Origin of the sequence: Streptomyces sp. NBC_00316 (assembly GCF_036158715.1) — a bacterium.
In the GTDB taxonomy this organism is placed as follows: Bacteria; Actinomycetota; Actinomycetes; order Streptomycetales; family Streptomycetaceae; genus Streptomyces.
The window spans coordinates 346,029-403,699 of the sequence record NZ_CP108024.1 but is presented as its reverse complement, the minus strand read 5'-3'; the positions used below and the strand labels follow the sequence as shown (position 1 = coordinate 403,699).

Annotated in this window: 26 protein-coding genes and 1 pseudogene (2 of these 27 cut by a window edge); 14 read left to right on the top strand and 13 right to left on the bottom strand. The window is 71.6% G+C overall.

Features of this window, described 5'->3' with window-relative positions:
• Positions 1-94, bottom strand: partial view of a class I SAM-dependent methyltransferase gene (locus tag OG878_RS40985; RefSeq protein WP_328891790.1) — the start only. 557 nt of this gene lie to the left of the window's left edge; 94 of the gene's 651 nt are visible here — the first part of the coding sequence; its start codon is at positions 92-94; the stop codon falls past the left edge of the window.
• A 195-nt stretch (positions 95-289) separates the two neighbouring features.
• On the opposite strand from OG878_RS40985, the gene OG878_RS40980 reads away from it, so the two are divergent.
• Positions 290-1,498 carry a macrolide family glycosyltransferase gene (locus OG878_RS40980; protein WP_328891789.1) on the top strand — a complete coding sequence of 403 codons (1,209 nt, stop codon included), beginning with the start codon at positions 290-292 and terminating at the stop codon, positions 1,496-1,498.
• A gap of 72 nt (positions 1,499-1,570) precedes the next feature.
• Here OG878_RS40980 and OG878_RS40975 read toward each other — a convergent pair whose 3' ends face one another.
• Positions 1,571-2,338 carry a helix-turn-helix transcriptional regulator gene (locus OG878_RS40975; RefSeq protein ID WP_328891788.1) on the bottom strand — a complete coding sequence of 256 codons (768 nt, stop codon included), beginning with the start codon at positions 2,336-2,338 and terminating at the stop codon, positions 1,571-1,573.
• A gap of 429 nt (positions 2,339-2,767) precedes the next feature.
• On the opposite strand from OG878_RS40975, the gene OG878_RS40970 reads away from it, so the two are divergent.
• Complete coding sequence (locus tag OG878_RS40970; RefSeq protein ID WP_328891787.1) at positions 2,768-3,910, top strand: 3-deoxy-7-phosphoheptulonate synthase; 1,143 nt, start codon at positions 2,768-2,770, stop codon at positions 3,908-3,910.
• 335 nt (positions 3,911-4,245) lie between these two features.
• Here the strand turns inward: OG878_RS40970 and OG878_RS40965 are convergent, their stop codons facing one another.
• Positions 4,246-4,509, bottom strand: coding sequence for a hypothetical protein (locus OG878_RS40965; protein WP_328891786.1), 264 nt, complete (start codon positions 4,507-4,509; stop codon positions 4,246-4,248).
• Between the two features lie 3 nt (positions 4,510-4,512).
• A complete protein-coding gene (locus OG878_RS40960; RefSeq protein ID WP_328891785.1) occupies positions 4,513-4,932 on the bottom strand; it encodes a DUF6069 family protein in 420 nt (139 codons plus the stop codon).
• A 402-nt stretch (positions 4,933-5,334) separates the two neighbouring features.
• Here OG878_RS40960 and OG878_RS40955 point away from each other — a divergent pair, with 402 nt between their 5' ends.
• Positions 5,335-6,945, top strand: a complete 1,611-nt coding sequence (locus OG878_RS40955) for a beta-N-acetylhexosaminidase (RefSeq protein ID WP_328891784.1) — start codon at positions 5,335-5,337, stop codon at positions 6,943-6,945.
• 437 nt (positions 6,946-7,382) lie between these two features.
• Here OG878_RS40955 and OG878_RS42575 read toward each other — a convergent pair whose 3' ends face one another.
• The 4 genes from OG878_RS42575 to OG878_RS40935 all read right to left on the bottom strand — a co-directional run bounded on the left by OG878_RS42575 (position 7,383) and on the right by OG878_RS40935 (position 10,741).
• Positions 7,383-7,520: a hypothetical protein gene (locus OG878_RS42575; protein WP_443049309.1), complete on the bottom strand. Its 138-nt coding sequence runs from the start codon at positions 7,518-7,520 to the stop codon at positions 7,383-7,385.
• 189 nt (positions 7,521-7,709) lie between these two features.
• Positions 7,710-8,444, bottom strand: coding sequence for an FkbM family methyltransferase (locus tag OG878_RS40945; protein ID WP_328891783.1), 735 nt, complete (start codon positions 8,442-8,444; stop codon positions 7,710-7,712).
• Positions 8,445-8,733: 289 nt separating this feature from the next.
• On the bottom strand, positions 8,734-9,981 hold the full coding sequence (locus OG878_RS40940) for a macrolide family glycosyltransferase (protein WP_328891782.1): 1,248 nt from the start codon (positions 9,979-9,981) through the stop codon (positions 8,734-8,736).
• Between the two features lie 10 nt (positions 9,982-9,991).
• A complete protein-coding gene (locus OG878_RS40935; RefSeq protein ID WP_328891781.1) occupies positions 9,992-10,741 on the bottom strand; it encodes a thioesterase II family protein in 750 nt (249 codons plus the stop codon).
• Between the two features lie 287 nt (positions 10,742-11,028).
• Here OG878_RS40935 and OG878_RS40930 point away from each other — a divergent pair, with 287 nt between their 5' ends.
• From OG878_RS40930 to OG878_RS40910, 5 genes and pseudogenes are all read left to right on the top strand, one after another.
• Positions 11,029-12,447, top strand: coding sequence for an NDP-hexose 2,3-dehydratase family protein (locus OG878_RS40930; protein ID WP_328891780.1), 1,419 nt, complete (start codon positions 11,029-11,031; stop codon positions 12,445-12,447).
• On the top strand, positions 12,444-12,686 hold the full coding sequence (locus tag OG878_RS40925; RefSeq protein ID WP_328891779.1) for a DUF5988 family protein: 243 nt from the start codon (positions 12,444-12,446) through the stop codon (positions 12,684-12,686). The genes OG878_RS40930 and OG878_RS40925 overlap by 4 nt, the downstream gene beginning before the upstream one ends.
• 56 nt (positions 12,687-12,742) lie before the next feature.
• A pseudogene (locus OG878_RS40920) lies at positions 12,743-22,712 on the top strand (SDR family NAD(P)-dependent oxidoreductase); the annotation flags it as partial.
• Between the two features lie 256 nt (positions 22,713-22,968).
• Positions 22,969-37,809, top strand: coding sequence for a type I polyketide synthase (locus OG878_RS40915; protein WP_328891777.1), 14,841 nt, complete (start codon positions 22,969-22,971; stop codon positions 37,807-37,809).
• Positions 37,806-37,946, top strand: a complete 141-nt coding sequence (locus tag OG878_RS40910) for a polyketide synthase docking domain-containing protein (protein ID WP_328891776.1) — start codon at positions 37,806-37,808, stop codon at positions 37,944-37,946. Before OG878_RS40915 ends, OG878_RS40910 begins: the two co-directional genes overlap by 4 nt.
• 397 nt (positions 37,947-38,343) lie before the next feature.
• Here the strand turns inward: OG878_RS40910 and OG878_RS40905 are convergent, their stop codons facing one another.
• A complete protein-coding gene (locus OG878_RS40905; protein WP_328891775.1) occupies positions 38,344-39,675 on the bottom strand; it encodes an activator-dependent family glycosyltransferase in 1,332 nt (443 codons plus the stop codon).
• A 155-nt stretch (positions 39,676-39,830) separates the two neighbouring features.
• Positions 39,831-41,009, bottom strand: a complete 1,179-nt coding sequence (locus OG878_RS40900; RefSeq protein WP_328891774.1) for an alpha/beta hydrolase — start codon at positions 41,007-41,009, stop codon at positions 39,831-39,833.
• Positions 41,010-41,092: 83 nt separating this feature from the next.
• Here OG878_RS40900 and OG878_RS40895 point away from each other — a divergent pair, with 83 nt between their 5' ends.
• Entirely contained in the window at positions 41,093-42,052 is a 960-nt protein-coding gene (locus OG878_RS40895) for an ACP S-malonyltransferase (protein WP_328891773.1), read from the top strand.
• 57 nt (positions 42,053-42,109) lie between these two features.
• On the opposite strand, the gene OG878_RS40890 is transcribed toward OG878_RS40895, so the two are convergent.
• Together OG878_RS40890 and OG878_RS40885 are read right to left on the bottom strand one after the other, a co-directional pair.
• The gene (locus tag OG878_RS40890) at positions 42,110-50,107 is read right to left on the bottom strand and encodes a type I polyketide synthase (RefSeq protein WP_328891772.1); all 7,998 of its coding nucleotides are present in this window, start codon (positions 50,105-50,107) and stop codon (positions 42,110-42,112) included.
• Between the two features lie 44 nt (positions 50,108-50,151).
• Positions 50,152-51,237: an arylcarboxylate reductase gene (locus OG878_RS40885; protein WP_328891771.1), complete on the bottom strand. Its 1,086-nt coding sequence runs from the start codon at positions 51,235-51,237 to the stop codon at positions 50,152-50,154.
• 200 nt (positions 51,238-51,437) lie between these two features.
• Between OG878_RS40885 and wrbA the strand changes: the two genes are divergently transcribed.
• From wrbA to mhpA, 4 genes are all read left to right on the top strand, one after another.
• Positions 51,438-52,061 carry an NAD(P)H:quinone oxidoreductase gene (wrbA, locus tag OG878_RS40880; protein WP_328891770.1) on the top strand — a complete coding sequence of 208 codons (624 nt, stop codon included), beginning with the start codon at positions 51,438-51,440 and terminating at the stop codon, positions 52,059-52,061.
• 138 nt (positions 52,062-52,199) lie between these two features.
• Positions 52,200-53,753: an FAD-dependent monooxygenase gene (locus OG878_RS40875; protein ID WP_328891769.1), complete on the top strand. Its 1,554-nt coding sequence runs from the start codon at positions 52,200-52,202 to the stop codon at positions 53,751-53,753.
• 106 nt (positions 53,754-53,859) lie between these two features.
• Positions 53,860-54,798, top strand: coding sequence for a hypothetical protein (locus OG878_RS40870; protein ID WP_328891768.1), 939 nt, complete (start codon positions 53,860-53,862; stop codon positions 54,796-54,798).
• A 129-nt stretch (positions 54,799-54,927) separates the two neighbouring features.
• Positions 54,928-56,496, top strand: a complete 1,569-nt coding sequence (gene mhpA / locus OG878_RS40865; RefSeq protein ID WP_328891767.1) for a bifunctional 3-(3-hydroxy-phenyl)propionate/3-hydroxycinnamic acid hydroxylase MhpA — start codon at positions 54,928-54,930, stop codon at positions 56,494-56,496.
• Between the two features lie 416 nt (positions 56,497-56,912).
• Here the strand turns inward: mhpA and OG878_RS40860 are convergent, their stop codons facing one another.
• On the bottom strand, positions 56,913-57,440 hold the full coding sequence (locus tag OG878_RS40860; RefSeq protein ID WP_328891766.1) for a MarR family winged helix-turn-helix transcriptional regulator: 528 nt from the start codon (positions 57,438-57,440) through the stop codon (positions 56,913-56,915).
• Between the two features lie 45 nt (positions 57,441-57,485).
• Here OG878_RS40860 and OG878_RS40855 point away from each other — a divergent pair, with 45 nt between their 5' ends.
• On the top strand, positions 57,486-57,671 hold the 5' portion of the coding sequence (locus OG878_RS40855; protein ID WP_328891765.1) for an SDR family NAD(P)-dependent oxidoreductase. It continues 540 nt past the right edge of the window; the window shows 186 of its 726 coding nt (coding positions 1-186); its start codon is at positions 57,486-57,488; its stop codon lies beyond the right edge, outside the window.

Below are 57,671 nucleotides of genomic sequence, written 5' to 3'. Positions count from 1 at the left end.
GGTCGGGCCAACCCCGTGAGAAGACGTCCAGGCTGGGGTTGCGCTGGTGCTGGTGGAGCTCCCGTGCATCGGCGTAATCTGGTGGGTGGATCACGGCATCTCGCTCTCTCCTCGGGAACGGGTCATCGGACCCACGGGAGCACGGAGCCCGCGCGCGGAACCACACCGAGGGCCGGACACCAGGTGTTCTCCCGAACTCCGCGGCGAACTGCAGCAACGGACTGGTGAAAGGCCCAGTGTTGGGCCGGCGCGGGGAGCCACCGGCGCCGCCGCTGGCAAGCTGCTGCTCATGTCGTCGTACCACGTGGCGTTTCTGCCGTTTCCTGCGTTCGGACACATCAACACGACGCTCCCCGTCGTATCGGAGCTCGTGCGCCGTGGCCACCGAGTGACCTTCGCGACCAATGCGCGCTTCGCACCCCTGGCCGCCGAGGCCGGCGCGAAGGTGCTGGAGTACGAGTCCTGGCTCGCCTCGCGCAAGCTGCCCGAGCGGGTGGACGCGGACTACATGGTGCGCGAGCCGGTCCGCTCGATCGACGAGGCCATTGCCACCGTTCCGGTCTACGAGGCCGGATTCGGCGACGACATACCGGATGTGCTGCTGTACGACGTCAGCACCTTCGCCGCCGGCCGGGTACTGGCCCGCAAATGGCAGCGGCCCGCGATCGAGCTGTTCGCGACCTTCGCCTCCAACGAGCACTACTCACTGACCCAGCAGATCGGTGCGCTGTACGCGGACGAGATCGACCGGGAGCACCCCGCGCTCGTCGACTTCTTCGTGAAACAGGGGAAGCTGCTGCGCGACCACGGCCTTGCGGGCGTCACGCTGGAGGAGTTCAACGCGGCGGCCGACGACGCGAACCTGGTGTTCCTGCCGCGGCGGTTCCAGCCCGCCGAGGAGACCTTCGACGAGAGGTTCGCCTTCATCGGCGCGTGTCTGGGCGACCGGGCCGAGGGCGCCCCATGGAAGCCCCCGGGCGACGGCCGCCCGCTGCTGCTGGTGTCGATGGGCAGCTTCAGCTTCGACCACCAGAAGGAGTCGCTGCGCACCTGGGCGAACGCCTTCGCGGACAGCGAGTGGCAGGTGATCGTCTCGGCGGGCCCGCTGGCCGACAGCGACGATCTGCCCGCGGTGCCGGACAACGTCCAGCTGCACCGCTGGGTGCCTCAACTGGCCGTGCTGGAGCACGCGGACGCGTTCGTGTCGCACGCCGGGATGAACAGCGTGATGGAGGCGATGTACTTCGGGACGCCCGTGGTCGCGGTGCCGCACATGCCCGAGCAGCGGCTCGTCGCGGACCGGCTTCAGGAGCTCGGCCTCGGCGTGCACCTGCCGCAGGCCGAGGCGACCGGCGAGCGGGTGCGCGCCGAGGTGGACCGCATCGTGAGGGACGGGCACACGCGCGCGCAGGTCGGTGCGCTGAGCCGAGCGATGCGGGCCGTCGACGGCCCGGTGCTCGCCGCGGACTACGTCGAGAAGGTGGCCGCGCGCAGGTGACATCCGGCGCGGACCACCCCCGGGTACGAAGGGCCGGCCCGGGCGCGGGCGGCCACCTGGCCGGGCGCCGGATCAGTCGCCGCTGTCCGGCCGCGGGCCCCGCGTGCGGTCGGCTCCCTGGCGGTCGGGGCGGATGTACTCGGGGAGGACCCTGGGCGGCCAGCAGCCGATGCTGAACATGCCCATCGAGTAGGCCTTCGCCGCGAGCGCGGTGCGGTTGGGCACCTTGAACTGCCGCAGCAGGATGCTCACGTGGTATTCGACGCCCTGGCGGCTGAGGAACAGTTTGGCCGCGAGGCGCACGGTCGGGTCCCCCGCTGCCACACCCTCCAGGACCTTCGCGGTGAGGGCTGTCAGCTTCCGCTGCGACCCGACGAGTTCCTGGCGGTCGTCGGCCGTCTCCTCCGGCGTGAACTGCGCCATGATCATCTTGACTCTGCCGCTGTCGTCCTTCACCGGGAAGGCGGCGAGCTTGCCGGAGACCGCGGTGTCGTGGAACCACATGGCGATGGGCCGGCTGATGACCGGGGCGTGGTGTTCCTGGACGAGCCGGCCGAACTGGCGCAGCACGTACTGCCGCACGCTCGGGTGAAGGAACTCGGCGAAACTGCGTTCACAGAGATCGTCGGGATAGCGGCCGCACTGGGTGCTGAAGGCGCTGTTGACGGACCGTATCCGCAGTGTCGGATCAAGGATCGCGAGGCCGATTCCCGAGCGTTCGAACAGCGAAAGGACCACAGCGCTGTATTCATCGCTCCGGATCTCCGCAGTGAACAGGGATGATTCGGCGTCGCGCAATTCATCGACGGGACGAGAGGGTCTTCGCGCAGTGACAGACATTTCCTCGACCGTCTGCGGAAAATCGCTCCTCGTGCTGGTTTCTGCATGGAACATGTCCGCCACACCTTCCCCGATTTGTGTGTATCGGCGAGCGCTCAGCAGCCTAGGAGCTCGGGGCAGGATCTCAGTGCAGTCCTGGTCGTGTTTGACTCGTGCGATGTCCGGTTCGTCCCGGAGGGCGTGGTGACCTTGGCGTGGACCATGAACGAATGCTTCCCGCGCAACCCTTGAGCGCGTCGGCGGCCTGCCTCCGTGGACCCGCATGGCGGCCCGGTATGCAGTGTCAGGGAAATCTGCGACTTCTTATAGGGACTGCCGACGCCGAACCTGGCGGTGCGGCGACTGAATTAGGCTCGGATCGCCGAGGAAGCAGAACGGCAACCGACAGGCGAGGTATATCCCAAGTCCTGTAATGCAGGGTGGTGGATTATGACCGACTTCAAGACCTGGCGTACCCCGATGGCATGGGAAGAGGCCTTTCGGCCCGGCTGCGAGCAGTCGAATGAGGTCGTCGCACGGCTGCGCTCTTCCCCGCCTCTTGTGTTCGCAAGGGAATGCGACCTGCTCACAGAGCGACTGGCGCAGGTCGCCGGCGGAGAGGGCCTGGTCCTCCAGAGTTCGGAGCACACGCAAAGCCTCGGCAGCCTGAGCGCGGATGCGATCATGGGCCGGCTCCGTACCCTCCTGCAGATGGCGGCGGTCCTGTCGTACGCCGCCTCCGTCCCGGTGGTCAAGATCGTCCGACTTGCGCTGCCGGATCAGGAACCGACCGGCATCTTGCGCGGATACGAATCCTCGGCGGCCGCACTGAACCTCGTGCGGGCACTCGTCAGCGGCGGTTACGCCGATCTCGGTCAAATCCACGAGTGGAACCGGGACTTCGTTTCCCGCTCGCCTGCGCGGGACCGGTATACGGCACTGGCTGACGAGATGGGCCGGGCGCTCTCTTTCATGCGGGCGTGCCGTCCGACGTCTGCGCGGCCGGCTGCCGCGGAGTACTTCGTTTGTCACGAGGCGCTGCCGCTCGTGTACGAGTCTGCACTCACCCATGTCGATTCACAGACCGGGAACCGGTACAACACCGCCGGGCATTTCGTGCGGATCGGCGCACGCTCCCGGGAGCACGGTGGGGTGTACAGCGAATACATCGACCACTTCACGGCGATCCGCAATCCCATCGGTGTCGAGATCGGCCCCGGGACGCAGCCCGACTACCTGCTGGGTCTGCTCGACCAGCTCGATCCGGCCCGGGAGCCCGGGCGGCTGACCTTCCTGGTGCGGATGGGGGCTGCGCCACTGCGCGACGAACTTCCCGAGCTCATCGAGAAGGTCATGGCCGAGGACCGTCAGGTGGGTTGGATCTGCACCCCTGTCTCGGAGGGCCCTGGGCTCCGCCGTTTCGGTGGCATCCCCGACGAGGTGACCGCCTTCTTCGAGGTACACCAGGCTCTGGGCACCCACCCAGGCGGCTTCACCGCCGACCTGACGGCGGATGTCTCGGCCTCGTTGGACCTGGCCTTCCTCGCCGCGGAGTCGTACCGGGCCGATCGGATGATTCCTCTTCGAACGTGATGGCCGATGCCCGGGTGGCGATCCTCGGTGCAGATGCGACATGGCACCGCGTGGCTGTGTTGCCGCGGGGCTGACCAGCGATGTCGGAGATGGACAAAGGACGCCGATGCCGCCCGTGGGAACCCCGGTGCAGGGTGTGCGCGGTGAGCTGGACCGGTGTGGGCGGGCCGGCGTCGGCACAGAAGGCGCTCGCCATCGCGTCCCGTTCCGCGGTGACGACCAGGACTTGTGTGGTGTGCGGGGGTCTCATTCCGGAAGTGTGCGGGCCGGGGGACCTGTGCCCCCGGGCGAGGACCGGGGAAGGGTCCCCGTCCGCGCGTGCCGTTCGCTGCCGATCAGTGCATGTGCGGGCTGAGGATGCCTGCCATGGTCATCGTGCGGTACGCGTCGCCGCGGCGATGGCACAGGATCGCGTCCTCGCCGGCGGTGACTCGGGTCCGCAGCCGTCCGGTGGCCGCGATCGGCAGGGCACGGCCACCCATGGTGACCGTGCCGGTGCGCATGCCGCGGCCGAACTTCAGTGCGCCGGAGGGGGACCCGAGGCCGTCGACGACGTAGGTGTCACCCTGCTTGTGCACGCTCAGCGCGGTCTTCGCCATGCGTCAGTCCTTCCGCGCGGTGCGGGCGAATCCGGGAATGAGTACCAGGGCCACGACGAGGTGCATGCACAGCAGTGCGACCTTGGCCGAGCCGCCCTGGCCGCTGCCGGCCGGGCCGAGGAGGGACACCACGAACACGGCCGACGCGATCACGGTCCACAGGGTGCGGGCGGACGACGACTTGCGGTCGAGCACCGCCACCACGCCCCAGGCGGCGAAGCCCACCAGAAGCGTCACGACGATGACCATCGGCAGCCCGATCTCCTGGATGTCTCCACCCGCGGCCTTCGCCTTGAGATCGATGTCGAGAGCGGAGTGCGTTATGAGCCAGACGATGACGGCCGCCGCGGTGGCGGCCAGGGGGTAGACGATCCGTCCGCGGGCTTGCTGCCGGGTGGGGGAGGCGGTCGCTGTATTCGACATGCGTCTTCATCCTTACGCCGATGCGCGTCTCTCGGTCCGGAGGCGGACCTTTGCGATGGCTCACGGTAGGGGGAACCGGTCGCGATGGGCCGGGCTGGATCGGATCTCTAGGGTTTCTCTCAGCGGTGGTTCCGCCGGCATGGAGCTGCGCTGCCCGGGGCTGTTGTGTTCGCGGGGCCGGCAGACCTTTCTCATGCCGGACTTGATGCTGCGGACGGCGGCGGTGCGCGACGGGAAGACTAGGGCTCCCGCTGAACCGTGAAGACTAGGGGTTCCGCTAGCCCCTGTTGACCAAAGCTTGAGCCCTGTTGGGAATCGGGACGTCTAAGCCAACTTCGACAGGAAACGCGGTTACAGATGAGAGTGAGTGCAAGTGCATCGAGCCCCTGGCGCAGCCGAGGCATGAGACTGACCGTCACCGGGGTCGCGATGGCGATGACGGTGACGCTGTCCACCGCGGCGGTCTCTGCAGGCAGCCCGACGGTGTCCGACGTGAGGGGGGTCGTGCCTCTCGCCGCGGTGGTGCCACAGCCGGTCGGCGTCCGGACCGCCAGGGGCGTCGCCTTCGATCTGGAGTCGACCGACGCGATCTACGCGACCGGGAGTTCGGCCGACGCGAAGGACGCCGCGAATTTCCTCGCCGGCCTGCTGCGGATCCCCACCGGCTATCCGCTGGAGGTGCGCGAGCTGCCCGCCGGAGCGAAACCGGCCGGCATCGTGCTGTCGCTCGGTGGGAACAACGCGGTGACCAAGAAGGAGGGGTACCGGCTCGACATCGACGACGACGCCGTCACCATCGAGGCCGACGACCGTGCGGGCCTCTTCAACGGCGTGGCGACGCTGCGCCAGTTGCTGCCGGTGAAGGTGGAGCGGAAGCAGCAGATGCCCGGCCCGTGGCGCGTCCAGGGCGGCACCATCGACGACGCGCCGCGCTACGCCTACCGGGGCGCGATGCTCGATGTGGGCCGGCATTTCCTGCCGAAGGTCGACGTCGAGAAGTACATCGACACCATCGCCCGCTACAAGGTCAACTACCTGCGCCTGCACCTGACCGACGACCAGGGCTGGCGTATCGAGATCAAGTCCTGGCCGGAGCTGACCGAGGTCGGTGGTCAGAGCGGGGCAGGCGACCAGGGCGGGGGCTTCTACACCCAGGAGGACTACAAGGGCATCGTGCAGTACGCGCAGGCGCGCGGCGTCACGGTGATCCCCGAGATCGACGGCCCCGATCACACACACGCGGCCCTGGCCTCGTACGCCAAGCTGACCTGTGACGGCGAGGCCATCGAGCCCTACGTCGGCTACCCCAAGAGCGACGAGGGCGTGCTGTGCCTGGACAATCCGACCACCTACGAGTTCCTGGACGACGTCATAGGTGAGGTCGCGGCCCTCAGCCCCGGCCCGTACTTCGCCGTCGGCGGCGACGAGACCAGCGGGCGGACCAAGGAACAGCTGGACACATACTTCTCCAAGGTCGCCAAGCTGCTCGAGAAGCACGGCAAGAAGCCGCTGGGCTGGATGGAGGCGGCCGGTTCGCTGCCTGCGGAGTCGTCGATGACCGAGTTCTGGGTCCCCGGGATCAACGAGGACCAGATCATCGCCTCCGCCAAGGCGGGCGGCAAGGTCATCATGGCGCCGGCGATGACCGCCTACCTCGACCAGAAGTACACGGACTCCTACCCCGAGTACCCGCTGGGCCAGACGTGGGCCGGTCCCACCTCGGTGCAGCGCTCCTACGAATGGGATCCGGAGAACCAGCTCGAGGGACTGCCGGCGTCGGCCGTCGGCGGGGTCGATGCGCCGTTGTTCACCGAGACCGTGTTCGGCATCCACCAGCTGGAGAGCCTCGCCTTCCCGCGTCTGCTGTCGATCGCGGAGATCGGCTGGGCGAAGGCGTCCTCGCACGACTGGAAGAGCTTCGAGCCGCGTCTCGCGGCGCAGGGACCGCGGCTGCGTGAGGCGCGGGTGGACTACTACCCGTCGCCCGAGATCGACTGGCCGATGGGGAGTTGAGACCCGGCCCCTCGGAGAACGGCGTCGCCCGGCCGCAGCAGTGCGGCCGGGCGACGCCGTTCTCCGAGGGGTGACGTGCGTCAGGCGCGTCGCAGCCGGATGCCGTGCTCGCAGACGGCGGCAACCGCCTGCGGTCCACCACCAGGGCGAGTTCCGTGCCCTGCTTGCGCATCTCCTCGCGGCAGCGCGTTGGCAGGTCCGGTTGTCGGGGTGGAGGTGTTGGTGGGAGGTGCCGTGTGGCTTCTTGACCGGGTGGTGGACGCCGATTCCGGCACCCTGGTAGCCGGCGCCGGCGTGGGCAGCCCTTGCGCGGCCGCCGCGTACGGAGCAGGCAGGCAGTGCGCGTGAGCGGCGACGATATCCGGCTGCAGGTAGCGGTGGCCGGTGGCCTGCGAGATTCCGGCATCCCGGGCCAGACAGTGCACGCGACCCGGCTCTCAAAACCAGCGCGGCACCAGCACCGCCTGGCGGAAGGTGCCCAGCGCCCGAGAGCCCTTCGGGGCGCCGAGTCGACGCCGGTGAGCGGCCGGCAGCCGGGCGAGGTACTCCACCACATGGCGAGGGACATCGAACACGGCAACACAGGTGACCAACACGAAGCCCCCGGTTCAACGGACGATCTTGTGGTGAGACCAGTCCTACCAGGGGCTTCACGTCTGTCCGCATTCGGGCCGTCCACCGACCGCGCCCCGAGCCACACCACGTGCAGCACGCTCCCGAGCGGCCCCGGCATCATTTCACTGAGAAAACCTCAGCCCTTTGTCTCAGGCGCGTACGGCCCGGACCATGTAGTACTGGTCCGCCGCCTCGGTGAGCGGCGCTCGCTCCGGGGTGACGTCGAAGCCGTTGCCGCGCAGGATCTCGCAGACCCGGTCCAACTGGCCGTCGAGGTCGCAGACTTCGGCGATCACCCGGCGGATGCGCGGCCACTGGGACGCGTCGATGCCGAGCAGCACATCGGCCTCGGCGCCCTCCACGTCCACCTTGAGGAGATCGATGTCCCGGTCCTGGGGAAGGAAGGCCGCGAGCCGCTCGACGTCGACGGTCACCTGCTCGGCGGTGTAGAACTCCTCGGCCAGGTCCTGGTGCTGCTCGGCCATCTGGGCCTTCGGCCCTTCCTTGATCTCCGGATAGCGGGTCGAGTTCGCGGGGAGCAGCGGGAAGAAGGAGAACTCGACGCCCGACTCCGGGGTGCTGCCGAGGGCGGTCTCGTGCAGCGTCACCTTGCTGAGACCGTGCAGTTCGACGTTCTTGCGGAAGAGCTCGATGTTGTTCGGCATCGGCTCGAACGAGTTCACTTCTGCGTCCGGGTATTTGCTCTTGATGTACAGCGCGAACATTCCGATGTTGCCGCCGGCGTCGAACACCGTAGGCGCGTCACCGAGTTCCAGGCCGTCGTAGCAGCCCTGGCGGAAGATCTCGTCGTACATGTACTCCGCTTCGATCGTGCTCTGTGTGTAGACCTTCAGATCGCCACCCAGTTCAACAAGCTCCGTCACGGCTGCTCCACTGTTCGGTCTGGATTATTGATGGCTGGGAGATTCTAGGCGACCGGATCAGGCCCCGCGGGGTGCTGACATTCCACCTCTAGTGGAACAACTACTCTGCACAGAAGGCGCGTTGGGCAAAATCCGGTGCATGCCTTCGGCTATTCAAGTACTCCGGAGGCAGTTCACCATTCCCGCTGGGCTCGAAAGACCGCCCCTGAAATCAGCAGGAATGGTGAAACTCGCCAAGGTCACCACGTGAGACGGTTGACCGGTCCCTCGGTTTCGATTGCGTACGTCATCAGGCATCCGCCTCTTGGAATTCGGCTGCTACGACGGTGGGCCGGGCCGCCGGGACCGGCTCGCCGAGCCAGCCGTCGAGGAGCCGGGCGGCTCGGGCCGGGCCACCCGCCGCCAGCAGCTCCGTGCGCATCCGGGCGACTTGCCGGCGGATGCGGTCGGAGTGCGCGACGGTCTCGACCGCTTCACGCAGCCGCTCGGGAGTCACTTCGTGGCCGGACAATGCGACGCCCAGGCCGAGTTCCGTGGTGCGCCGGCCGTTGACTCGGTCCTCGGGCGTGTAGGTGATGACCACCAGCGGTTTGCCGAACGAGATCGCCTCGAGCATCGTGCTGATGCCGGCATGGCACACCACGGCCGACGTGTGCGGCAGCACGGTGTTGAACGCCAGCCATTCGTGCATCTCGACGCCTGTCGCGCCCTGGGCGGCGGCCCGGCAGGCCGGCAGGTTTCCCGGCCCGACCGCCATGACCAGGTGCCAGTCGCTCCCGTCGAACGCCTCGACACAGTCCGTGAAGAAGTCGGGCCGATCGTTCACCTCGGTGCCCAGCGTGATCAGGGCCACCGGGCCGCCCCCCGAAGGGTGCTGCCAGGATCCGGTGCCGGACCGGTCGGCCGGGAGGCTGTGCCCGGTGAAGGTGTAGCGGTCGTCGAACGTCTCGCCCAGCGGTTGGAACGACTTCGGCAGCAGCACCACGTTGCGGGAGTCGAAGTTGGCCAGGAACGTCGCCGCGGTCTCCGGATCGGTGTCCTCGGCGGCGAGATGTTCCATGATCAGGTCCAGGCACTTCTGCAGGCTCTCGCTCGTCCCGTCGAAGACCTCGAGCGAGAGTGCGTAGTGCTCGTTGGCGGCGACGTAGGGGAACAGCTGCACGGTGGGGCGGCCCCACCGCCTGGCCGCCGTACGCGCGGTGAAGAAGCTTTCGAGGTCGTACAGGACCAGGTCGGGGACGTCGTCCTCGAACGCCTCCAGGGTCCGCGGCAGGATCACGTCCATCGACTCGCGCAGGAACGTCAGGCCCAGGGCACCGATGTCCTCACCGGTCACGGTCCCCTTGCCGAGCCGGCTGCGCTGTGACGTGTAGCGGACCACCTCGGCGCCGATGGCGGTCACGGGGGCGGCGAACTTCTCGTCCAGGACGTAGGTGACCCGGTGGCCCAGCGCGATGAGGCAGCGGCTGATCTCGAGCGTCGGGTTCACATGCCCGTAGCCCGGGAACATGAAGACCGCGACGTGTCTTGTTGTCATGACTCCTCCGTCATCGCAGGGCCGGCTCTGCGAGCTGTTCGTCGATCAGCCGCAGGACCTCCGCGGTGTGGTCGAGCAGATAGAAGTGGCCGCCGGAGTACGTCCTCAGGTCGAACCCGCCGTCCGTGTGCCCGCGCCAGGCCGCGACCTCCTCGAGCGTCGCCTTGGGGTCGCTGTCGCCGGTCAGCGCGGTGACCGGGCAGCGCAGCCGGGGGCCGGGTGTGTGCCGGTACGTCTCCGCGGCGCGGTAGTCGCCCCGGATGACCGGCAGCACCATCCGCATCAGCTCCTCGTCGCCGAAGACCTGCTGGCTCGTGCCGCTGAGCGCGCGCACGTCCGAGATCAGCCCCTCGTCGTCGCGCAGGTGCACCCGCTCGTCCCGGTTCGCCGACGGGGCCCGCCGGGCAGAGGCGAACAGGCGCAGCGGGTATGTCCCCCGGGCTTCGAGGCGCCGGGTGACCTCGAACGCCAGGGTCGAGCCCATGCTGTGCCCGAAGAACGCGAAGGGGCGGTCGACCGTGGCGGCGACGGCCTCGCACACCTCGTCCGCCAGGGTGCCCAGATCGTCGATCAGCGGCTCGTGGCGCCTGTCCTGACGGCCCGGGTACTGCACGGCCAGGACCTCGACCCGGGGGCGCAGCGCCTGCGCCACCGGCCGGTAGAAGGAGGCCGAGCCGCCCGCGTGCGGCAGGCAGACCAACTGGACCTTCGCCTCCGCACTCGGGAAATATCGCCGAATCCACAAATCGGTGTCGATCATGCTGGCCCCTTCGGCCTCCGTCAGGTCGCGAACGCGGCCGACATCCGGGAGTGCCGGGGCACCGCTGACGTCCACCGCTGGAACCCAAGGAGAATCGCTTCTCGTCCGCCCGGCGGGTCGTTCCGGCGGGATCTGAGTGAACACCTAGAAACCCCCGGACCCGCCGGGATGAGCCCGTTCGGCCGTGTTCATCTGGGCGCGGCATGAGACGTGCCGGCCGTCCCCACCAGGAAGCGCTCGCCAACACGCGAACACGCCGCACCGACTCACGATCTGGGAGTGATTCCATGCTCTTGAGCACTGGACCCGAAGTGCTGCGCGCGGACGATCCGGACGTGCGCGCGCGGCTCGCGGAGTCGGCGCGCATCACCGACGGCGTGGCCATCACGTCCGCGCAGTTCGAGAAGTGGTTCGCCGAGCGCAGCGCCGCCCAGCTGCACGAGGTCACACCGATCCCGTTCGCGAAGCTGCGCAACTGGTCCTTCGCCGGGGGCTCCGGGAACCTCGTGCACGACAGCGGGCGGTTCTTCTCCGTGGCGGGCCTGACGGCCGAGGTCGACGACGGTCCCGTACGCCGGTGGAGTCAACCCATCATCGTGCAGCCGGAGATCGGCCTGCTCGGCATCGCGGTCCGTGAGATCGACGGCGTGCTGCACCTGCTGATGCAGGCGAAGGCGGAGCCGGGCAACCCCAACGGCGTGCAGTTGTCGCCCACGGTGCAGGCCACCAAGAGCAACTACACCGGGGTGCACCGCGGCCGGCAGGTGCCCTACGTCGAGCACTTCGCGCGGGCCGATCCGTGCCGGGTGATCGCGGACGTGCTGCAGTCCGAGCACGGCGCCTGGTTCTACCGCAAGCGCAACCGCAACATGATCGTCGAGGTGGGGCCCGAGGTCGAGGCCGGTGAGGACTTCTGCTGGCTCACCCTCGGCCAGGTGCACGAGCAGCTGGGTATCGACCACCGGGTGAACATGGACGCTCGCACCGTGCTGTCGTGCCTGCCCGGATTCGGTGCCGAGGACCGGGGGCTGCACTCGAACACCGAGATCCTCCACTGGATCACCAGCAACCAGGCCGTCCACGACGTCGAGACCACCCTGGTGGGGCTGGGGAACCTGCCGGGCTGGCGGCAGTCGGAGTGGACGATCTCGCACGAGCGGGGCGTCTTCTTCAGTGTCAACGCCGTCGACATCGTCGCCAACAGCCGTGAAGTGGGCGGCTGGACCCAGCCGTTGATCGAACCGCATGGCGTCGGCCTGGTCGGACTACTGGTCAAGCGGATCGACGGAGTGCCGCACGCGCTGCTGCGGGCCCGCATCGAGCCCGGCTACATCGACGCCATCGAACTCGCCCCCACCGTGCAGGGCACCCCGGAGAACCACGCCCATCTGTCGGGGCCGCTGCATCAGCAGCTCCTCGACTTCGGGCAGGGTCCGGACGAACGCGTGCTGTTCGACGCGGAACTGTCCGAGGAGGGCGGCCGCTTCTACCACTCCCGCAGCCGCTACAAGATCGTCGAGGTCGGCGACGACCACCCGGTCGAGGAGCCGCCCGGCCACTACTGGATCACCCTGCCCCAGATCACCTGGCTGCTGCAGCACCGTCATTACCTCAATGTGCAGGCCCGCAGCATCATCGCCTGCCTGCGCGCCCACGAGGTCAGCGCGGCGAACTTCCACAAGGCGATCAGGAGGGACACCCCATGACTGGACAGACCGGGGAGACCGGCGAGCACATGGTGGACGCGCAACTGGTCGGCGGTCCGGCGCACTTCTCGGACTCCCTGCGCGCGGTGCGCATTCCCGCGGCCGCGGTGCGACAGAGGATCAAGGTCGAGTACTCCGGCGGCTACCGGCACTTCGAGCCGTTCGACGCCCCGCGCGAGGGTGTCGGCGGGCAGCCGACGACCCTCCGCCGGACCGGGTTCACCAGGATCGCGGAATAGCGCGGCATAGCGCGGAAGAGCAGGGAGCAGCACGCCACATGGACACCTTGCGACCCATGAAATCCTCCCGTGCCGGCGATCAGCCGGTGGCGATCGTCGGTGTCTCGTGCCGACTGCCCGGCGCGGCCGACCCGGACGCGTTCTGGCGGTTGTTGACCGAGGGGCGGAGCACGGTCGGCCGCGTTCCGGCCCGACGGGAGCCGGCCGGTGGGAGCTGGGGCGCGTTCATCGAGGGAGTCGACCGGTTCGACGCCGGCTTCTTCGGGATCACCCCCCGCGAGGCCGGCGTACTCGACCCCCAGCAGCGGCTGATGCTCGAACTCGCCTGGGAGGCGTTCGAGGACGCCCGGATCGTCGCCGGCGAGCTGTCCGGCAGCGCGACAGGGGTGTTCATCGGCGCGATGCGCGACGACTACGCCCTGTTGGCCGGCGACGCCGGGCGCGCCGCGCTCAATCACCATGCGATGGCCGGTCTCAGCCGCGGCGTCATCGCCAACCGGGTCTCGCACGTCATCGGACTGCGCGGGCCCAGCCTCGTCATCGACACCGGCCAGGCGTCGTCGCTGGTCGCCGTGCACACCGCCATGGAGAGCCTGCGGCGCGGCGAGAGCACCCTCGCCCTCGCGGGCGGTGTGAACCTCAATCTCGCCGCCGGGACCGGTGTCCTCGCCGAGGAGTTCGGGGGCCTGTCCCCGGACGGCCTCTGCTACACGTTCGACCACCGGGCCAACGGCTTCGTACGGGGCGAGGGCGGGGTCGCCCTCGTCCTACGGCTGCTCCCGGACGCGATCGCCGCGGGCGACCGCGTCTACGGCGTGATCCACGGCGGCGCCGTCAACAACGACGGCGCCGCGGAGCAGTTGACCACCCCCAGCCGTGATGCCCAGGCCGAGGTGCTGCGACAGGCGTACGCGTCGGCCGGGGTCGCGCCGGAGTCCGTGCAGTACGTCGAACTGCACGGCACGGGCACCCCGGTGGGCGACCCGGTCGAGGCGGCGGCCCTCGGCGCGGTGCTCGGCAGCGCCCGCGACACGACACGCCCGCTGCTGGTCGGTTCGGTCAAGACGAACCTGGGGCACCTGGAGGCCGCGGCCGGAGCGGCCGGCCTGCTCAAGACCGTGCTGGCCCTGTCGCACGGCCACATCCCCGCAAGCCTCAACTTCGAGGAGCCCAACCCCGACATTCCGCTGGCCGAACTGAACTTGCGGGTCGTCGGCGACCCCACCGAGTGGCCCGACGTCGACCGCCCCCGGATCGCCGGGGTCAGCTCCTTCGGAATGGGCGGCACCAACTGCCACCTGGTCCTCTCGCAGGCCCCGGCGCCGGCGTCCGCCTCCCCGGCCACGCCCCCGGTGATGCCCGCGGTGGTGCCCTGGGTGCTGTCCGGCCGCGGCGCCGCCGCGCTGCGCGGGCAGGCCACGGCGCTGCGCTCGGCGGTGGGCGGAGCCGGCGCGCGCGAGGTGGGCTGGTCGCTGGCGACGACCCGGACCTGGTTCGAGCACCGTGCCGTGGTGGTGGGCGGCGACACCGGCGAACTGGACGCCGGTCTTGAGGCGCTGGCACGCGGCGAGTGGCTGCCGCAGACCGTCTCGGGAGTGGCCGGTGACGGGATGACCGGGTTCGTGTTCTCCGGGCAGGGCGGTCAGCGACTGGGCATGGGCCGGGAGCTGGCGGCAGCCTTCCCGGTCTTCGCAACTGCCCTGGACGAGGTGTGCGCGCACTTCGACGGGTTGCGCGAGGTGATGCTCACCGATGCGGAGGCGTTGAGGTCCACGGGGTGGGCGCAGCCCGCGTTGTTCGCGGTCGAGGTGGCCTTGTTCCGGCTCCTTGAGTCGTGGGGTGTCCACCCCGACTACCTCGTCGGTCACTCGGTGGGTGAACTCGCCGCCGCGCACGTCGCCGGGGTGTTGTCCCTGCCGGATGCGTGCCGGCTGGTGTCGGCGCGTGCCGGGTTGATGCAGGCGCTGCCTGCCGGCGGTGCGATGTGGGCGGTACGGGCAACTCCCGACGAGGTCACCCCGCTGCTGGTCGAGGGTGTGTCGGTGGCGGCGGTGAACGCCCCGGGGCAGGTCGTCCTGTCCGGTACCCGCGAGGCGGTCGAGGCGGTGGCCGCTCGGCTCACCGACCGCCAGGGGCGCTGGCTCGAGGTCAGCCACGCCTTCCACTCGGTGCTGATGGACCCGATGCTGGCCCGGTTCGGTGAGACGGCAGACGGGTTGACGTACGAAAGCCCGCGTATCCCGATCGTCTCCACGTTGACGGGGGCGCCGGTCACCGAGTTCACCGCGTCGTACTGGGTGGACCAAGTGCGCGGCACGGTCCGCTTCGCCGACGCGATCACCCACCTCACGTCCCTCGGCGTCACCCGCTTCCTCGAGCTGGGCCCGGACGCCGGTCTCGTGGCGGCGATCGGTGAGACCCACGAGGGCGCCCTCGCCGTAGCGGCGCTGAACCGCAAGCAGTCCGAACCCGTAACGGCCGTCACGGCTTTGGCCCGTCTGTGGACGGACGGCGTCGACGTCGACTGGGCGGCCCTCTTCCCGGGACCCGTCCCGGCCACCGTGGACCTGCCCACCTACGCCTTCCAGCGGCGGCGCCACTGGTTCGACACCGTGGCCGCGCCGACCGCCGACGAGGAGGTCGTGACCAGCGCCGCGGCCGCACGCCTTGCCGCGGCCCGTTCGCCGGACGAGCGGCGGCTCGTCCTGCTCGACCTGATCCGGGCCCGCGCGGCCGCGGTGCTCGGATACGAGGACGCCGAGGCGATTCCGGCCCGGACACCGTTCAAGGACATCGGGTTCGACTCGCTGTCCCTGGTCCGGCTGCGCGAGCGGATCGGCACCGACCTGGACGTCGACCTGCCGAGCACCCTGCTGTTCGACCATCCCACACCGGAACGGCTGGCCGGGCACCTGCTCACCGTGACCGGCACGGAGGCCGGCGGGCACACCGTCGTGGCCGCCGACCGGCCCGCGTACGACGAACCGATCGCAATCATCGGTATGGGCTGCCGTTTTCCCGGCGGGGTCCGTTCGCCGGAGGAGCTGTGGGAGCTGGTGCGTTCGGGCACGGACGCCATCACACCGCTGCCCACGGACCGCGGCTGGGACCTGCGCCGGCTGGCCGACGCGGACGCACCTGGCGGCACCGCGGCACGCGCGGGCGGATTCCTTCGCGACGCGGCCGACTTCGACGCGGACTTCTTCGGCATCGACGCGCGCGAGGCGCTGGCCATGGACCCGCAGCAGCGCCTGTTGCTCGAGACGTCCTGGGAGGCGCTGGAGCGGGCCGGGATCGATCCCGGCGAACTCGGCGGTACCCGCACCGGCGTCTTCGTCGGCGCGATGCCCCAGGAGTACGGGCCCCGGCTGCACGAGGCGCCCGACGGTCTGGCGGGGCACGCGCTGACCGGCACCACCGGATCCACCTCGTCCGGGCGGATCAGCTACACGCTGGGCCTGGAGGGGCCCGCGATCACGGTGGACACGGCGTGCTCGGGGTCCTTGGTGGCGCTGCATCTGGCCGTGCAGTCGCTGCGCGGCGGCGAGTGCTCGCTGGCGCTGGCCGGGGCGGCGACCGTGATGTCCGGGCCCGGAATCCTCGTCGAGTTCGGCGGGCACGGGCTCGCCGCAGACGGCCGGTGCAAATCCTTCTCGGACACGGCCGACGGCACCGGATGGGCGGAGGGAGTGGGCACTCTCGTCCTGGAGCGGCTGTCCGACGCTCGGCGCAACGGGCACCATGTCCTCGCTGTGGTGGCGGGCACGGCGGTGAACCAGAACGGCACGTCGAACGGGCTGACCGCGCCGAACGGCCCGGCCCAGCAGCGCGTGATCCGGCAGGCGCTGGCGGCCGCGGGGCTGCGGCCGGAGGACGTGGACGCCGTCGAGGCGCACGGCACCGGCACGGTGCTCGGCGACCCGATCGAGGCGCACGCGCTCATCGACGTCTACGGACAGGGCCGTACGCCCGAACGGCCGCTGTGGCTCGGCTCGTTGAAGTCCAACATCGGGCACACCCAGGCCGCCGCGGGCCTCGGCGGTGTGATGAAGATGGTGCTCGCGATGCGGCACGGTCTGCTGCCGCGCACCCTGCACGCGGACACCCCGTCCTCCTACGTCGACTGGTCGGCCGGCGGCGTCAGGCTGCTGGCCGAGCCCGTGCCGTGGACCGCGGGGGACCGGACGCGCAGGGCCGGTGTGTCGGCATTCGGCGTCAGCGGTACGAACGCGCACGTCATCCTCGCCGAGCCGACCGAGCCCGTGGCATTCGAGGGCGACGGCCGGCCCGGTGTCCTGCCGTACGTGCTGTCCGCGCGGACCCCGGCCGCCCTGCGCGAACAGGCCCGCAGGCTGCGCGCGGCGGAGCGCACCGCCCCGGCCGACACGGCGTACACGCTGGCCGTCGGCCGGGCCCGGTTCGCGGAACGTGCCGTCCTGTTCGCCGACGACGCGGCAGACCTCGACCGGGGACTCGCGGCGCTCGCCGAGGGCCGTGAGGCGGCCGGTCTGGTGCGCGGCACGGTGGGGAGCAACAGCCGCGTGGTGTTCGTGTTTCCGGAGCACGGGGGACCCTGGGCGGGCCGGACGGCCCAACTCCTGAACGTCTCGCCCGTGTTCGCGGAACGGCTGGCCCAATGCGATCAGGCGCTGGCCGAGTTCGTGGACTTCTCGGTCGCCGATGCGCTCATGGGCGCCGACGGCGCGCCGTCCGCGGACCGCGCCGACGTGGCGCCCCTCGCGTCCTGGGCGGTCATGATCTGTCTCGCGGAGCTGTGGCAGTCCCAGGGCGTACGGCCCGACGCGGTGGTCGGGTCAGGGTGGGGCGAGGTCGCGGCGGCCTGCGTCCAGGGCGCGCTGAGCCTGCGGGACGGCGCACGGACCGTGGCCCTGGGCGGCCGGGCACCCGAGGCGGAGCCGGCGCGGCCGCCCGCGCCTGCCGGCGAACACTGGAGCCGGCTTCCGCACGGCACCGCACGGTTCGAGGAGACCCTCGCGAACCTGTCCGCGTCCGGCCACCGGATCTTCCTCGAGGCCGGCCCCAACCCGACCCCGGCCGGCACGCTTCCCGACGACGCCGTCGTCATCGGCGCCCCGCACGACCCCGTCTCGTTCCGCCAGTCACTGGCCCGGTTGTATGTGCACGGTGTGGCCGTGAACTGGGCCGAGACGTTCGGGGACCGCGCGGTGCGTCGGGTCGAGCTGCCCACCTATCCGTTCGACCGGCAGCGGTACTGGTGGACGCCGTCCGCCGAGATACCGGCGGGCCGGGCGGAGGACGACCGCCCGGACCCGGCTCCGCGCCAGGAGACCGACTGCAGCCCGGCGCCCGTCGGCGAGTTGCGTGCCCGGCTCGCCGACGTCCCCGAGGACCGGCAGCACGACCTGGTCCTGGGCTTCGTCCGGGAGCACACCGCGCATCTGCTCGGCTGGGCGGAGCCGCAGGACATCGCCGCCGACCGCACCTTCAAGGACCTGGGCCTGTCGTCGCTCACCGCCGTCGAACTGCGCGGCCGGCTCGCCAGGGCCACCGGGGCAGCGCTGCCTCTCACGGTCGTCTTCGACCACCCCACTCCGGCGCTGCTCGCCGAGCACCTGTTGCGGGTGGCGCACGGCAGGCCCGCGGCGCCCGCCGCACCCGAGCCGGTCCGCACGGCTACCGACGAACCGCTCGCCATCGTCGGCATGGCGTGCCGCCTGCCCGGCGACGTCGACGGCCCGGACGCACTGTGGCAGCTCCTCATGACCGGTGGCGACGCTGTCGGCCCGCTCCCCTCCGACCGGGGCTGGGACGTCGACGCGCTGTACGACCCCGACCCGGACCGGCCCGGCACCAGCTACGTGCGGGCCGGCGGATTCCTGGGCACGGCCGCCGAGTTCGACCACGAGTTCTTCGGCATCTCCGCCCGTGAGGCGCTGGCCATGGACCCGCAGCAGCGGCTGCTGATGCAGACCGCCTGGGCGGCGTTCGAGAACGCCGGTCTGCTGCCGGACGACCTCAAGGGCAGCGACACCGGCGTGTTCGCGGGCGTGATGCCACCGGACTACGGCAGGCCGGACAGCGTGCCGGACGAGCTGGTGGGCTACCAGGTCACCGGCGGCGCGCCGAGCGTCGCCTCCGGGCGGCTCGCCTACCACTTCGGCTTCACCGGGCCCGCCGTCAGCATCGACACGGCCTGCTCCGGCTCCCTGGTCGCCCTGCACATCGCCGCCCAGTCCCTGGCCTCGGGCGAGTGCGAACTCGCCCTGGTCGCCGGGGTGTCGGTGACCTCCACGCCCACGTCGCTGATCAGCTTCAGCCGGCTGCGCGCGCTGTCAGCCGACGGCCGCTGCCGCGCGTTCGCCGAGGACGCGGACGGCTTCGGCATGGCCGAGGGCGTCGGCGTCCTCCTGGTGGAGCGGCTCTCCGCGGCGCGCCGCAACGGGCACCGGGTGCTGGCGCTGGTACGCGGCAGCGCGATCAACCAGGACGGCGCGTCGAACGGTCTGACCGCGCCCAACGGCCTGTCCCAGCAGCGGGTGATCCGCCAGGCGCTGGGCCGGGCCGGCCTCGGCCCCGCCGACGTGGACGCCGTGGAGGCGCACGGCACCGGCACCCGGCTCGGCGATCCGATAGAGGCGCAGGCGCTCATGGCGACGTACGGCGACGGCCGGCCGGCCGAGCGGCCGCTGTGGCTCGGCTCGGTCAAGTCCAACGTGGGGCACACCCAGGCGGCGGCCGGCGTCGTCGGAGTGATCAAGATGGTGCAGGCGCTGCGGCACGGCACCCTGCCGAGCACCCTGCACGTGACCGAACCCACCTCGCGGGTGGACTGGGAGTCGGGCGGTGTCCGCCTGCTCGCCGAGTCCCGGCCCTGGCCGGACACGGACCGGCCACGCCGGGCCGGTGTCTCCGCGTTCGGCATCAGCGGCACGAACGCGCACGTGATCCTGGAGCAGGCCCCGGAGGCGGAGCCGCTGCCGGAGCCCGTGGCGCAACCGGCCGCGGGCGGTCCGTCCGTCGTGCCGTGGCTGCTGTCGGCCCGCGACGGGCAGGTCCTGCGCGACCAGGCCGCGGCGTTGGGCGCGTGGGCCGACGGTGGCGCCGAACCGGCGTCGGTGGGACGGGAGCTGGCGACGGCACGGACCTGGTTCGAGCACCGGGCCGTGGTTGTGGGCGGGCACGACGAGGGGCTGCGGGCGCTGGCGGCCGGTGAGCCGTGCGCGCATGTGGTTTCGGGTGTTGCGGGGCCGCTGGGGCGGACCGTGTTCGTCTTCCCTGGGCAGGGTGCGCAGTGGGTCGGCATGGGTGCCGGTCTGCTGGAGAGCTCCGAGGTGTTCGCACGGGCCGTCGCTCAGTGCGAGGAGGCGCTGTCGGCGTACGTCGACTGGTCGTTGACCGATGTGCTGCGGGGCGCAGAGGGGGCCGCGTCGCTCGAGAGGGTGGACGTGGTGCAGCCCGCGTCGTTCGCGGTGATGGTCGCGCTGGCCGCTGTATGGCGCTCGTACGGGATAGAACCAGCCGCCGTGGTCGGGCACTCGCAGGGCGAGATCGCCGCCGCCTGCGTCGCCGGAGCACTGTCGCTGCAGGACGCGGCGCGGGTGGTGTGTCTGCGCAGCAAGGCGCTGACCGCGCTGGCAGGACGTGGTGCCATGGCCATCGTCGCGGTGCCCGAGGAACAGGCCGACGACCTCGTGTCCCGCTTCGAAGGGCGACTGTCCGTCGCCGCCGTGAACGGGCCAGGCATGGTGGTGCTCTCCGGAGACCCCGCGGCCCTCGAGGACGTGAGCCGCGACTGCCGGGAACGCGGTCTGCGCCTGCGGACGATCCCCGTCGACTACGCCTCGCACTCCGCGCACGTCGAGGAGATCCTCGACGAACTGGGCGAGCTGCTCGCCCCCGTCCGGCCCCGCACGCCGCAGGTGCCGTTCTTCTCCACCGTCACCGCCGACTGGATCGACTCCCCGGCGCTCGACGCCGCCTACTGGGGCACGAACCTGCGCCGCCCCGTGCGTTTCGCCGAAGCGGTGCGCGCGCTCGCCGGGCAGGGCCACGGACTCTTCGTCGAGTGCAGCCCGCACCCGGTGCTGCTCGCCGCGACCGAAGAGACTCTCGCCGAGCACGGCGACGCCTGCGCCGTGGGCTCGCTGCGCCGGAACGACGGCGGGCCCGACCGCCTGCTCCTCTCGCTCGCCGAGGCGTGGGTGCGCGGCGCCCCCGTCGACTTCGGCCCGGCGTTCCCCGGCGGGTCCGCCCGGCCCGGGGTCGACCTGCCCACCTACCCGTTCCGGCGCCGCCGCCACTGGCTCGAAGCACCCGCCCAGGCCGCCGCGCGCCAGGAGGCCGCCGTCATCGACAGCTGGCGGTACCGCGTCGACTGGACCCCCGTGCCGGGCACCGGGGAGCCGACGCTCACCGGCGACTGGCTGGTGCTCACCCCGACGAGCCCGCTGCGGGACGACCTCGTCGAGACGGTGCTGACGGGCCTCGCCCGTCACGGCGCCATTCCCCACGCCATCGGCGTGGACGACCTGGCGCGCGAGGGCGCCGCGCTGCCGGACCGGATCGACGGCATCCTGTCGCTGGCCGCCCTCGACGAGCGGCCGTGCGACGACGAGCCCGTGGTCACCGCCGGCCTTGCCGACACCGTCGCCGCGGTGCGGGCCTTGGCCGAGTGTGCTCCGGACGCCCCGCTGTGGCTGGCCACTTCGGGCGCGGTCGGCACCGCACCCGACGACCCGGTCCGCGCTCCCCTCCAGGCGCAGGTGTGGGGCCTGGGCGTGGTGCTCGGGCTGGAGGAGGCCGACCGCGCCTGCGGCCTCGTGGACCTGCCGGACGAACCGGGCGAGGACTGCCTCGTGCGCCTTGCGACGGTTCTGTCCGGGGTCACCGGCGAGCATGAGGTGGCCGTACGCGACAACGCCGTGTTCGCCCGCAGACTCGTCAAGGCCCCCGCGCCGGAGGCCGAGCCGTGGCGGCCGCGCGACACCGTGCTGATCACCGGCGGCACCGGCGTCCTGGGCGCCCATGTGGCGCGCTGGGCCGCCCAGCACGGAGCGGCCCACCTGATCCTGACCAGCCGCCTCGGCCCGGACGCGCCGGGCACGGCGGAGCTGAGCGCCGAACTGACCGCGCTCGGCGCGCGGGTGACGGTCGCGGCCTGCGACGTCGCCGACGCGGACCAGGTCGCCGCCGTCCTCGCGACGATCGATGACGAACGGCCGCTGACCGCCGTCGTGCACGCCGCCGGGGTCACCCACCCGGAGATCCCGGTCGGCGGCCTGTCCACCGCCGAACTCGCCCGGGTGCTGCGGGCAAAGGTCGAAGGCGCCCGCAACCTGGACGCCCTCACCGCGGACCTGGACCTGGACGCCTTCGTCCTGTTCTCGTCCGGAGCCGGCATCTGGGGCGACGCGGGCAAGGCCGGATACGCCGCCGCCAACGCCTACCTGGACGCGTTCGCCGCCGAGCGGCGCGCCCGCGGCGCGGTGGCCACGTCCATCGCCTGGGGCGCCTGGGACGGCGGCATGGCCGAGGGAGATGCCGCCGACCTGTTCACGCAGCGCGGCGTACACCTCATGCTGCCCGAGCGGGCGGTCCGCGCGCTCGCCCGCGCGGTGGGACAGGGCGACACCACCGTCGCTGTCGCCGACTTCGACCTGGCCCGCTTCCTGCCGCTGTACACGATGACGCGGGACCGCCGCCTCGTCGCCGAACTCACTACGGCACAGCAGGCCGCGTCGCCGGTGCCGGGCCTGCACGCGAACGGCGTCGAGCCCGCGCCGGAGCCGCCCACGTCCCTCGCGGACCGGCTCGCCGGGCTGCCCGCCGAGGAGCGGGAGAGCGCCTTGACGGACCTGGTCAGGGGCGAGGCCGCCGTAGTGCTCAAGGCCGACGGGCCGGAGGGCGTGCGGCCGCGCTCGACCTTCAAGGAGCTCGGCTTCGACTCCCTCACGGCGCTCGAGTTCCGCAACCGGCTGGCCGTCGCGACCGGACTCAAGCTGCCCGCGTCCCTCATCTTCGACCACCCCACTCCGGCCGCGCTCGTTCGGCATTTGAGCGACGAGCTGTTCGGTGGGGCCGACGACGTACTGGCCGAACTGGACCGCATGGAAGCCCGGCTGTCCGCCCTGCCGGACGAGGAGCGCGACCGCCTCGGCCTGACCGACCGACTGCGTGCCCTGCTGCGCCGGGTGGAACCGGCCGCCGACCACACCACTGCCGGCGCACAGGGCGACGACGACCTGACGGCGGCTTCGAACGACGAGATCTTCGACCTGATCGACCGGGAGTTGGGTATCAGATGAGCGGTGACGCGACCGAACAGCGGCTGCGGGAGTACCTGAACCGACTCACTGCAGAGCTGCGGACCACCCGTAAGAGGGTCCGGGAGCTGGAGGACAAGCGGACCGAGCCCATCGCGATCGTCGCGATGAGCTGCCGCTTTCCCGGCGGCGCTGACACCCCCGAGAAGTACTGGGAGCTGATCGAGGCCGCCGCCGACGTCGTCGGCGAGATGCCCGACGACCGCGGCTGGGACCTGGACCGCCTGTACCACCCCGACCCCGACCACTCCGGCACCAGCTACACCCGGCGCGGGGCGTTCCTGGCCCGTGCCGCCGAGTTCGACGCCGGGTTCTTCGGGATCTCGCCGCGTGAGGCGCTCGCCATGGACCCGCAGCAGCGGCTGCTGCTGGAGACGTCGTGGGAGGCGATCGAGCGGGCCGGGATAGACCCTGAGAGCCTGACCGGCGAACGCGCAGGCGTGTTCGTCGGTGCGAGCAACGCGGGCTACGGCGCCGGCGTACGGGCGGTGCCCGAGGGCGTCGAGGGCCATCTGCTGACCGGCAGCCACGACTCCGTGATGTCCGGGCGGATCGCCTACACCCTGGGCCTGGAGGGGCCCGCCGTCACCATCGACACGGGGTGCTCTTCGGCGCTGGTGGCCCTGCACCTGGCGATCCAGGCGCTGCGCGATGACGACTGCTCCCTCGCGCTGGCCGGCGCCGCCGCCGTGATGGGCCATCCGCTCAATTTCACCGAGTTCAGCAGGCAGTCCGGGCTCGCCGTGGACGGCCGGGTCAAGGCCTTCTCCGACGACGCCGACGGGACCGGCTGGGGCGAGGGCGTCGGCGTTCTGCTCCTGGAGCGCCTGTCGGACGCACAGCGTAACGGGCATCAGATCCTGGCGGTGCTCCGCGGCTCCGCTGTGAACCAGGACGGCGCGTCCAACGGCATGACCGCACCCAGCGGTCCGGCCCAGCAGCGGGTGATCCGGCAGGCGCTGGCGAATGCGGGTGTGGCGGCGGCCGGGGTCGACGTGGTGGAGGCGCACGGCACGGGCACCACGCTGGGCGACCCGATCGAGGCGCAGGCCCTGCTGGCGACGTATGGCCAGAACCGGCCCGAGGACCGTCCGTTGTGGCTGGGGTCGGTGAAGTCGAACATCGGCCACACCCAAGCCGCGGCCGGTGTGGCGGGTGTGATCAAGATGGTGCTGGCGATGCGGCACGGCGTGATGCCGAAGTCGCTGCATGTGGGTGTGCCGTCGTCGCATGTGGACTGGTCGGCGGGTGCGGTGGAGTTGCTGTCGGAGGCGCGGGAGTGGCCTCGGGGGGAGGATCGTCCGCGGCGGGCGGGTGTGTCGGCGTTCGGGATCAGCGGGACGAACGCGCACGTGATCCTGGAAGAGGCGCCGGAGCCACCGCCTGTCGAGGAGCAGACCGCGATCGAATCGTCGTCGGTGGTTCCGTGGTTGTTGTCGGCGCGGAGTGCCGGGGCGTTGCGGGGTCAGGCGGTGGCGTTGGGCGCACTGGCGGCCGGGGACGGGTTGGATCCGGTGTCGGTGGGTTGGTCGCTGGCGTCGACGCGGGCGCGGTTCGAGCACCGGGCTGTGGTGCTGGGTGGTGGGTTCGCTCCGGGTCTGGGTGCGTTGGCAAGTGGTGAGCCGTCGGCCCGTGTGGTGTCGGGGATTTCTGGTCCGGTGGGGCGGTCGGTGTTCGTGTTCCCGGGTCAGGGGGCGCAGTGGGCGGCGATGGGTGCCCGGCTCCTGGAGGAGTCGCCGGTGTTCGCGGGTGTGGTCGCGGAGTGTGAGGCCGCGATGGTGGGCCTGGTGGACTGGTCGGTCACCGATGTACTGCGCGGGGCGCCGGGTGCGCCGTCGCTGGAGCGGGTGGACGTGGTGCAGCCCGCGTCGTTCGTGGTGATGGTGGCGTTGGCGGCAGTGTGGCGTTCGTATGGTGTGGTGCCGGCGGCGGTGGTGGGGCATTCGCAGGGTGAGATCGCTGCCGCCTATGTGGCGGGGGTCCTCACGTTGGAGGATGCGCTGCGGGTGGTGTGTCTGCGCAGCAAGGCGATTGCGGAGCTGGCCAGTGGGGCGGGCACGATGGCCTCGGTTGGTGCCGGTGTTGCCCGGGTGGAGGAGATTCTCGCTCCGTGGGGTGAGCGCGTATCAGTCGCGGCGGTCAACGGCCCGTCCCAGGTGGTCATCTCCGGCGAGGTGGCCGGGGTCGAGGAAGTGGTCGCGGCATGCCTTGAGTTGGGGTTGCGTGCGCGGCGGATCGCGGTGGATTACGCCTCGCACTCGGCTGCGATGGATGTGCTCGAGGCCGAGCTTGCGGAGAGTCTGGCGGGTATTGCTCCGCGTGCCGGCAGGGTTCCGTTGCTGTCGACGGTGACGGGTGAGTTCGTCGACGGTTCGGTGATGGATGGCGGGTACTGGTTTACGAATCTGCGTTCGCGGGTGCGGTTCGCGGAGGCGGTCGAGAAGCTGGCGGCCGACGGTTATGGCGTGTTTGTCGAGGTCTCCTCGCACCCGGTGCTCTCCGCCGCGGTTGAGGAGATGGCCGACGAGAGTGTGGTCACCGGATCCGTCCGCCGTGACGACGGCGGTCTGGACCGGTTCCTGGCCAGTGTGGCCGAGTTGTGGGTGTGCGGCGTCGAGGTCGACTGGACGGCCGCCTTCCCGGACGTGCCTCCGGCACCGGTCGATCTGCCGACGTATGCCTTCCAACGCAACCACTACTGGCTGCAGGAGCAGGCAGGCCTCGGCGAGAGCGCGCAGGACCCGGTCGACGCCGAGTTCTGGGCAGCCGTTCGCGGGGGCGACATCAGTGCGCTCGCCGACGAGATCGGCCTCGCGGAGGACGCGCCGTTGAGCGCTGTACTGCCCGCGCTCGAGGGGTGGCGCGAGCGTCGGGCCGCCCATTCGGTGCTGGACACGTGGCGCTACAACATCGAATGGCTGCCGCGCACGTCTCGCACCGATGCGCGGTTGTCCGGCAGTTGGGTCGTGGTGAGCTCGGCGGCCCAGCAGGGCGGTGACACCGTCGCGCTGGTCGCCGACGGTCTCCGCGAGCGTGGCGCCGAGGTCACACACGTGGTGCTCGACGCCGGGCACGACCGGTGTCAGGTCGGGGAAACGCTGGCCGCGCATGCAGGTGCGGCCGGTGTGCTGTCGCTGCTCGCGCTGAACGAGCAGGCGCACCCCGAGCGTCCCGGGCTGACCACAGGGCTCGCGCTGAACCTCCTGGTGATGCAGGCCGTGGTGGAGCGGGAGGAGCCGGTTCCGCTGTGGCTGTGCACCCGGGACGCGGTCTCGGCGGGCCGTGCGGACCGCGTGAGTCGCCCGGAGCAGAGCAGCACATGGGGCCTGGGCCTGGTCTTCGGCCTGGAACATCCGCAGTCGTGGGGCGGCGTGATCGACCTGCCGGAGGAGCTGACGGCCCGCGACGTCGGCCTGCTGACCGACGCCCTGAGCGCCGGCGACCACGAGGACCAGGTTGCGATCCGCTCCGGTGAGGTGCTCCTGCGCCGACTGCGGCGCGATCCGCGGCGGGATGCTTCCGGACCGTCCTTCCGGACGAGTGGCGCGGCCCTGATCACCGGCGGCACCGGCGGCCTTGCCGCACACACGGCGCGCTGGCTCGCGACATGCGGCGTGGAGCATCTCGTACTCGTTTCCCGGAGCGGCCCTGACGCGCCCGGCGCAGGTGAACTCGCCGACGAAATAAGGGCATTGGGCCCCCGGGTGACAGTTGCTGCAGTCGATGTCTGTGACTACGCGGCGCTGGCGAGGCTCGTCGAGGAAGTGGAAGCCGACGGGGCGTCGCCGATCAGGACCGTGGTGCACTGTGCGGGGGTGAGCCGGTTCGCCTCGCTCCAGCAGATGGAACTCGCGGAGTTCGAGGACGGCGCGGCGGCCAAGCTGGTCGGCACGGCCAACCTCGACCGGCTCTTCGACCGCGACGACCTGGACGCGTTCCTGCTCTACTCGTCCGTGGCCGGGCTGTGGGGCGCGGGCGACCACGGCTCGTACTCGGCGGGCAACGCCTATCTCGATTCGGTCACCCGGAACCGGCGGGCCCGTGGCCGCACCGGGACGACGATCTACTGGGGTCTGTGGTCCGCCGACGACGGCATGGGCGAGGCCGCGGCCGAGTCCAGCTCCCTGAACTGGTACGGCATGCGCTTCATGGATCCGCGGACCGCGATGGCCGGACTGCGGCAGGCGATGGCCGACGACGAGGAGTTCATCGTCATCGGTGACGTCGACTGGGCGGACTTCAGCCGCGTCTTCACCGCCGCGCGCCGACGCCCGCTGCTCGACGAGATCCCCGAGGTCAGGGCCGCCCTGGCGGAAGGCGAAGCGTCGGCGGCCGAGGAGAATCCGCTGCTGGAGCGGCTACGTCCGCTGGCCGCCGACGAGCAAGAGATCCTCCTGCGCGATCTGGTGCGCACACACGTCTCGCATGTGCTCGGGCACACCGCCTCGGATGCTCTGGAGAACGCACGGTCGTTCCGTGACCTCGGCTTCGACTCGCTGCTCGCGGTCGAGCTGCGCAACTCGCTGCGCGCCGCCACCGGTCTGAAGCTTCCCACCACCCTCGTCTTCGACCACCCCGACGTCGACCGTCTCGTACGGCATCTGCACACGGCTCTGCTCGGCGAAGGCGAAGGGGAACGGACGGACGCCGGGGCGTCGCCCGCCGCGACCGTCGTCCCCATGGCCGACGACGACGCGATCGCGATCATCGGAATGGGGTGCCGTCTCCCGGGCGGGATCAGCGGGCCGGACGACCTGTGGAGGCTGCTCGCGGACGGCGGCGACGCCGTCACCGCCTTCCCCGGCGACCGGGGGTGGGACCTCGCGGAGCTCTACAGCCCGGACCCGGACGAAGCGGGACGCACGTACGTCCGTTCCGGCGGATTCGTCCGGGACGCGGGCCACTTCGACGCCGGGTTCTTCGGGATCTCGCCGCGTGAGGCGCTCGCCATGGACCCGCAGCAGCGGCTGCTGCTGGAGACGTCGTGGGAGGCGATCGAGCACGGCCGGATCGACCCGCACAGCCTGCGCGGCAGCGCCTGCGGGGTATTCCTCGGCGTCGGAGACGACGGTTACGGCGCGAAACTGCAGCAGGTTCCGGACGGGGTGGAAGGACACCTGATCACCGGGACGGTCACCAACATCGCCTCGGGGCGCATCTCGTACACGCTGGGCCTCGAGGGCCCCGCGGTCAGCGTGGACACCGGATGCTCCTCGGCCCTGGTGGCCCTGCATCTGGCCGCGCAGTCGCTGCGGTCGGGCGAGTGCTCGCTCGCGCTCACCGGAGGCGCCACGATCGCCGCGGAGCCTACGGGTTTCGTCGGCTTCAGCCGGCAGCGTGCCCTCGCGGAGGACGGCCGGAGCAAGGCGTTCTCCGACGACGCCGACGGCATGGGCCTCGCGGAGGGCATCGGCGTCCTGCTCCTGGAGCGCCTCTCGGACGCCCGGCGCAACGGGCACCACGTACTGGCCGTCATCCGCGGCAGTGCGATGAACCAGGACGGTGCCTCCAACGGCCTCACCGCACCCAGCGGTCCGGCCCAGCAGCGGGTGATCCGGCAGGCGCTGGCGAATGCGGGTGTGGCGGCGGCCGAGGTCGACGTGGTGGAGGCGCACGGCACGGGCACCACGCTGGGCGACCCGATCGAGGCCCAGGCCGTGATCGCCACCTATGGCCAGAACCGGCCCGAGGACCGTCCGTTGTGGCTGGGCTCGATCAAGTCCAACATCGGCCACACCCAGCTCGCGGCAGGTGCCGCGGGTGTCATGAAGCTCGTACTGGCGATGCGGCACGGCGTGATGCCGAAGTCGCTGCATGTGGGTGTGCCGTCGTCGCATGTGGACTGGTCGGCGGGTGCGGTGGAGCTGCTGGCGGAGGCGCGGGAGTGGCCTCGGGGGGAGGATCGTCCGCGGCGGGCGGGTGTGTCGGCGTTCGGGATCAGCGGGACGAACGCGCACGTGATCCTGGAGGAGGCGCCCCCCGAGGAGGCCCGCGAGACGGGGGGTTCGGTTCCGTCGGTGGTTCCGTGGTTGTTGTCGGCGCGGAGTGCCGGGGCGTTGCGGGGGCAGGCGGTGGCGTTGGGCGCACTGGCGGCCGGGGACGGGTTGGATCCGGTGTCGGTGGGTTGGTCGCTGGCGTCGACGCGGGCGCGGTTCGAGCACCGGGCTGTGGTGCTGGGTGGTGAGTTCGCTCCGGGTCTGGGTGCGTTGGCAAGTGGTGAGCCGTCGGGGCATGTGGTGTCGGGGGCTGTGACTCCGGTGGGGCGGTCGGTGTTCGTGTTCCCGGGTCAGGGGGCGCAGTGGGCGGCGATGGGTGCCCGGCTCCTGGAGGAGTCCCCGGTGTTCGCGGGTGTGGTCGCCGAGTGTGAGGCCGCGATGGTGGGGTTGGTGGACTGGTCGGTCACCGATGTACTGCGCGGGGCGCCGGATGCGCCGTCTTTGGAACGCGTCGATGTGGTGCAGCCCGCGTCGTTCGTGGTGATGGTGGCGTTGGCGGCGGTGTGGCGTTCGTATGGTGTGGTGCCGGCGGCGGTGGTGGGGCATTCGCAGGGTGAGATCGCGGCCGCTTATGTGGCGGGGGTCCTCACGTTGGACGATGCGCTGCGGGTGGTGTGTCTGCGCAGCAAGGCGATTGCGGAGCTGGCCAGTGGGGCGGGCACGATGGCCTCGGTCGGTGCCGGTGTTGCCCGGGTGGAGGAGATTCTGGCCGGGTGGGGGGAGCGGGTGTCGGTCGCGGCGGTGAATGGTCCGTCGCAGGTGGTGATTTCCGGTGAGGTTGCTGCGGTTGATGAGGCGGTGGCTCGTTGCCTGGAGTTGGGGTTGCGGGCGCGGCGGATCGCGGTGGATTACGCCTCGCACTCGGCTGCGATGGATGTACTCGAGGCCGAGCTTGCGGAGAGTCTGGCGGGTATTGCTCCGCGTGCCGGCAGGGTTCCGTTGCTGTCGACGGTGACGGGTGAGTTCGTCGACGGTTCGGTGATGGATGGCGGGTACTGGTTTACGAATCTGCGTTCGCGGGTGCGGTTCGCGGAGGCGGTCGAGAAGCTGGCGGCCGACGGTTATGGTGTGTTTGTCGAGGTCTCCTCGCACCCGGTGCTCTCCGCCGCGGTTGAGGAGATGGCCGACGAGAGCATTGTCACCGGATCCGTCCGCCGTGACGACGGCGGTCTGGACCGGTTCCTGGCCAGTGTGGCCGAGTTGTGGGTGTGCGGCGTCGAGGTCGACTGGACGGCCGCCTTCCCGGACGTGCCTCCGGCACCGGTCGATCTGCCGACGTACGCCTTCCAACGCAACCACTACTGGCTGCAGGAGCAGGCAGGCCCCGGCGAGAGCGCGCAGGACCCGGTCGACGCCGAGTTCTGGGCGGCCGTCGAGAGCGAAAACCCTGAGGCGGTCGCGGGAACGCTCGGGGTCGAGGACCCCGCCGCGCTGGAGCCGGTGCTCCCCGTGCTCGCCGACTGGCGACGCCGGCGGCGCCACGACTCCGCACTGGACTCGTGGCGCTACGACATCCAGTGGCAGCCCCTCACCCACGGCGTGACGCCGCGGATCGACGGCTCTCGCTGGCTGCTGCTGGCCCCGGCCGGTGGGCACGCGTGGCAGGAGCGGGCCCGGCAGGCGCTTGCGGCGTCCGGCGCCGACGTGAGCGTGCTCGAGGTCGTGGAGGGCGACCGGGCCGAACTGGCCGCGCGGCTGCGCGACTTCGGAGCGGAGGCCACCGGCGTCCTGTCCCTGCTCGCGCTCGGCGATCGGTCGGACCGCGACGGGGCCGATCCGGAACAGCAGGACCTGGACCGGGCGGTGCTGGTCGTCCAGGCGCTCGGTGACGCCGGGATCATGGCGCCGCTGTGGATCGCCACCCAGGGCGCGGTCGGCGTCGGACGCTCCGACCGGTCGCCCGTGCCGGAGCAGGCCCTGCTGTGGGGGCTGGGCAGGATCGCCGCTCTGGAGTACCCGCAGCGGTTCGGCGGCCTGGTCGACCTGCCGGCCGACGCGGATGAGCGGGCGGGCGAGCGGCTGGTGTGCGGGCTCGGCGCTCCCGACGGCGAGGACCAGGTGGCGGTGCGGACGGGCGGGCTCTACGTGCGCCGGCTCGCTCGCAAGCGGCTGGCCGGCCACACCCCCGTACGGAACTGGCGCCCTTCCGGCACCGTCCTGGTCACCGGCGGCACGGGCGGCATCGGCGCGGAGGTCGCCGCCTGGCTCGCGGCGAACGGCGCCCGGCACCTGCTGCTTGTCAGCAGGCGCGGCGAACAGGCCCCGGGTGCCGTGGAGTTGGCGCAACGTCTGACCGGGCTCGGCGCCCGCGTCACCGTCGCGGCATGCGACGTGGCGGACCGTACGGCGCTGCAGGAACTGCTCGACGGCATCGACCCCGAGTACCCGCTGACCGCGGTCGTGCACGCGGCGGCCGTCCTCGACGACTGCCTGCTCGACGCGCTCGGCCCGGAGCGGGCCAGGACGGTGTTGCGCCCCAAGGTGGTCGCCGCGCACCATCTGCACGAGCTGACCAAGGACCTCGACCTCGACGCGTTCATCCTGTTCTCCTCGCTGGCCGGCACGCTCGGCCTGCCCGGACAAGGCAGTTACGCGGCGGCCAACGCCTACCTGGACGCGCTGGCGTCGGCCCGCCGCGCCGCGGGACTCCCGGCCACGTCACTGGCCTGGGGCGCCTGGGACCGGGTCGGGCTCGCATCCGGTGAGGTGGGCGCGTCGCTGCGTCGCGACGGAGTGGCCGGGATGGCCCCGGAGACGGCGATCTCCGGGCTGCAGCAGGCACTCGACCACGATCTCGGCTACCTCGCCGTCGCCGATGTCGACTGGCGGGTGTTCGGCCCGTCGTGCACGGCGGGCCGCGCCGGGCGGATGCTCGAACAGTTCCCGGAGGCCCGGGAGACGGCGCCGCCGCAGTCCGACGAGCCGCAGGACGGCGGCGGCTTCGCGGCCGGACTCGCGGGGCGTTCCCCGGCCGAGCGGCAGCAGGCGCTCCTCGATCTGGTCCGCAGCCATGCGGCGGCGGTCCTCGGCCTGCCGGGGCCGGACGGGGTCGATGCCGATCGGGCCCTGCGCGACCTGGGCTTCGACTCGCTGACGGCCGTCGAGCTGCGCAACCGGCTCAACACGATCACCGGCCTGCGGCTGCCGGTCACCGTGGTCTTCGACCACAACACCGCGCACCAGCTGTCCCGGCACCTGTTCTCCGAGCTGTTCGGCACGGACGGCCAGAAGACCGCGTCGCCGCGGCTGCCCGTGCGCGAGTCGGCTGCGGCCGCCGGTCAGGGTGGCACGGTGGACGACGACCCGGTGGCGATCGTCTCGATGAGCTGCCGCTTCCCGGGCGGCGTGAGCACGCCGGAGGAGTTCTGGGAGCTGCTGGCCGAGGGCCGCGACGCGGTTTCCGGCTTCCCCACCGACCGCGGCTGGGACCTGGAGGGCAGCTACCACCCGGACCCGGACCACCCGGGCACGCACTACACGCGTGGCGGCGGATTCCTGGACGACGTCGGCGCGTTCGACCCCATGTTCTTCGGCATCTCACCGCGCGTGACACCAGCCATCGACCCGCAGCACCGGCTGCTCCTGGAGACCTCTTGGGAGGCGTTCGAGCGGGCAGGGATCGACCCGGCGACGCTGAAGGGCAGCCCGGTCGCGGTGTTCGTCGGGGCGAACCAGACCGACTACGGACCGCGGGTCGCCGCCTCGGCGGGCGAGTTCGAGGGCCAGCTCGCCACCGGCAGCGCGGCCAGCGTGGCATCGGGCCGGGTCGCATACACCTTCGGGCTCGAGGGCCCCGCCGTCACCGTGGACACCGCCTGCTCGTCCTCGCTGGTCGCCCTGCACCTGGCCGCCCAGTCGGTGCGCTCGGGCGAGTGCGTGATGGCACTCGCGGGCGGCGTGACCCTGCTCTCGACGCTGTACACGTTCATCGAGTTCAGCCGGCAGGGCGCGCTGTCCAGGGATGGCCGGTGCAAGGCGTTCTCCGCCGAGGCCGACGGGGCGGGCTGGGCCGAGGGCGTCGGCATGATCCTCGTGGAGCGGCTCTCGGACGCCCGGCGCAACGGCCACCGCGTGCTTGCCGTCGTCCGCGGCAGTGCGATGAATCAGGACGGGGCCTCCAACGGGCTGACCGCGCCCAACGGACTCGCCCAACAGCGCGTGATCCGTCAGGCGTTGGCCAACGCGGGGCTCGAAGCCGCCGACGTGGACCTGGCGGAGGCGCACGGCACCGGTACCGCGCTCGGCGACCCCATCGAGGCCGAGGCGCTGCTCGCCACCTACGGTCAGGACCGGCCCGCGGACCGGCCGTTGTGGCTGGGCTCGGTGAAGTCGAACATCGGCCACACCCAGGCCGCGTCCGGCATCGCCGGTGTCATCAAGGCCGTACTGGCTATGCGGCACGGCGCCATGCCGCGCACCCTGCACATCGACCGGCCCACCCAGCACGTCGACTGGTCGGCCGGAACCGTGCGGCTCCTCGCCGACGCGCGTGCCTGGCCGGACGACCACGGGCCGCGCCGCGCCGCCGTGTCCTCGTTCGGCATCAGTGGCACGAATGTTCACCTGATCGTCGAAGAGGGCCCGGCGGCCGCACAGGCGCTCCCGTCCGGCGCACCGGCGGCGACGGACGGGGCCGCCCCGGAACTGCTGCCGTGGACACTGTCCGCCCGCACGCCCGCCGCGCTGACCGAACAGGTCCGCAATCTGCTCGGCGCCCTCGACGCGGAGCCCGGCCACGACGCGGCGGCGATCGGCCGCGGCCTGGCGGCGCGCTCCCGCTTCGAACACCGTCTGGTGTGCTGGGGCACCGACCGCGACGCGCTCCGCGACCGGCTCACCGACTGGCTGGACGGACGCACCGACGCACCGTCGGCCGCCGGCACCGCGAGCGGCGGCAGGACCGCGTTCCTGTTCTCGGGGCAGGGCGCCCAACGTCCTGGCATGGGACGCACGTTGTACGAGACGTTCCCGGTCTACGCCGATGCCTTCGACGAGATCTGCGCCCAGGCGGACCTGCACCTGCCCAGGCCGCTGCGTGAGATCGTGTTCGCCGCGCAGGGCAGCCCGGAAGCGGATCTGCTGGACAGCACCGAGTACACCCAGCCGGCGCTGTTCGCCGTCGAGGTCGCGCTGTTCCGGCTCTTCACCTCCTGGGGCGTCACGCCCGACCACCTGATCGGGCACTCCATCGGTGAACTGACCGCCGCTCACCTCGCCGGTGTCTTCACCCTGCCCGACGCATGCCGCCTGGTCGTGGCCCGCGGCCGGCTGATGGGGCAGGTGCCGGCCGGCGGCGCGATGGCCGCCCTCGCCGTCGCCGAGGAGGAGGTGCGGCCGCTGCTCGCGGACCGTACGGACCGGATCGCCGTGGCGGCGGTCAACGGGCCGCGGGCCACCGTGGTCTCCGGCGACACCACCGAAGTCGAACGCGTGGTCGAGCATTTCGCGGGTCTCGGCCGGAAGACTACGTATTTGCGGGTCAGCCATGCGTTTCACTCACCTCACATGGACGCGATGCTGGAGGACTTCGCCGCGATCGTCCGGGACATTCCGATGTCACCGCCGACGATCCCCGTGGTGTCCGACGTCACCGGCGAGACCGCCACGGCCGAGCAGTTGTGCACGGCCGAGTACTGGGTGACGCAGCTGCGCGAGGCCGTCCGGTTCGCCGACGGCATCCGCACCCTCGAGGCAGCGGGCGTGACCCGGTTCCTGGAACTCGGGCCGGACGCCGTGCTCGCCGCGATGGCCGCGGACAGTCGCACGGGCGACACCCCCGGCGTGGTGGCGGCGGCCCTGCGGCGCGGCCGCGAGGAGACCGAGACCGCCGTCGGCGCGCTCACCGAGCTCCATGTACACGGCGGCGCCTGCGACTGGTCGGCCTTCCTGCCGGACGGCCACGAGTTCGTCGACCTGCCCACCTACCCTTTCCAGCGGCAGACCTACTGGCTCGACGCCCCGGCCCCGGCAGGGGACGTACGCGCGGCAGGCATGGACGCCCCCGGGCATCCGCTGCTCGGCGGGACTGTCCAACTCGCCGACGGTGGCGGCGTGTTGCTGACCGCGCTGCTCTCGTCGGACCGGCAGCCCTGGCTGGCCGACCATGTCATCGACGGCACGGTGGTGCTGCCCGGCACCGCGTACCTCGAACTCGCCGTCCGGGCGGGCGACCAGGTCGGCTGCGGCCGGGTCGGCGAACTCACCCTGCACGCACCGCTCGCGCTGCCCGAGCACTCGGCGGCACAGGTGCAGATACGGGTCGGCGCCGCCGACGCCGCCGGGGCCCGCTCCCTGGACGTGTACGCGCGGCCGGACAGCGCAGGTGACGGAGCCGAGTGGCACAAGCACGCGACCGGCACGCTGCTGCCCGACGCGCTGCCCGCCGAGCCGGCCCCCGCCGTGTGGCCGCCCGCGGACGCCGAACCGATCGACCTCGACGGCCTCTACCCGCGCCTCGCGGCGAACGGCAGCGACTACGGCCCGGTGTTCCAGGGCCTCACCGCCGCCTGGCGGCGCGGTCTCGAAGTCTTCGCCGAGGTGGCGCTGCCCGACACCACGGACACGTCCGGCTTCGGACTGCATCCGGCGCTCCTCGACGCCGCGCTGCAGGCGGTGTCGGTGGGCACGATCGGCGACGCCGGCGTGATGCCCTTCTCCTGGCAGAACGTCGTACTGCACACCGCGGGCGCCCGGCAGCTGCGGGTAAGGCTCGCCGACCTCGCCGAGCACACGGTGTCCGTACAGGTCTGGGACCCGGCCGGCACCCCGGTCGCCCACGCCCAGTCGCTGGCGTTCCGCCCGAGGACCGCCGCCGAGCCGCGGCGCCCGCGCGTCGAGTCGCTGCTGCGCACCGAGTGGACACCGGTCCCGGCCGGGACGGTACCCCGGAACGTCACCTGGGCGACGGTCGGCGCCGAAGCCACGCCCGGGACACTGGCCGCGCTCTCCGGCGCCGTCACCCTTCACGACCACCCGACGCTGCACGCCCTGGCCGAGTCCGGGGCGGCCGTCCCCGAGCGCGTCCTCGCTGTCGCCCCGTCCTTCGCGGGCGAACCGGCCGGGGCCGCGAGGTCCGCCGCCCACTGGGCCCTCGAACTGGTCCAGGGCTGGCTCGCCGACGAGCGGTTCGCCGTGTCCAGGCTGGTCCTGGTGACCCGGGGCGCGGTGGCCGCCGACGCCGGCGCGGGACCGGCCGACCTGCCCGCCGCCACCGTCCACGGACTGGTCCGGGCGGCGATCACCGAGAACCCGGGACGGTTCGCGCTCCTCGACGTCGACAGCGACAGCGACGGCGACAGCGGCCCCGGCACCGGCGCGCACGACCCGGCCACGGGCGGCGCGCTGGCCGCCGCGCTCGCCGGAGACGAACCCCAACTGGTGCTGCGCGACGGGACGGTGCGTCTCGCCCGGCTCGCCCGCGTGCCCGCCGAAAGCACGCCCACCGGATGGGACCCGGCCGGCACCACACTGATCACCGGCGGTACCGGCACCCTCGGCCGGCTGCTCGCCCGGCACCTGGTCACCGAGCACGGCGTACGGCACCTGCTGCTGATCAGCCGCAGCGGACCGGCCGCCGCCGGAGCGGGCGAGCTGCGTGCCGAACTCGCCGCGCAAGGTGCCGAGGTGACGATCGAGGCCTGCGACGCGGCGGACCGCACCGCCCTGCAGAAGCTGCTCGACGGCATCCCCGCCGAGCACCCGCTCACCGGGGTCGTGCACGCCGCGGGCGTCGTCGACGACGGAGTGGTCACCGCGCTCACGCCGCAACGGGTCGACGGTGTGCTCGCCCCCAAGGTCGACGCGGCGCTGAACCTGCACGAACTGACTGCGGCCGTCGGGCTCTCCGGCTTCGTCCTGTTCTCCTCGCTGGCCTCGACACTCGGCGGGGCGGGCCAGGCCAGTTACGCCGCCGGGAACGCCTTCCTCGACGCGCTCGCCGGTCACCGCAGGGCCCAGGGACTTTCCGGGCTCTCGCTGTGCTGGGGGCCGTGGGCCGAGCTGAGCACCATGACCGGCAAGCTCGGCGACGCCGACTTCGCGCGGTTCGCCCGCAGCGGCCTCGTACCGATGTCCACCACCGAGGCGCTCGCCCTGTTCGACGCGGCCCGCGGGCGCGCCGAGGCGGTCCTTGTACCGGCCCGGATGACCCTCGGCGCCTTCGAGGACGGGCAGCCGGAGCAGGTGCCCGCGCTGCTGCGCGGCCTGGTGCGCGGCCGGGTCCGCCCGACCGTCGCGGTCGCCGAGGCCCAGGAGACCAGGGCGACCGGGAAGGACGGGGAGACGGAAGCCGCGCCGGCCGACCGGTTCGGTGCGCTGGCGGGCCCCGCGCGCAAGCGGGCCCTGCTCGACCTGGTGCGCCGGGAGGCGGCGGTGGTGCTGGCCTACCCGGGCCCCGAACTCGTCGACGTGGAGGCGGGCTTCCTCGGCATGGGCTTCGACTCGCTCAGCGCCGTCGAACTGCGCAACCGGCTCAGCAAGGAGACCGGCCTCCGCCTGCCGGCGACCGTACTCTTCGACTACCCGGCTCCCGCCGCGCTCGCCGCGCACCTGCACGAGATCCTCCCGTCCGACGGCGAACGCGCCCTGGCCCCGCTCCTGCGCCAGCTGGAGCAGCTGTCCGAGAGCCTCCCCGACCTGGCCGACGACGACGTTCTGCGCGGCCGACTCGAGACCCGACTGCGGGAGGCACTGGCCCAGTTGACCGGATCGGGCGACATCCCCGCCCAGGTACCCGGGGCACTCGCCGAGGACTCCGCCATCGCCGACTTCGACGTAGCGAGCGACGACGAGATCTTCCGATTCCTCGACGAGCTGGACACATGACCGGCGAACGGAGCGCACGTCGTGCCCGGGCGGCCCTGAGCCCTGAGGGGAAGACGATGAACGAGGAGCGGGTACAGGAGTACCTGAAGCGCGCCACCGCTGATCTGCAGCGCACCCGGCAGAAGCTCACCGAATAGGGGGCGCGCGGCTCGGAGCCGATCGCGATGCCGGCATGAGCTGCCGGCTGCCCGGCGGCGTCACCTCCCCGACGAGCTGTGGGGCCTGCTGTCGCGGCACCGTCCACTCCACCCGCGGCGGATTCCTGTACGACGTCGAGTTCGACCCCGAGGTGTTCGGTCCGAGCCCCGCGCGCGGACCCGCTGAGGCGAGGCGGACCATGTGGTGGACGTGCCCGGCGACCACATCACACCATGACGGAGGACACGGCGCCCTCCACGGCCCGCACCGTGAACGCATGGCTCGACGGCAGGCTGACCGGCGAGGTGCCGCGGAGGAACAGCGCGCCGACGGCGCCAAGCCGGTTTCCTGGCCCACGACGCGCGCGTCATCGACTCCCAGGGACCCCCGCGGGCGTTACGCCCGGGGCGGCACCACGAGCGCGGTGAACATCTCGTCGAGCCGCGACACGGGCGTGCCCTCGAACTGCCAAGGGGCTTCCCGCCGTTCCCGGGCCAGCCGCTCCAGCACGGGCACCACCTCAGCCGGCGAGGGCAGAGCCGTTGCCTCCTCGCGCAGCCGGGTGGCGTTCTGCTGGAAGGAGGTGTTCGCCAGGATGCGCGAAGCCCGCTCGTACACCGCCTCGGGCGTCGCCCGGTCCGTGCCGAGTAGCAGCCCCGCCCCCTGCTGTTCGATACCGGCTCCCCGGTAGAGCTGATCGGCCAGGGGCGTGGTGACGGTGAGCTGCGGGACCCCGTACACGAGCGCGTTGGCGTAACTGCCGAAGCCGCCGTGGTGGATCAGCAGGGAGCAGCTCGGCAGCAGGGCGTGCAGCGGCACGGAGGACACGGCGCGCACATTGTCCGGCAGCGGGCCCAGCTCCTCGAGCTGCGCCGGCAGCAGCGCGGCCACCACCTCGGCGTCCAGCTCCGCCAGCTGCCCGAGGATGTCGCTCTTCGAGACGTAGTCACCGCCGTGCCGCTCGGTGTTGGAGGCGCCCAGGGACATACAGATCCGGGTCCGCTCGGGCGGCGTGCTCAGCCAGTCGGGCACGATCGCCGGGCCGTTGTACGGCACGAACCGGAGGGGAGTGCGCGGCGCGCCGGTGACGATCCCCAGGCTCTCCGGCAGGGGGTCCAACGTGAGCTGCCCGGTGGTCAGCTCCTCGCTGTAGGCGCCCCCGAACTCCTCGGCACGGTCGCCCAGCCATTCAGCGAGCGGATCCTTCCGCTCGGCGGTGGGCACGGTCAGGGCCAGCTCCCGCAGGATCTCGCGCTTCTTCACCCACACGTCCGCGAAGCACAGCGACCGCACATGCGCGGCGCCGACGACGCCCGCGACGATGGGACCGGCGTACGTCAGCGAATCCCACACCACGAGGTCGGGCCGCCAGGCGCGGGCGAACTCCACCATGTCGGGAATCATCGTCTCGTTGAACATGGCGCAGGCGTACGCGACCACTTGGGCGCGGTAGGCCTCGGCCTCGTAGGTCAGCTTCGCCGGATCCAGCTCGTTCCAGCTGATCAGCTCCGCCATCTCCTGCGCCTCGCGATTGGCGTGCATCGACGCGTTGATCCCGTCGTTGGTGCCGGTCGCCACGGCCGTCATTCCGGTGGCGGCGACGACGTCGGCCAGCTCCTTGCAGCTGGCGACCCTGACCTCGTGTCCGGCCGCGCGCATCGCCCAGGCCAGAGGCGTCATGCAGAACAGATGGGACTTCTCGGGGATGGTCGCGAACAGCACACGCACGGTGGACTCCTGAGGGAGACAGCGATCCGGAGCTCGTCCCATGGTGGTCCCGCGCCGGGACCGGCGCGGGACGCCGCACGAGCATCGGGGGAAACCCCCAGAGTTTTGCTGCACTGCGTGATCGACGCGGTCCTGTACCTGGTGGCTGAGCCGGCCTAACGGGCCGAGTCGGGAGTGCGCTGCGGAGCAGCCAGGACCCAGGCGGCGAAGGCTTCGACGCCGTCCACGACTGCCTCGAAGCGTGCGGAGTGGAACAGGTCGAACGCGTGCTGTGCGCCGGGCAGTTCGGCGTAGACGACGGTGTTGTCCGAGACACGGCGCAGCCGGTCGACGAAGTACCGGGCGCCCTCGACGGTCGCCAGCGCGTCCTTGGTGCCGTGGGCGATGAGGAACGGTGGCGCACCGGGGTTGAGGTACGCATACGGTTGGTTCGGGGACGGCGCCACGTCGGGCTTCTCGCCGAAGAAGAAACCGTAGTAGCCGTAGAGGCAGATCGCCGCGGTGACCGAGGTGTCGGCCGACTCGAATCCGGGCTGGTAGACCGGGTCGTTCGGCGTGAGCGCGCAATGGGCCGCCATGTTGGAGCCGGCGGAGCTGCCCGCCACGAACAGCCTCGACGGATCGGCGCCGTACTCGGCGGCGTGCTCGCGGGCCCAGGCGATGACCTTCTTGGCGTCGATCTGGTGGCCGGGGAAATCGGTCTGGGGCCGCAGCCGGTAGTTGGCGCTGATGCACACCCATCCCTGGCCGGCGAGCCGGTAGAGCAGGGGCCGCGCCTCGCGGCTCTTCGCTCCGCTGGTGTACCCGCCGCCGTGGAAGTAGATCAGGACCGGCCCGTTCTGCGGTGTGTCGCGGCGGCGGTAGATGTCGAGCAGATTCCGGCGGCCGGCGTCCCCGTAGCTGATGTTGGGGATCCGCTCCACGTCGCGCCGCCGCATCACGCGCGACAGCAGCAGGATGCGGGCCCAGCGCCGGCGGCGGCGCAGCGGTACGTGCATACGATCCCGCCAGCCGGCCCCCAGCCCCTCCTCGAGGGCGCGCCCGATCACCTGGTCCGTCCGCAGGCCCCGCCAGGCGGACACGGCCATCCCGGGGATGGTGGCGAGGGCCACCGCGGCCGTCACCTTGCTGGCCGGTGACTCCAGATCGCCTTGGCCGGCGGCCAATGCCGTGGAGGCCACCACGGCGAGCATGCCCAGGAATGGCACCTCGTTGAGGACCATGCCGAACCAGAAGCTCATTGTCGCCAGCGGTCGGGGACGGCGCGGCGCGACAACGGCGAAGAAAGTGCACCAGGTCAAGAGCGCGGTCGTCACCACGTATCCCATAGGCATGGCCATGATCCTACTCCAGTCAACTCTGGGAACCTTCCTGGTACTTCCTCGCCTAGCGTTGCCTTGTCATGGAGGTGACACACGTGGCTCTGGCATCCATTTTTGGTACGAATCAGTTCCGCTATGAACCGGGCGGGGTCATCGAGTTCTACGACCAGTACGCGGCAGTGCGCGAATCCTTCGCGCAGGCTTCGGCGTGGACCGGACTCGATGTCGAGGCCCTTGTGCGGCAGAACGGGGACCACGACGAGGAGATCCGGCGGCTCGCGGTGCCCGTCGGGCTGGCCGCGGCCCAGCTCGGCATCCAGGACGTGCTCACCGAGAAGGGGCTGCGCCCGCACATGGCCGGCGGCATGAGCCTGGGCGGCATGGTCGCCTCGTGCATCGCCGGGGCGTGCGAACGACGGGAGCTCATGGGGCTGTTGATGCGCGGTGAGCTCCGGCCGCTCCAGCCGGAGACGGCGGGGGAGCCGGAGCGGGAAGAGGCTCTTGCCTCCGCCTACCTGGGTCCGGACGACGACCCGGCGGACCTCTGCGCCGACCGTGACGGCGTCTATCTGAGCTGTGACTTCGGCTGGGACAAGGACCGCAGAGTGCGGATCGCCATGCTCAGCGGCTACCGGGACGCGCTGGAGAAACTCAGCGCCGAGACCGGCGGCCTGGTCAGCGTCACCGAGGGCACCGATGTGGCGGAGCACAGCCCGCTGCGCGAACCGGCCCAGGAGGTGACCCGCGGGCATATCGCGGCGATGCCGTTCACCGACCCTACGCTGACGCTCTGCTCGTCCTTGGAACAGAAGACCCTCACCCGCGCCGACGAGGTGCGCGAGATGTTCACCGACAACGTCGTCGCGCCCATCAGCCTGGTGCATCTGACCCAGGAGATGGAGCGCCATGGAGCCAGGCTGGGGCTGATCGTGGGCCCCTCACCCAGCTTGGACGCGATGCACTACCCCTTCCCCGTTGTCTGCGTCGACAGCCCGCACGCGGTCCCGCGGGCGGTCGCGGCGGTCTTCGAGCACGGGGTGTCGCTGCGCCGGTAGCGCGAGGGCGAGCGTCATTGCGGCCGGGCGTCGCGGACGGCGGGGGCGGCAGGGGATCTACCCCGCCACCGTCCCCAGCCACTCCCGCACCGCCTGAGCCGTGCTCTCCGCGTGGCTCTCCATCAAGGTGAAGTGGTTGCCCGCCACGTCCAGCGTGGTGTGCGCCGTCTTCCACACGGTCTGCCAGTTCTCTCCCGCGAGCGTGGGGGAGAGCGGCTCCGAGGCCCGCACCAGCAGCACGGGCACTCCCAGCGGCTCCGCGTTCCACTCCGCGAACAGTTCGCCGTACCAGCTCATCGCCGTCAGCCGGGTGAAGTCGAGCCGCGCGAACGCGCTCTGCCGCTCGTGGAGCCCCTCGACGAGCACGTCGCGGAACGCGGTCGCGGCGAGCGAGGAGTTCAGGACGGCGGGCGCGTAGCTGTCCAGCAGGACGACCGCGGCCGGGGGAGTGCCGGCTGCCTCCAGCAGACCGGCCACCGCGTGCGCGATCACCCCGCCGGAGGAGGACCCGACCAGGACGAACGGGCCCCCGTCCGCGCACTCCAGCGCGCGCTCCGCGTGCGCTTCGACCAGCGCCTGTCTGCTCGGCGGCAGCGTCGCGGACTTGTCGAATCCAGGGTTGGGCAGTGCCCATACGGGGCGCTGCCCGCGGAACGACGCGGCGAAGCGGGCGTATTCATGCGCACCGCCCAGTGCCACATGGGAGCTCACGCACACCAGCGCGGGCCCGGAGCCGCCTGAGCCGAGCCGCACCGGCTCGACCGGAGCGACGCCCCGGGGCCGGAGCCGGGCGGCGCTGTGGAGGAAGGCGAAGGCCTCGTCGGTACGGCCGTCCGCGCATGCCTCCTGGAACAGCGCACCGAAGACATCCGGGCCCGCGTCCGCCCCGTCCGCGGCGGCGACGCTGTTACTGCCGTCGGCGAGCCGCTCGGCCAGGTGGCCGGCGAGCGCGACGGTCGTGGGGTGGTCGAAGACCAGGGTGGTGGGCAGCCGCAGAGCAGTGGCCTCGCCCAGCCGGTTGCGCAGCTCCACGGCGGTCAGGGAGTCGAATCCGGCCTCGGCCAGCGACTGGGAGGGGGCGACCGAGTCGGGGCCGGTGAAGCCCAGCACGGCGGCGACCTCCTGGCGCACCAACTCCACGAGGACCTCCTGCTGTTCGGCCGGCGAGCGGCCCGCCAGGCGCCGCCGCAGCGACGTCCGGTCCGCACCGGCCGTGGCGGCGCGCCGCGCCGGACCGCGCGCCAGACCCCGCAGCAGAGCCGACGAGGTGTCGCGCAGGCGGCTGCGGTCGAAGCGGGCGGCCACGAGTACGGCGTCGTCGTGCGCACCGGCCAGGCCGAGCGCCGCGTCGAACAACGCCGCGCCCTGCTCCGGGGTGAGCGGACGCACGGCGCCCGCGGCAAGCCGGCGACGGTCGGTCGAGGCCAGGTCGGCCGCGAGACCCGGGCCGTCGTCCGGCTGCTCCCACAGGCCCCAGGCCACCGACACTCCCGGCAGGCCCTGCCCGCGGCGCTGCTGCATCTGCGCGTCCAGGAAGGCGTTGGCCGCCGCGTAGTTGGCCTGCCCGGATCCGCCGAGGACCCCGGCCAGGGAGGAGAAGGTGACGAACGCGGCGGGCTCGTCGCCCCGGGCGAGGACCAGGTCGGCCAGGTGCGCCGCGGCGTCGACCTTGGGCCGCAGTGTCGCCGCGAGCCGTTCCGGCGTGAGCGACGTGATCACTCCGTCGTCCAGTACGCCGGCAGCGTGGATCACCGCCGTCAGGGGCCGGTCCAGACTCTTCAGCAGCGCGGCGAGGGACGGGCGGTCGGCCACGTCGCAGGCGACAGCCCTCAACTCGGCGCCCCAGGCGGCGAGTTCCTCCGGCAGCTCGCCCGCGTCGCCGCCGCGGCTGGCCAGCAGCACATGCCGGGCGCCGTGTTCGACGACCAGGTGCCGGGCGATGACCTGGCCGATCATCCCGGTGCCGCCGGTGATCAGGACCACGCCGTCCGGGTCGAGAGGGGGCGGCGGTGGGGTGGGGGCCCCGGCCGCGGCCCGGGTCAGACGGGGCGTCAGCACCGTGCCCGCACGCAGCGCGAACTGCTCCTCACCGGGCCCGGCCGATGCCATGGCCGCCGCCAGCATCCGCCAGTCCTCCTGCGAGGAGGCGATGTCGAAGTCCGCGAGGACGATCCGGCCCGGGTGCTCCGACTGGGCCGAGCGGGCCAGCCCCCACACGGCCGCGTGCACCGGGTCGGTCACCTTCCCGACGCCTGCGCCGACCACCGCGCCCCGGGTGGCGAGCACCAGCCGTGACGAGGCCAGGCTCTCCTCGGCCAGCCACTCCTGGATCAGTCGCAGGGCCTCGCCGGTGGCGCGGCGCACCGCCTCGGCCAGGGGGATCCGCGGTGCCTGCGTGCACGGCGCCAGCACATAGTCCGGCATGGCGTCGCCCGCGGCCACCGCCGCGGCCAGAGCCGCCACGTCCGGGTAGGTCCCGGCGGAGACTCCACGCCCCACCACGGCCCAGCGATGGCTGCCTGCGTTCCGGTCCGAGGCGGGCAGGGGGCTCCATTCGACCCGCAGCAGGGCGTCGCGCGCGATGCCGGACTGCGCGATCCGCGGTTGCGCCGGCCGGGTCTTGAGCGCTCCGACCGTCACCACGGGCGCCCCGGACTCGTCGGTCGCCGAGAGGGCCACCTCGCCGTCGGCGCCACGGCGCAGCCGCACCCGCAGGACGGAGGCACCGGTCGTGTGCAGCCGCACCCCGCTCCAGGCGAACGGCAGCCGCAGCTGCCCGGCGCTCGCCTCGATGACGTCCGGGTGCAGACAGGCGTCCAGCAGGGCCGGATGGATCCCGAACCCCTTGTCGCGGCCGGCACCGGTCGGTAGCGCGACCTCGGCGAACACCTCGGCCTTCCGCCGCCACATGGCGCGCAGCCCCTGGAACGCGGGACCGTAGCCGAGGCCGCCATCGGCCAACTGCTCGTAGATCCCGTCCAGTTCGACGGGTTCGGCGTCGGCGGGCGGCCAGGCCGGCGCGTCCTCGGGGCCGGACGGGTCCGTGGCGGGAGTCGTGGCGCCTGCCGTGGTCGTGGTGAGGAATCCCGTGGCGTGCCGGGTCCACTCCGGGTCGTCGTCGGCGGCGGCCCCGGCCTCGCAGGCGTGGATACCGACGGGCCGGCGCCCTGTCCCGTCCGGTTCTCCCACGCGGACCTGGACCCGCACCTCGCCGGTGTCGGACTCCGGCAGCACCAGCGGCGTCTCGATGACGAGGTCGTCCAGGACGTCCATGCCGACCTCGTCGCCCGAGCGCAGCGCCAGCTCCACGAAACCGGTGCCGGGGAAGAGGACGGAACCGCCCACGACGTGGTCGGCGAGCCACGGCTGCGACCGGGGCGAGAGCACGCCGGTCAGCAGCACGCCGTCGCCGTCCGCGAGACGCACGACAGCGCCGAGCAGCGGGTGGGCGGCCGAGCGCTGGCCCCAGGAGGCCGGGTCGCCGGACGAGGGGCCGACATGCAGCCAGTGCCGTTGCCGCTGGAAGGGGTACGTCGGCAGGTCCACGGTCCGGGGACGGAGGCCGTCGAAGGCGGCTGTCCACTCCACGGTCACACCCCGGACCCACGCTTCGCCGACGCTCGTCAGGAAGCGGTCCCACCCGCCGTCGTCACGTCGAAGCGAGCCGGTCACCACCGCCGCGTCCTGGGCCACGTCGGTGAGGGCGGCCGTCAGCACCGGATGCGAGGAGATCTCGAGGAACGCGGTATGCCCTTGTTCGGCCAACGCCCGCACGGCGTCGGCGAACCGCACCGGCTGCCGCAGATTCCTCAGCCAGTATCCGGCGTCCATCGTCAGCGGGTCGGCCGGTTCCCCGGTCACCGTGGACACCAGAGGCACGCGGCCCGGCCGGGGCACGATCCCGGCCAGGTCAGCCGTCAGCCGCTCAGCCAGTACGTCCATCGCCGCGGAGTGCGAGGCGTAGTCGACCGCGATCCGCCGCGCCCGCACACCCCGCTGGTCGCACTCCGCCAACAGCCCTTCCACAGCGGCCACCTCACCGGAGACCACCACCTGGGACGGGCCGTTGACCGCCGCCACCGACACGCCCTCCGTCAGCAGCTCCTCCACCCGCTCGACCTGCAACGTCACCAACGCCATGGCCCCGGGCCCGGCCAGCTCCGCTATCGCCCTGCTGCGCAGGCACACCACCCGGGCCGCGTCCCGCAGCGACAGCACTCCGGCCACGCAGGCGGCGGCGATCTCTCCCTGGGAGTGGCCCACCACCGCGGCCGGCTCCACACCGAACGAGCGCCACAGCCTGGCCAGCGACACCATCACGGCGAACGACGCGGGCTGGACGACATCGACCCGCTCCAGCGGCGGCGCACCGGGGACACCGCGCAGAACATCCGTCAGCGACCAGTCCACGAACTCCGACAGCGCCGCCTCGCACTCGGCCAGCCGCGCCGCGAACACCGGCGAGGCGTCGGCCAGCGCCATGCCCATGCCCGCCCACTGCGCGCCCTGCCCGGGAAAGACGAACACCGGCTTGCCGCTCCTGACGGTGTCCGCCGCCACTCCTGTGACGACATGGTCCGTCCGTTCGCCCCCGGCCAGCACCTTCAGACCAGCGGTGAAGTCCCCGACCACCACGGCGCGATGCTCGAACCGTGCCCGACCGGTCATCAGCGACCATCCCACGTTCACCGCGTCGACCTCGCCGGCATCGGCCAGCGTCGAGAGCGCCGCCGCCTGGTCCCGCAGCGCCGAGTCGCTTCGTGCCGACATCACCCACGGCACCACGGCCGGGTCGGGTCCCTGGGCGGCCGGGTGATCCTCGAGGGGTTCGTCCGGCGCCTCTTCCAGGATCAGGTGCGCGTTGGTGCCACTCGCGCCGAACGCCGAAACGCCGGCCCGCCGGGGCCGTCGGCCCGTCGTGGGCCACGGACGGGTCTCCTTCAGCAGCTCGACGGTGCCTGCCGACCAGTCCACGAGTGGCGACGCCTCGTCCACGTGCAGAGTCCTCGGCAGTACCCCCTCGCGCATCGCCATCACCGTTTTGATGACGCCCGCGACTCCGGCTGCGGCTTGGGCGTGCCCGATGTTCGACTTGACCGTGCCCAGCCACAAGGGCTGGTGCTCCGGGCGCTCCTGCCCATACGTGGCGATGATCGCCTGCGCCTCGATCGGGTCGCCGAGCCTGGTGCCCGTGCCGTGCGCCTCCACCACGTCCACATCCGCTGCCGAGAGGCGGGCGTCGGCGAGGGCCTGCCTGATCACCCGCTGCTGCGCAGGGCCGCTCGGCGCGGTCAGACCGTTGGAGGCGCCGTCCTGGTTGACGGCGGAGCCCTTCACCACGGCCCACACCCGGTGGCCGTTGCGCCGCGCGTCCGACAGCCGCTCCAGCAGCAGCAGTCCCACGCCTTCGCCGAACGTGGTCCCGTCAGCCGTGGCCGAGAACGGGCTGCACCGGCCGCTGAGGGACAGCGCCTGCTGGCGGCCGAACTCGATGAACGGCGAGGGGGTGGACATCACCGTCACCCCGCCGGCCAGGGCCATCGAGCACTCCCCGTCCCGCAGCGACCGTGCCGCGAGATGCAGTGCCACCAGCGACGACGAGCACGCCGTGTCCACCGTCATCGCGGGGCCCTCGAGCCCGAGCGTGTACGCGAGACGACCGGAGGCGACGCTGCCCGCGCTGCCGTTGCCGAGATAGCCCTCCAGGCCCTCGGGAGCCGGGCGGCCCAGCAGTCGCGCGCCGTATTCGCTGGACATGGCTCCGGCGAACACCCCGGTACGGCTACCCCTCAGGGAGGTCGGGGCGATGCCCGCGCGTTCGCACGCCTCCCAGGCGCACTCCAGCAACAACCGCTGCTGCGGGTCCATGGCCAGGGCCTCGCGTGGGCTGATGCCGAAGAAGGCGGCGTCGAAGAGGCCGGCGTCGTCGAGGAATCCCCCGGTGCGGGCGTAGTTGGTGCCCGCCTGCTCCGTGTCCCCGTCGAAGGGCCGGGCCAGGTCCCAGCCCCGGTCGCCGGGGAAGGCGCTCACGGCATCCGATTCCTCGGCCACCAGCTGCCACAGCTCCTCCGGCGAGGTGACTCCGCCGGGGAAGCGGCAGGCGATTCCGACGATGGCGATCGCGCTGTCCGCCGCGCCCGCGTCGTCCGTGCCCGCAGCGCCCGCGTCCTGCGTGGGCGCTGCGGCTGTCGGGCCGGAGAGCTCCGCCCCGAGGTGCGCCGCGACGGCCGTCGGCGTCGGGTAGTCGTAGACCAGCGTCGCCGGGAGCGGCAGACCGGTGGCGGTGGTCAACCGGTCGCGCAGCCGCACGGCCATCACCGAGTCGACCCCCAGCTTCCGGAAGGCGACATCCGCCGCGACCGCCGCCGACTGCCCGAGCACGGCGCTGACTTCACCCCGGACCAGGTCGAGCAGCACCTCCTCGCGTCCGTCCTCCGGCGCCTCACCGAGCCGGCGCGCCCACTGCTCGGTATCACCTTCCTCCGGGTCAGCGCCCTCCACCGCACGCGACAGCACCAGCCGTCCCGGAGCGTTCGCCAACGCCGGCCGCATGACTTTGCCGAGAGCGGTGCGCGGGAGCCGGTCCACCTCCCACACCTCGTGGGGCACCTTGTAGTACGACAGCTGTGCACGGCAGGCGTCGATGAGCTGCCCGGGGTCGAAGCCCTCGGGGCCGGGAACCACGTACGCGGCCGGGATCTCGCCCAGCAGAGGGTGGGGCCTGCCCGCCACAGCCACCTCTGCGACCCCGGGCAGCGGGGCGATGGCCGCCTCGACCTCGCCGGGGTGGATGTTCTCCCCGCCGCGGATGATCAGCTCCTTGACCCGGCCGGTGATGGTCACGAAGCCCGCCTCGTCGATGCGGGCCAGGTCACCGGTGCGGTACCGGCCGTCGCGCAGCACCTCGGCGGTGGCTTCGGGATGGCCGTGGTAACCGAGCATCACGGCCGGGCTCTCGACCCACGCCTCGCCCTCGGCGCCGGGCGGCGCCTCCTCGCCGGTGGACGCGTCGAGCAGACGGAGGGTGAGGCCGGGGACGGGCAGTCCGCAGGAGCCGGGGACACGTGGTCCGGTGGGGGCGTTGGACGCGATGGGGCCGCCCGTTTCGGTGCTGCCGTAACTGTCCAGGAGCCGAACGCCGAAGGTCTCTTCGAACTCCTCGTGCAGTCCGGCCGGGCAGGCGGCGCCCGCGACCATGCAGACTCTCAGGTCGGGGGTGCCCAGGCCGGTGTCCCGGGCTGCTCGGAGCAACTGCTGGTAGACCGTGGGAACGGCGCAGAAGAAGGTCGTCCGGTCCTCGCGCAGCGCGGCGACGATCTCGTCGGCGGCCAGCCCGTCCACGATGTGCGCGGTGGCACCGACGGCGACGACCCCGAGCACGCACAGGTTGTGCGCCACGGTGTGGGACAGCGGCAGCGGCCACAGGACCCGGTCCGTCTCGTCGAGGCCGAGCACGGGCGCGTAGCAGGCGGCCACACCCCACAGGGACATCCGGTGGGTGGACAGCACGCCCTTGGGCTTGCCGGTGGTGCCGGAGGTGTAGAGCATCCAGGCGACGTCATCCAGACCGGCGTCGTCCCGCGCGGGTACCGGCGGCTCGCTGCCGACCAGGGCATCGAACCGCTCGACGTCCGGTGGCGCCGCCCGGTCCCCGGTCACCACGACCCGCAGCCGCGGGTGCCCGGCTCTCAGCCGCAGCACCTGCTCCAGGTGCATGGGGTCGGTGATCAGCAGCACGGCGCCGCTGTCGCTCAGCAGATGCTTGAGCTCGTCGTCGGAGGCGTGCGGGTTGAGCGGCGCGCCCACGGCGGTGGCCCGCGCGATGGCGAGGTAACTCTCCACCGCCTCCAGGCAGTTGCCGAGCAGTAGCGCGGCGGTCTCTCCGCGGCCCAGGCCCAGATGGGCCAGATGACCGGCGAGGCGGCGGGTGCGCCGGTCGAGGTCGGCGTAGCTGACGTCGCGCCGCGCGTCACGGAACGCGATCTTGCTGCCGAGGCGTTCGGCATGGGCTGGCAGCAGCTCGTAAAGGGGCTTGATGAGCTCGGTGCGCGGCATCTGCTGCCCAGCCTCCTGGTCGCTGTTCCATTGGTCGGGCGGGCTCAGTACAGGCCCTCGGGCGTCTCCGAGCTGATCTGGAGCGGCTGTACGTTGGCCACGCCGTCGCACGGCCACTGCTCGGAGGTCCGGAAGCGGATCGCCTGGTCCCGTTCGAGGATGTTGGGCAGGAACAGGTCCTCGTGCAGCACGGTCAGCCGCACCCGGCCCACCTCGTCGTAGTCCACGACACGGCTGGGGTCGGCCTTGTCGACCACGGACATGGTGATGTGCGGGTAGTTCGGTACGTAGGGGAGGGTGGCGCCCCCGTCGGGCGAGGCAATGCCGTTGGCGCAGCCGAGGGTGTTGCCGTAGGTGGTGGCGATGATGCCGCCGGGCATGGCCTCGGAGAACCTGCGGTAGGCGTCGGCGGTGAACTGAGTACCGCCGAGATAGACCCCTGAAAGGCCGGCCATCAGGTCGGGGCGGCGGTTGATGAGGGCATGCACCGTGGCAGGAGTGCTGCGCAGGTAGTCGACGTGGCCGGTGTCGAGGATGTCGGTGATCTGCTCGACGACGTGATCGACGTACTCCTCCATCTCGATCAGCCGTCCATTGCGGATGAGGTGCTTGATCCACCGTGTGTCGAGGTCGATGGTGTACACGGTGGACCCGCACATGCCGGCGAGGTAGTCGGCCTCTTCGCCGACGATGTGCGGCCCGGAGGGACAGGCGTCGATCCAGGTGGCGCCGGGCCGGAACCCGGACGTCCGCCAGCCGTGGAGGCGCCAGGCGGCCCAGTGCGCGGACATCGCCGGGGTGTAGAAGACACGGCTGGGCCTGCCGGTGGTGCCACCGGATTCCCAGACGCGGCCGCCGAGGGGACGCGGGACGGCGGCCGGGACGAGATCGGCCGGGTCGAGCTCCCTCAGGGCGGAGAGGTCGAAGTGGCCGAACGCGGCCAGGTCGTCGTAGCCGGTCAGTTCGAGCGGGTCGAAGTCCAGCTCGGTGCGGCGCTTGAGCCAGTAAGGGGATCCGTGTTCGGGGTCGAAATGCCGCCGCAGCACGCGCCGCGTCCACTCGTCCAGGTCCCGGGCCAACCAGCCATCGGTCAGCGACCGCGACTCTTCCGTACTCATCGTCACCGACATGACGGCAGTATCAACGGGGACCTGATAGGGGATTCCCTAGTGCGTCGCGCTGCAGAACCAGGCCCCGGGACGGCGTGTCTAGTGTGGGTGCGCAAGGACGTTCTAGCGGGAATGTGGGTCCGACCCCTGGTTCTTCCTTTCCTGCCCCTCTCACTCCCCGTCACTCCTCGTCCGCCGCCGGAGAATTAGGAGTCTGCTCCATGGCCAAGATCGCAGTTATCGCCCACAGCCTTGCCGGGTCGAACATGTCGCTGGCGAACGCGGTCGCGGAAGGTGCCGCGAAAACGGGGCAGGCCGACGACGTCCGCCTGCTGCGGATACCCGACATCCGCAGCGATGAGGAGCTGGCTCAGGCTCCGTATACCGGAGCTCTTTTCACCGAGCGCGTCTCCCCTCACCCTGTCGCCACCGTCGACGACCTGGCCTGGGCCGACGCGGTCATCCTGGGCAGCGGCACCCGGTTCGGCGGGATGTCGGCTTCGACACGCCATTTCCTGGAGAACGCTTCGGGGCTGTGGATGAGCGGCGCGCTCCAGGGGAAAGTGGGCGCCGCGTTCTCCACCGCTTCCAGCCCGCACGGGGGCATGGAGCAGACCGTCCACGACCTGCTGACCGCGATGATGCACTTCGGCATGCTGATTGTTTCTCCCGGCTACGCCGACCCGGTGCAGTTCCGCGCCTCCAGCCCGTACGGGGCGGTCGCACAGGCCGGCGGTCCCGAAGGGCTGATGCCGACCGAGACCGATCTCGAGGCGGCTCGCTTCCTGGGTGGACTGGTGGCCCGTACCACCGCCCGGCTGACGCCCGCCGAACCCGCGGTCTGAGCCGAGCCCGCTACGGGGGGAAGCGTTCGGCATGCCTTTGCACGGCCGCCTCGCCACGGGCCGGTCCCCCTCGCGTGAACCACTCGCCGTGTGCACCTGTGCGTGCCCCCTGGAGCGCCCCCTTCGAGGAGATCCGTGATGGCTGTCGAGACAGAGACCGCAGATGTCGTCATCGTCGGCGGCGGCCCCGTCGGGCTGTTGCTCGCATGTGAGCTGGGCATGACGGGGCTGCGGCCGGTCGTCCTCGAGCGGCTGCCCGACCGCAGCTCGGAGATCAAGGCCAACGGCCTGGTCGGTCAGGTGGTCCGGTTCCTCGACCACCGTGGTCTGTACGAGCGGTTCGGCGGCGTCGCCGACGTGCCCCAGCGGATCCCGGGCTACCTCTTCGGCGCCATCCCGCTGAACCTGGGCGTGCTGGAAGCCAACCCGATGACTGTCCTGCCGGTGACGCAGCAGCACATGGAGCAGGTGCTGGAGGAACGCGCCCGCGAGCTCGGCGTGGACGTCCGCCGCGGGCACGAGCTGACGGGTTTTCAGCAATCCGAGGAGCGGGTGACCGCCCGGGTCCAGTACGCCGGCGGCACCTACGAGTTGCGCGCCCGCCACCTCGTCGGCTGCGACGGCGGGAGAAGCACCGTCCGCAAGCTGGCCGGTATCCCCTTCGCGGGCGCGAACGGTTGCGACCTGGTCTCCCGGGCCGCGTACGCCACGCTGCCCGCGTCGATGCTGGTTCCGGACACCGGCGAGCTCGATGTCCCCGGCCACGGCCGGATAAGCCCGTCGTTCACCTTCACCCGTACCCAGCACGGCATCTTTGCCTTTGCGGCCCTGCCGGACGGCAACCACCGCCTGTTGACCCTCGAATGGGGCTCCCCGCCGGAGGGCGAGGATACGGCGATGACGCTCGATGACATGCGCGACAGCGTCCGCCGCGTCCTCGGCATCGGCCTGCCCCTCACCCCGCCGTCCGGGCCAGGCCCGCACATGCTGCGCCGCCTCGTCGGCCGCAGCACGCGGCTGGCGGAGCAATACCGCAGCGGCCGGGTGTTTCTCGCCGGGGACTCTGCGCACGTCCACTCCGCCGTCGGCGGGCCGGGGCTCAATCTGGGCCTCCAGGACGCCGCCAACCTCGGCTGGAAGCTGGCCGCGCAGATCCACGGCTGGGCACCGCCCGGCCTGCTCGACAGCTACCACGCCGAGCGATACGCGGCCGGGCGCCGCGTCTTCATGCACACCCAGGCCCAGACAGCGCTCATGGCCCCCGGACCGGAGGTCACCGCGCTGCGCGAGCTCTTCGGCGAGCTCCTGTACTCTACGGACAACATTCAGCGCATCGCCGACTTGCTGGCCGGCGATGACGTCCGCTACGAGACGACAGCGGCGCACCCACTCGCCGGCCGGTTCGCCCCGGACCTCGCCCTGGAAACCGGCGGCGGCCCGACACGGCTCGCCGAACTCATGCGTGCCGCCCGGCCGATCCTGCTCGACCTCGCCGGGGAACCGTACCTGGCGGAAGCGGCGGCGGACTGGAAGGACCGGGTCGACGTCGTTGCCGCCAGTTGCCCGCAGCCGCCCGCGGCCGCACTGCTCGTCCGCCCTGACGGCTACGTCGCCTGGGCGGCCGCCCCCGACGAGCCGTCCGGCCAGGTCCAGGACGGTCTCCGTCGCGCGCTGGCAGGCTGGTTCGGCTGATTCAACGAACCATGACCGCCGGCCCTCCTCGGGACGGCGCCCCCAGCGTGCGAGCTCACCTTCGACCCGCCGGACCATGGACTCGTACGCATTAAGGGGCAGTGACGTGCGCGCACGCGGCATCAACTACGACACCGGGTTCCTGCCCGGAGAAAAGTTCACCCGGAAGACCTTCCACCCGGAGGCGGTCCGGCGCGAAATGGCGGTGATCGCCGGCGAACTGCACTGCGACGCCGTACGCATCTCAGGGCGCGACCCCGAACGGCTCAGCCTGGCAGCTCGATACGCCGCGGACGCCGGCCTCGAGGTCTGGTTCGCGCCCTTCCCCGTCGACCTCCCCGTCGAGCAGCTGATGCCGTTCTTCGCGGACTGCGCCAGGCGTGCCGAAGCCGTGCGGCGGACCGGCGCCGAAGTGGTGTTCGTGACCGGGTGCGAGATCAGCGTCTTCTGCGGCGGCTTCTTCCCCGGCGACACCTTCGGCCACCGCATCCACACCATGGCGTCCGACCCGCAGTGCTGGTCCGCCCTCGACCGGATGTCGGAGCGTGTCAACAGCCTCCTCGCCGAAGCCGCCGCCACCGTGCGCGCACACTTCGGCGGTCAGGTCACCTACGCGTCCGGCCCCTGGGAGCCGGTCGACTGGGCCCCCTTCGACTTCGTCAGCATCGACGCCTACCGTGCCGCCCAAACCACCGACACCTTCCGCACCCACCTGCGCGAGTTCTTCCAGCACGGCAAGCCCGTCGCCGTCACCGAATACGGCACCTGCGCCTACCGCGGCGCAAGCGACCTCGGGGGCATGGCCTGGAATCCGCCACCAGGGGCAGTGCCGGACGAGGACGAGCAAGTCCGCCATCTCACCGAGCTGTTGACGGTCTTCGAGGAAGAGGGCGTGGACACCGCGCTCTGGTTCTCCTTCGCCCACTACGACAAGCCCAGGGAGCGTGACATCGCCTCCTACGGCGTGGTCCGCATGCTCGACGAAACCCGCTGGGAACCCAAGAAGGTCTTCCACGCGATGGCGGACAGGTACGACCGCCGCTGACTTGCCGGACACCACCGGTGAAGGCCCGAAAGCCGGAGCAGTCAAGCCCGCGACCGCTCATTCTGGGTCTTGTCCCTGACCCGTCCGGGAGCCGGACCTGCCGGCGCCCCACTGAATTACCGTCGGGCCGTGAATAGAGACGCAGCGGACGCGGATGTTCTTGTAGTCGGCTACGGCCCTGTGGGACAGGTGCTGTCGATTCTGCTCGCCCAGCGCGGCTGGCAGGTGACCGTGGTCGAGAAGTACGTCGATCCCTACAACCTGCCCCGGGCGGTCTCCTTCGACCGCCACGTCGGCCGCATCCTCGGCACGATAGGCGTCGCCGACGCGCTCGCCCCGGTCAGCGAGCCGACCAAGGACTACGTCGTGGTCAACGGCGACGGGCAGACACTGATGCACTTCGAGCTGAACCAGGACGACCGGTACCGCTGGCCGGAGGCGACCTCCTTCTACCAGCCGGGCCTGGAGTCCGCATTGGTCGAGCGCGGTGCCCAGCTGCCCAACCTGCGCGTGCTGCGCGGCTACGAGGCCGTCGATCTGACCGAGAAGGACGACTCGGTGCACCTCACCGTCCGAGCGGCGGCCGGCGAACAGGCCCTCTCCGCCCGCTGGTTGGTCGGCTGCGACGGAGCCAACAGCTTTGTACGCAACCACCTGGGCGTCTCGGTGTCCGCCTCCGACTACGCCGCGGACTGGATGGCGTGCGACGTCATGCCGCACGACCCCGAGGTATTCCCCTCGCAGAACGTGCAGGTCGCCGATACGGCCCAGCCCCGCGTCGACCTCTCGGCCGGACCGCGCCACAGCCGCTGGGAATTCCTGCGACTGCCCGGCCAGTCCTTCGAGGACTTCGACACCGTGGAGAACGCCTGGCGTCTGTTGACCCACTTCGGGGTCAACCCCGACAACGCGACGCTGCAACGGTACGTCGCCTACACCTGCCTGGGACGCAACGCCGACCGCTGGCGCTCCAGCGACTCCGGCCGGGTCTTCCTCGCAGGCGACGCCGCCCACGTGATGCCACCGCACGCCGGGCAGGGCATGTGCACCGGTATCCGGGACGTGGCGAACCTGGCATGGAAACTGCACCTGGTCCTCGCCGGCTCGGCCGGCCAGGAGCTGCTCGGCACGTACGAGGCCGAGCGCCGCCCCGACGCCCAGCGCACGATCGACCTGTCGGTGAGCCTGGGCGAGCTCATCGGCACGGTCGATCCGGTTGTCGCCGGCTACCGGGACAGCGCCCTGCTGGCCGCACGCGGATCGGACGACGCCCCTTCCCATGATCCGGAGGCGTTCGCCCGCCCAGGGGAGGAGGCGTTGACGGCCGGGCTGTTCCAGCGCGCCCCTGACGGCCTGTTCACCGGACCGGACAGCCGAGTCGTTCCCCAGGCCCGCACCAACCGTGCGGACGCCGGCGAGCTGTGCGGCGGTGCCTTTGTCCTGCTCAGCCTGGAAGACCCGCAGACGTTGGTGGAGCCGGCCCTGGCGGACCAACTGGCCGTGCTGGGCGGCTCGATCGTCCACCTGACTCCCGATGTCGACATTGACGGCACCTACACCGCCTGGCTGCAGGAAGAGGTGCAGGCACCTTCCGCGCTGATCCGCCCCGACTTCCACGTCTACGGCGCCGCCCGCACCCGTACCGAGATGACCGAACTGCTGAACGGCCTGCTCACGGGCATATCGGCCCGCCCTTGAGCACTCTCCCCCGGGGGAGAGCGCCCGCTCACGCCGCGTCCGGTGCGCGTGCGGCGGCGGCCCGACGCAACGTACGGATCGCCGGAATAGCGAACAGCGCCACACCACCCGCCGGACGGACCCCAGCCGTCGGCGCAGGGCAGCCCCTGCGCGGGACTCAGCTTGTTCTTTATGATCTGACCTCGAACGATGCCCCGAACGTGATCGCTCGTACGGGGATCCGGGGACGTGAACACGGCCTCCGTCTGATCCTGTGCTCCGACAAAGAGGCACTTGACCAGCACGAAGGCCGTGGGGGAATGAGTCTGCTGCATCACGATGTCCGGCGGGAAGCGTTCGCGGCGGCGTCACACTTTCTTGTCGAGCGTTCCGAGAGCGCGGGCTCGAGCGGATCTCGTTCGCGCGTGGTGTGGGAATCAGGCGCGGTGGTGGGCGCGGTCGTTGAGGTCCTGAAGTAGTGCTGCCAGCAGGCGGGCCAGTTCCTGCTGATCCTGGGGTGACAGGACTTCGATGAGGCTCTGCTCGTAGGTCAAGAGGCCGTCGACGGCGTTCTCGACTGCGCGGTGGCCCTCGGGGGTCAGTTCCACGGGCACGGCGCGCGTGCCGGGGTGCGCGGCCAGTCGGCGGACGAGTCCTTCGTGCTGGGCTCGGTCGACTCGTTGGGTCACTGCTCCGGGTGTGATCAGGCAGCGGGTGGCGAGCTCCCGGGTGGACAGGCGGTAGGGCTGGCCAGCGCGGCGCAGGGTGCTGAGCAGGTCGAGGGTGGCGGCGTCCATGCCGACCTGGGTCAGGACGCGGCGGCGTTCGTCGCCCAGTAGTTTCGCGGCGTGGTGGATGCGGGTGAGGATCGCGATCGAGTCGACCGGGAGGCCGGGCTGCTCGCGTCGCCAGGCCTGGGCGATCTCCTCGGCGCGGTCGATACGGGGCTGGTCCGGCGTGGTCATGGTGGTAGTGTCCCACACACGTTTAGAGCTAAACGAGGAGTGGGGATGCGTCAGATCGTGGTTACCGGTGGCGGCACCGGCATCGGCCGGGCGGTTGCCGAGGCCTTCGCCGCGCAGGGCGACCAGGTAGTGATCACCGGGCGCCGCAAGGACGTGCTGGAGGAGACCGCCGCACAGCTCGGCGGGAACGTGCGTGCCGTCGCTTTCGACGCCAGCGACCCCGTGCAGGTC

Bases quoted from the DNA above. Each gene is read 5' to 3' on its own strand.
- OG878_RS40980 (WP_328891789.1), top strand. From the start codon at position 290: ATGTCGTCGTACCACGTGGCGTTTCTGCCGTTTCCTGCGTTCGGACAC.
- OG878_RS40975 (WP_328891788.1), bottom strand. From the start codon at position 2,338: ATGTCTGTCACTGCGCGAAGACCCTCTCGTCCCGTCGATGAATTGCGC.
- OG878_RS40970 (WP_328891787.1), top strand. From the start codon at position 2,768: ATGACCGACTTCAAGACCTGGCGTACCCCGATGGCATGGGAAGAGGCC.
- OG878_RS40965 (WP_328891786.1), bottom strand. From the start codon at position 4,509: ATGGCGAAGACCGCGCTGAGCGTGCACAAGCAGGGTGACACCTACGTC.
- OG878_RS40960 (WP_328891785.1), bottom strand. From the start codon at position 4,932: ATGTCGAATACAGCGACCGCCTCCCCCACCCGGCAGCAAGCCCGCGGA.
- OG878_RS40955 (WP_328891784.1), top strand. From the start codon at position 5,335: ATGAGACTGACCGTCACCGGGGTCGCGATGGCGATGACGGTGACGCTG.
- OG878_RS40940 (WP_328891782.1), bottom strand. From the start codon at position 9,981: ATGACAACAAGACACGTCGCGGTCTTCATGTTCCCGGGCTACGGGCAT.
- OG878_RS40935 (WP_328891781.1), bottom strand. From the start codon at position 10,741: ATGATCGACACCGATTTGTGGATTCGGCGATATTTCCCGAGTGCGGAG.
- OG878_RS40930 (WP_328891780.1), top strand. From the start codon at position 11,029: ATGCTCTTGAGCACTGGACCCGAAGTGCTGCGCGCGGACGATCCGGAC.
- OG878_RS40925 (WP_328891779.1), top strand. From the start codon at position 12,444: ATGACTGGACAGACCGGGGAGACCGGCGAGCACATGGTGGACGCGCAA.
- OG878_RS40915 (WP_328891777.1), top strand. From the start codon at position 22,969: ATGAGCGGTGACGCGACCGAACAGCGGCTGCGGGAGTACCTGAACCGA.
- OG878_RS40910 (WP_328891776.1), top strand. From the start codon at position 37,806: ATGACCGGCGAACGGAGCGCACGTCGTGCCCGGGCGGCCCTGAGCCCT.
- OG878_RS40900 (WP_328891774.1), bottom strand. From the start codon at position 41,009: ATGCCTATGGGATACGTGGTGACGACCGCGCTCTTGACCTGGTGCACT.
- OG878_RS40890 (WP_328891772.1), bottom strand. From the start codon at position 50,107: ATGCCGCGCACCGAGCTCATCAAGCCCCTTTACGAGCTGCTGCCAGCC.
- OG878_RS40885 (WP_328891771.1), bottom strand. From the start codon at position 51,237: ATGTCGGTGACGATGAGTACGGAAGAGTCGCGGTCGCTGACCGATGGC.
- wrbA (WP_328891770.1), top strand. From the start codon at position 51,438: ATGGCCAAGATCGCAGTTATCGCCCACAGCCTTGCCGGGTCGAACATG.
- OG878_RS40875 (WP_328891769.1), top strand. From the start codon at position 52,200: ATGGCTGTCGAGACAGAGACCGCAGATGTCGTCATCGTCGGCGGCGGC.
- OG878_RS40860 (WP_328891766.1), bottom strand. From the start codon at position 57,440: ATGACCACGCCGGACCAGCCCCGTATCGACCGCGCCGAGGAGATCGCC.